The sequence below is a fragment of the Cohnella nanjingensis genome (genome assembly GCF_014212125.1).
Lineage (GTDB): Bacteria > Bacillota > Bacilli > Paenibacillales > Paenibacillaceae > Cohnella > Cohnella nanjingensis.
The window spans coordinates 1-47,749 of record NZ_JACJVP010000023.1 but is presented as its reverse complement, the minus strand read 5'-3'; the positions used below and the strand labels follow the sequence as shown (position 1 = coordinate 47,749).

Annotated in this window: 36 protein-coding genes; 30 read left to right on the top strand and 6 right to left on the bottom strand. The window is 58.5% G+C overall.

The features are described from left to right. Positions 1–145 precede the first annotated feature (145 nt). The 7 genes from H7C19_RS13115 to H7C19_RS13085 all read left to right on the top strand — a co-directional run bounded on the left by H7C19_RS13115 (position 146) and on the right by H7C19_RS13085 (position 6,643). Entirely contained in the window at positions 146–331 is a 186-nt protein-coding gene (locus H7C19_RS13115) for a hypothetical protein (RefSeq protein ID WP_221469229.1), read from the top strand. A 42-nt stretch (positions 332–373) separates the two neighbouring features. After that, on the top strand, positions 374–1,237 hold the full coding sequence (locus H7C19_RS13110; protein ID WP_185143105.1) for a CPBP family intramembrane glutamic endopeptidase: 864 nt from the start codon (positions 374–376) through the stop codon (positions 1,235–1,237). A 398-nt stretch (positions 1,238–1,635) separates the two neighbouring features. Further along, positions 1,636–3,465, top strand: coding sequence for a ribosomal protection-like ABC-F family protein (gene abc-f, locus H7C19_RS13105; protein WP_185143104.1), 1,830 nt, complete (start codon positions 1,636–1,638; stop codon positions 3,463–3,465). Between the two features lie 95 nt (positions 3,466–3,560). Then, positions 3,561–3,950, top strand: coding sequence for a DUF2500 domain-containing protein (locus tag H7C19_RS13100; RefSeq protein WP_185143103.1), 390 nt, complete (start codon positions 3,561–3,563; stop codon positions 3,948–3,950). A 15-nt stretch (positions 3,951–3,965) separates the two neighbouring features. Beyond that, positions 3,966–4,730 (top strand): AAA family ATPase, encoded by a 765-nt coding sequence (locus H7C19_RS13095; protein ID WP_185143102.1) that lies wholly within the window; start codon positions 3,966–3,968, stop codon positions 4,728–4,730. A gap of 169 nt (positions 4,731–4,899) precedes the next feature. Continuing rightward, positions 4,900–5,457: a PadR family transcriptional regulator gene (locus H7C19_RS13090; RefSeq protein WP_185143101.1), complete on the top strand. Its 558-nt coding sequence runs from the start codon at positions 4,900–4,902 to the stop codon at positions 5,455–5,457. 19 nt (positions 5,458–5,476) lie between these two features. Beyond that, positions 5,477–6,643 (top strand): MFS transporter, encoded by a 1,167-nt coding sequence (locus H7C19_RS13085; RefSeq protein ID WP_185143100.1) that lies wholly within the window; start codon positions 5,477–5,479, stop codon positions 6,641–6,643. 99 nt (positions 6,644–6,742) lie between these two features. Here the strand turns inward: H7C19_RS13085 and H7C19_RS13080 are convergent, their stop codons facing one another. Then, positions 6,743–7,558 carry a creatininase family protein gene (locus H7C19_RS13080; protein WP_185143099.1) on the bottom strand — a complete coding sequence of 272 codons (816 nt, stop codon included), beginning with the start codon at positions 7,556–7,558 and terminating at the stop codon, positions 6,743–6,745. A 509-nt stretch (positions 7,559–8,067) separates the two neighbouring features. Between H7C19_RS13080 and H7C19_RS13075 the strand changes: the two genes are divergently transcribed. From H7C19_RS13075 to H7C19_RS13030, 10 genes are all read left to right on the top strand, one after another. Then, positions 8,068–8,274, top strand: a complete 207-nt coding sequence (locus H7C19_RS13075) for a hypothetical protein (protein ID WP_246469478.1) — start codon at positions 8,068–8,070, stop codon at positions 8,272–8,274. 148 nt (positions 8,275–8,422) lie between these two features. Further along, positions 8,423–9,787: an ABC transporter substrate-binding protein gene (locus H7C19_RS13070; protein ID WP_185143097.1), complete on the top strand. Its 1,365-nt coding sequence runs from the start codon at positions 8,423–8,425 to the stop codon at positions 9,785–9,787. An 84-nt stretch (positions 9,788–9,871) separates the two neighbouring features. After that, positions 9,872–12,826: an extracellular solute-binding protein gene (locus H7C19_RS13065; RefSeq protein ID WP_185143096.1), complete on the top strand. Its 2,955-nt coding sequence runs from the start codon at positions 9,872–9,874 to the stop codon at positions 12,824–12,826. A gap of 36 nt (positions 12,827–12,862) precedes the next feature. After that, positions 12,863–13,813 carry a carbohydrate ABC transporter permease gene (locus tag H7C19_RS13060; protein ID WP_313731611.1) on the top strand — a complete coding sequence of 317 codons (951 nt, stop codon included), beginning with the start codon at positions 12,863–12,865 and terminating at the stop codon, positions 13,811–13,813. 16 nt (positions 13,814–13,829) lie between these two features. Next, positions 13,830–14,738, top strand: a complete 909-nt coding sequence (locus tag H7C19_RS13055; protein WP_185143095.1) for a carbohydrate ABC transporter permease — start codon at positions 13,830–13,832, stop codon at positions 14,736–14,738. Positions 14,739–14,756: 18 nt separating this feature from the next. Continuing rightward, positions 14,757–16,811, top strand: coding sequence for a YIP1 family protein (locus tag H7C19_RS13050; protein ID WP_185143094.1), 2,055 nt, complete (start codon positions 14,757–14,759; stop codon positions 16,809–16,811). 21 nt (positions 16,812–16,832) lie between these two features. Continuing rightward, positions 16,833–19,049, top strand: a complete 2,217-nt coding sequence (locus H7C19_RS13045; RefSeq protein WP_185143093.1) for a DUF5696 domain-containing protein — start codon at positions 16,833–16,835, stop codon at positions 19,047–19,049. A gap of 12 nt (positions 19,050–19,061) precedes the next feature. Further along, positions 19,062–19,955: a carbohydrate ABC transporter permease gene (locus H7C19_RS13040; protein ID WP_185143092.1), complete on the top strand. Its 894-nt coding sequence runs from the start codon at positions 19,062–19,064 to the stop codon at positions 19,953–19,955. Between the two features lie 12 nt (positions 19,956–19,967). Further along, positions 19,968–20,909: a carbohydrate ABC transporter permease gene (locus H7C19_RS13035; protein WP_185143091.1), complete on the top strand. Its 942-nt coding sequence runs from the start codon at positions 19,968–19,970 to the stop codon at positions 20,907–20,909. Positions 20,910–21,036: 127 nt separating this feature from the next. Continuing rightward, positions 21,037–23,997 (top strand): hypothetical protein, encoded by a 2,961-nt coding sequence (locus tag H7C19_RS13030; protein WP_221469228.1) that lies wholly within the window; start codon positions 21,037–21,039, stop codon positions 23,995–23,997. 63 nt (positions 23,998–24,060) lie between these two features. Here H7C19_RS13030 and H7C19_RS13025 read toward each other — a convergent pair whose 3' ends face one another. Next, on the bottom strand, positions 24,061–25,179 hold the full coding sequence (locus H7C19_RS13025; RefSeq protein WP_313731609.1) for a metallophosphoesterase family protein: 1,119 nt from the start codon (positions 25,177–25,179) through the stop codon (positions 24,061–24,063). Positions 25,180–25,517: 338 nt separating this feature from the next. On the opposite strand from H7C19_RS13025, the gene H7C19_RS13020 reads away from it, so the two are divergent. Next, a complete protein-coding gene (locus H7C19_RS13020) occupies positions 25,518–27,437 on the top strand; it encodes a DUF4434 domain-containing protein (protein WP_185143089.1) in 1,920 nt (639 codons plus the stop codon). 71 nt (positions 27,438–27,508) lie between these two features. After that, on the top strand, positions 27,509–28,576 hold the full coding sequence (locus tag H7C19_RS13015; protein ID WP_185143088.1) for a hypothetical protein: 1,068 nt from the start codon (positions 27,509–27,511) through the stop codon (positions 28,574–28,576). A 110-nt stretch (positions 28,577–28,686) separates the two neighbouring features. Here the strand turns inward: H7C19_RS13015 and H7C19_RS13010 are convergent, their stop codons facing one another. Further along, a complete protein-coding gene (locus H7C19_RS13010) occupies positions 28,687–30,033 on the bottom strand; it encodes an aminotransferase-like domain-containing protein (protein ID WP_185143087.1) in 1,347 nt (448 codons plus the stop codon). Positions 30,034–30,169: 136 nt separating this feature from the next. On the opposite strand from H7C19_RS13010, the gene H7C19_RS13005 reads away from it, so the two are divergent. Together H7C19_RS13005 and H7C19_RS13000 are read left to right on the top strand one after the other, a co-directional pair. Beyond that, complete coding sequence (locus tag H7C19_RS13005; RefSeq protein WP_185143086.1) at positions 30,170–31,111, top strand: DMT family transporter; 942 nt, start codon at positions 30,170–30,172, stop codon at positions 31,109–31,111. An 88-nt stretch (positions 31,112–31,199) separates the two neighbouring features. Then, positions 31,200–32,057: an NAD-dependent epimerase/dehydratase family protein gene (locus H7C19_RS13000; protein WP_185143085.1), complete on the top strand. Its 858-nt coding sequence runs from the start codon at positions 31,200–31,202 to the stop codon at positions 32,055–32,057. Between the two features lie 920 nt (positions 32,058–32,977). Here H7C19_RS13000 and H7C19_RS12995 read toward each other — a convergent pair. Then, the gene (locus H7C19_RS12995) at positions 32,978–34,153 is read right to left on the bottom strand and encodes an MFS transporter (protein WP_185143084.1); all 1,176 of its coding nucleotides are present in this window, start codon (positions 34,151–34,153) and stop codon (positions 32,978–32,980) included. 315 nt (positions 34,154–34,468) lie between these two features. Here H7C19_RS12995 and H7C19_RS12990 point away from each other — a divergent pair, with 315 nt between their 5' ends. Beyond that, complete coding sequence (locus tag H7C19_RS12990) at positions 34,469–35,161, top strand: HAD family hydrolase (RefSeq protein ID WP_185143083.1); 693 nt, start codon at positions 34,469–34,471, stop codon at positions 35,159–35,161. 102 nt (positions 35,162–35,263) lie between these two features. Here the strand turns inward: H7C19_RS12990 and H7C19_RS12985 are convergent, their stop codons facing one another. Continuing rightward, entirely contained in the window at positions 35,264–36,091 is an 828-nt protein-coding gene (locus H7C19_RS12985) for a helix-turn-helix transcriptional regulator (RefSeq protein WP_185143082.1), read from the bottom strand. Between the two features lie 233 nt (positions 36,092–36,324). Between H7C19_RS12985 and H7C19_RS12980 the strand changes: the two genes are divergently transcribed. The 6 genes from H7C19_RS12980 to H7C19_RS12955 all read left to right on the top strand — a co-directional run bounded on the left by H7C19_RS12980 (position 36,325) and on the right by H7C19_RS12955 (position 45,308). Continuing rightward, positions 36,325–38,238: a glutaminase domain-containing protein gene (locus tag H7C19_RS12980; RefSeq protein WP_221469227.1), complete on the top strand. Its 1,914-nt coding sequence runs from the start codon at positions 36,325–36,327 to the stop codon at positions 38,236–38,238. 195 nt (positions 38,239–38,433) lie between these two features. After that, the gene (locus H7C19_RS12975; RefSeq protein ID WP_185143080.1) at positions 38,434–40,449 is read left to right on the top strand and encodes a GxGYxYP domain-containing protein; all 2,016 of its coding nucleotides are present in this window, start codon (positions 38,434–38,436) and stop codon (positions 40,447–40,449) included. Positions 40,450–40,567: 118 nt separating this feature from the next. Continuing rightward, positions 40,568–41,779, top strand: coding sequence for a GntR family transcriptional regulator (locus tag H7C19_RS12970; RefSeq protein ID WP_185143079.1), 1,212 nt, complete (start codon positions 40,568–40,570; stop codon positions 41,777–41,779). A gap of 228 nt (positions 41,780–42,007) precedes the next feature. Next, complete coding sequence (locus H7C19_RS12965; RefSeq protein ID WP_246469477.1) at positions 42,008–42,859, top strand: carbohydrate ABC transporter permease; 852 nt, start codon at positions 42,008–42,010, stop codon at positions 42,857–42,859. 3 nt (positions 42,860–42,862) lie between these two features. Further along, complete coding sequence (locus tag H7C19_RS12960; protein WP_313731607.1) at positions 42,863–43,789, top strand: carbohydrate ABC transporter permease; 927 nt, start codon at positions 42,863–42,865, stop codon at positions 43,787–43,789. A gap of 85 nt (positions 43,790–43,874) precedes the next feature. Further along, positions 43,875–45,308, top strand: coding sequence for an extracellular solute-binding protein (locus tag H7C19_RS12955; RefSeq protein ID WP_185143077.1), 1,434 nt, complete (start codon positions 43,875–43,877; stop codon positions 45,306–45,308). A 123-nt stretch (positions 45,309–45,431) separates the two neighbouring features. On the opposite strand, the gene H7C19_RS12950 is transcribed toward H7C19_RS12955, so the two are convergent. Then, positions 45,432–45,917, bottom strand: coding sequence for a DinB family protein (locus tag H7C19_RS12950; RefSeq protein WP_185143246.1), 486 nt, complete (start codon positions 45,915–45,917; stop codon positions 45,432–45,434). A gap of 125 nt (positions 45,918–46,042) precedes the next feature. On the opposite strand from H7C19_RS12950, the gene H7C19_RS12945 reads away from it, so the two are divergent. Continuing rightward, positions 46,043–46,648, top strand: coding sequence for a histidine phosphatase family protein (locus H7C19_RS12945; RefSeq protein WP_185143076.1), 606 nt, complete (start codon positions 46,043–46,045; stop codon positions 46,646–46,648). Further along, entirely contained in the window at positions 46,638–47,387 is a 750-nt protein-coding gene (locus H7C19_RS12940) for an RNA polymerase sigma factor (protein WP_185143075.1), read from the top strand. Before H7C19_RS12945 ends, H7C19_RS12940 begins: the two co-directional genes overlap by 11 nt. Positions 47,388–47,749: the final 362 nt, after the last annotated feature.

Below are 47,749 nucleotides of genomic sequence, written 5' to 3'. Positions count from 1 at the left end.
GTCTGGAGGTCTGGAGGTGTGAAGGTCTAGAGGTCCGAAGGACTGGAGGTCCGGAGGTCTGACAAATCTATGATGACGGAACAATGGTGCTTAGAATGTCAGAATGTCCGCTAACCACCAAATAAGAATCCGATATAACGCGTACGTGGGATGGTGGCAATTCGAAACGATGGAAGGTCAGCGTCTGGAAATCATGAACCAAGGAACGACATTCGACGGCGATTACGGCTTCACCATGTCCATATCCGACTTAGGGTTGGACAAGCTTGCCGACGGCTTCATTGCCCGATTCTCCGGACTCGCGCTCTACAGGTACGATCGGACCAAATAAACCAATGGCACCGTCAACCGACCCTACCGGGAGGCCCCCCAAATGAACGCAATCCGTGCGACTCTGATCCTGATCGGCAAGGGACTGCTCCTCGCGGCGATCGTGCTGGCGATGATGTTCGTTGCCATCTTCGTCTACGTCTTGGCGGCCGTCCTTAACGGCCGCGATATCGATCAGATCCTGACATTCCAGCGTATGAATCTGACGCTCGCCGTCATTCAAGACCTCTTCCTTATCGCAGGCGTATGGATCATTTACATCGCCTTTGAACGCAAGTCGGGCTGGCCGTTTGGGCTGAAGCAGCGCGGGGCAGCCGTCCGACTGGCGTACGGAATGGCCTTCGGCGCGATCCTCATGACAATCGTCACGCTGCTGATCTGGCTGTTCGGCGGACTGCGGTTCGAAGCGGCGTCCGCCAGCCAAGCGCGATGGCTGTCGCTGCTCTGGGGCGTGTTCGTCTTCGCCGTTGTCGCGTTCAGCGAAGAGCTGTTGACGCGGGGCTACGTGCAAGGCTTGGTCAAGCTGCGATTCGGAGCGGTTGCGGCCGTAGCCGTCTCCTCGCTGCTGTTCGCCGTCATGCACTTCGGCAACGCGAGCGTCTTCGACAGCATCTGGCCGACGGTGAATCTGGTTCTTGCGGGCGTCATTCTCGGCATCTCCAGGGAGGTGAGCGGCGGCTTATGGCTGCCGATCGGCTTCCATTTGACCTGGAACTACTTCCAGGGGTACATCTATGGGTTCGAAGTGTCGGGGGCAGACGTGGAATCCGTGTTCCATCTCGAGCGAACGGGCCGCGATCTCGTCTCCGGCGGCGCGTTCGGCGCGGAAGGCAGCGCGGCGACGACCGCCGTCCTGCTGGTCGGCATCGCGGCGCTGCTGTGGGCGGCCCGTCGGCAACGCCGTTGACGAGCACGTCTTCGGTGAAACCTCGCAGGCTCGCCTCTTGAAGCGAGGACGGTTCATCGCCTATAATGGGAGCATTACCATGACGGAATATACGCGGAGGATCACTCGACCGATGAAGAACTAACACGTTACGCCTGAAGCAGTCAGCTTGCGGTTGCCGCGAGCTACGGATCGCCATGCGGCGAGACGGCCAGGGATACGTGTGTCGGTTGGGGACCTTGCGTTTGCATACGAAGCTCGCGAAGATGACGTGGCCGCGTCGACGCCATGCCCGGAGGAGGCGGGCGTTCGCGCTGCGCTACCGTTCGCGGCTTTGCCCCCATACCGGATCGTTCCCGACCGCAGCCGCTGGCTGCGGTTTTTTAACGGATTTTTCAATCGGATCGGGGGACGCGCATATGCTGTTCAAAGTCAAAGATTTGCGCAAGGAATGGAAAGGAAACGTGCTGTTCGAGAACGTCTCGTTCGAGGTGGGCGAAGGGGAGCGGATCGCCTTGTTCGGGCGCAACGGCGTCGGCAAGACGACGCTGCTGCAAGGACTGCTCGGCCGCTTGGCATTCGACGGAGGCGCCGTGCACCGCGCGCTGCCGTTGGCGGAATGGGGGGCGCTCGATCAGCAGCCAGCCGCCGGGCTTACGATCGGCGCGCTGGCGTTTGTCCTGGCGGGTTCGCCGGAATGCGATGCCGCGAAGCAACGTCTCGACGAGCTGCAGGCCCGGATGGCGCGTTCGCCGGCGGACGATGCGCTGCTGCAAGCCTATGGGGAGGCGTATGAGCGGTATCAACAGCTGGACGGCTACGGCTGGGAGACGAAGGCGGAGAAGAGCCTGCGCCAGCTGCAGCTAGATCCCTCGGTCTGGACGGTGCCGTACGGTTCGCTTAGCGGCGGACAGAAGACGCGGGTCCAGCTCGCCGCGCTCCTCGCCCGGGAGCCGAAGCTGCTCGTCCTGGACGAGCCGACCAATCATCTGGACGCCGAGACGCTGGACTGGCTGGAGAACTGGGTGCGGCAGTATCCGGGCACCGTACTGTACGTCTCGCACGACCGGACGTTCATCGACCGGACGGCGACTTCCGTCCTCGAGCTGGACCGCGGCGGCTGCCGAAGATATGCCGGCGGATATACATCCTATCGAGAGCAGAAGCGGGTGGAAGCCCGTACCCAAGCCGCGCTGTACCGCAAGCAAGAACTGGAGAAAGAGAAGCTGCTCGAGAGCATCCGGCGCTATGCGGAATGGTTCCAGCAAGCGCACGAAGCCGCGGGCCAGAACGACTTCCTCCGCGCCAAGTCCAAGAAGAACGTCTCCCGCCTCCATGCCAAGGAGTCGGCGCTGGAACGGCTGAACCGGCAGCGCGCGGACCAGCCGCGCGAGACGGCGAAGCTGCGCATGCGCCTCGAAGGCGGGTCGTTCGAGGCCGGGATGATGCTGGCGCTGGACGATGTAGGCTTCGCCTACGAAGGGGAGCGGCCGCTGTTCGCCCATCTCGGGCTGGCCTTGCGCCGCGGCGACCGCCTGGCGGTGCTCGGCCCGAACGGCGCGGGCAAGTCTACGCTGCTCAAGATGTTGTCCGGCCGGCTGACGCCGACCGGGGGAACCGTGCGCGCCCACCCGCAGACGCGCATCGCCTACTTCGCCCAAGAGCTCGACGAGTTGGATGAATCGTCGACCATCCTGGACAGCCTGCTTCGGCTGCCGGACATGACGCAGACCGAAGCGCGCACGCTCCTAGGCTGCTTCCTGTTCTCCAGGGAGGACGCGTTCAAGCGGATCGGCGACCTCAGCATGGGAGAGAAATGCCGCGTAGCCTTCCTCATGCTGCTCTTCGGCCGGGCGAATCTGCTCGTGCTGGATGAACCGACGAACTATCTGGATATCGATACGCGCGAGCGGGTCGAGGAGGCGCTGGAAGCCTATCCGGGCGCGCTGCTCCTCGTCTCGCATGATCGCTATCTGCTCCGCCGGGTAGCGAACCGGCTCGTTCTGCTAACGCCGGGGGAGGCGCCGCGCGCCTATCCGGGTACGTATGAAGAGTACTTCTCGCGGGAGAGGCGCCGCGATCTCGACCCGGCGGCGCGGGAGAGGGAGGAGGAACGCGGGCGGCTGGAGCTCCGGCTAGCGCAGCTGATCGGGCTGCCGGAACCTGCGAGCGAGGCGGGGAGGGAGGCGCTGCTGGCCGACATCCGGCGGCTGCGCGGGCAGATCGAAGCTTTGGGGAAGGACGGTTAAGCTTCTCTTTATCGTTTTTTTAGCAGGCGCCATATGTTCAAACGGACCGTAGAAACGATATGATAATGGCAACTATAGTGAAGGGGGACAGATCCATGTTTCCAAATCCGTTGGGAGGTCCGCCGCACGCCTTCCAGTTCTTCTTTTTCCTCATCTTCGCGGTGGTGATCTGCGGCTTTGCTTTCGCCATCGTGAAGGGGCTGTCGACGTGGACGCGGAACAACGCCTCCGAATTGATCTCCAGACCGGCGAGAGTCGTCGCCAAACGGACGAATGTATGGGGCGGCTCGGGCGAATCCAGCTCGTCTACGAGCTATTACGTGACCTTCGAAGCGGAGGACGGCTCCCGTGCGGAGTTGGCCGTGAACGGGAAAACCTATGGCATGCTGGCCGAAGGAGACGTGGGGCAGCTCACCCATCAAGGGACCCGGTATAAAGGATTCGACCGCCATGGACGCGCTAACGAGGCGCAGGGGTCCAGTTAGGGGGAGGCAGCGGGCATGCCGTTCTTAAGACGAATCGAACTCGACCGGACGCGGCTCGGCGACGGGGAAGCGCGCGTGCGCGATTATCCGTTCGATATCCCGGCCATCCGCCGCCTGGATCGGCTCGCGTTCGACGCCGACGTGACGTTCTTCGTCGGGGCCAACGGCTCCGGCAAGTCGACGCTGCTCGAAGCGATCGGCGTCTCTTGCGGCTTCAGCATCGTCGGCGGACGCGACCTCGTCATCGCCAAGGAGAAGGACGATACGTCTCTCGCCGACCTCCTGCGTCTGTCCTGGACGCCGAAGGTGTCGGGCGGATTCTTCTTCCGCGCGGAGACGTTCGATACGTTCGCGGACTATATCGACGAGCTGGCCAAGGACCCCTTCGTCGGGACATCCGCCTATGCGCCCTACGAAGGACGCTCGCTGCATGAACGGTCGCACGGGCAAGGGTTCTTGACCTTTTTCCGCAATCGGCTCGGACGCAAAGGGCTTTATCTGCTGGACGAGCCCGAGTCCGCGCTGTCGCCGCAGAATCAATTGGCCCTCATGCGCATCCTCTGGGAGCAAGCGTCGGCCGGCCAAGCGCAATTCATCGTGGCGACGCATTCGCCGATTCTGATGGCTTATCCGAACGCGCGCATCCTGCAGTTCGACGAGGAGGGGATCGCGCCCGTCGCTTACGAGGATACGGAGCATTATAGGCTCACGAAGGACTTCCTGAACAACCGGGAGCGGTATTTCCGCATGCTGTTCTCGGAAGACGAGGAAGCGGACTGAAACGCTGCAATCGGCAATGAATCGGCTTGGCGCAAGACCGGGGACGCAGGAAGCGTCCCCGGTCTTTTTGCCGTCGCCCCGCCCGAGGCGTGCCAAAATGTGCTGGCAATATATGTCGGATCGACATATNNATATGTCGATCCGACATATATGTGGAGGTGATGCGCTCATGTATGAGCTGTTCGCGCTCGGCGAGCTTCGGACGGGAGACAAACACGGCTATATGCTGCAGGAGGTGCTGAAGCGAATCGGCACCGTCCGCGCCATCAGCTCGGGCACGCTGTATCCGCTCCTCTCCCGGCTGACGGACGAAGGATCGATCCATCTGCGCCTGGAGGAAGAGACCGAAGGCGGGCGGCCCAAGAAGATCTATTCACTCACGGAGAGCGGCCGGGAGCGGTTCGCCGCGCTGATGGCGAAGCCGCTGGCGCACAATGCGGAGACGGCGCTCGTCTTCCGCATCAAGATGGTCTACTTCCGCTATGTGCCGAAGACGGTGCGGCTGGCTTGTCTGACGCAATACCTGGACTACCTGCGCGGACAGCGCGAATACGTCAGCCGGTTCGAGCGGCAACTGATCGCCGCGCAGCCGGAGCCGGAGATTCAACGCATTCAACTGCTGCGGACGCTCGATCATCGCAAGCACATGGGGGCGGCGGACCTGGACTGGGTGCGCGCGGAGATCGCGCGCGTGGAGGCGTCGGACCCGGACGAAGCGCAAGGTTAAAGAACGAGGAGGAATGGCCATGGAGCGATTGTGGACGAAGCCTTTTATCTTGATGACGGCGGGGATGCTATTCCTGTTCACGGGATTCTACCTGCTGCTGCCGACGCTGCCGCTCTATATCAAGCAGCTCGGCGCTTCCGAGTCGCAGGTCGGCCTGGCGGCGGGGGCGTTCACGCTCGCGGCCGTCGCGACGCGTCCGCTCGTCGGCGGACTGCTGGATCGTTACGGCAGACGGGTGTTCATGATCGCGGGGCTGCTGTTGTTCACGTTGTCGATGTATGCGTACGACTGGGTCGGCGGACTCGCGATGCTGTTCGCGCTGCGCGTGCTGCACGGCGTCAGTTGGGCATTCTCCACGACCGCGGTCGGGACGTCGATCACGGATATCATTCCGTCCGCGCGGCGAGGGGAGGGAATGGGGTATTACGGCATGGCGATGACCGTCGCGATGGCGGTGGGACCGATGCTCGGCGTCTGGCTGATCCAGGGCGGCTCGTACCATCCGCTGTTCCTGCTCGCCACCGGTTTCTCCGTGGCGGCGCTGCTGCTCGCTCTGGCGGCCAAGACGCCGTACCGGCCCCGGGGAGGCCGGGGACGGCTGCAGCTGTTCGAGCGCTCCATCGCCTCCGTCATGGTCGCGATCTTCTTTCTCGCCGCCGCATATGGCGGGATTACCACCTTCGTGCCGCTGTTCGCGGAGTCGGTCCAGGTGAACGCGGGCACTTTTTTCCTCGTGTACGCCATCGCGCTCACCGCGACCCGTCCCCTTGCGGGCAAGCTGTCCGACCGGCGCGGAGAAGCATTCGTCATCGTGCCGGCGCTTGCCGTGACGGTGGCGGCTCTGCTGGTGCTGAGCTTCTCGCACGGCTTTACCGGCATGTCGATCGCGGCCGTCCTGTACGGCATCGGATTCGGATCCGCGCAGCCGGCGCTCCAATCGGCCGCCCTCCGGCTCGCCCATCCGGATCGCCGCGGGGTGGCGAACGCTTCGTTCACGGCCTCCTTCGACCTCGGCATCGGTCTGGGTTCGATCGTGCTCGGCTGGGTATCGCAGTATACCGGCTACCAGACGCTGTTCACGGTGACGGCGTTCTCGGCGGCGGCTTCCATGGCCGTCTTCGCGATCTTCGTCCGCCGGCGGCTGCGGGCGCCGGAGCCTGCGACCACCGCCGCCGCCACCCCGTGAACGGCTGGAGCTTCCGTCTTCCCGACGGAAGCTCCATGATGAACGCAAAAAAGAATCCGGCGCCCGCCGTTTCAAGGGCGCCGGATTTTTTTTGTTCGTTTACGGGATTCGCGAGATTTCGTCGCAACGGTCGTAGAATTCTTGCTGCAGCTGCAAAGCGGTCTCGTCCTCCTTGATCCGTTTGACGGCTTTCGCCAGATTGGCCGCGCAGTACTCCAAGTAAACTTTGCCGTATTCCGCGGTCGAGAGGGAAGGGGTGCCGGCGATCTGGTTCGGATACTCGGCGTACCAATGGATCGAGGAGAACAGCTTCTCTTCGGTCATCCACCGGCCCCGGCCTAACGGATTCCATTCGCCCGGGTTCAGGCGGTCCATATGGACGAGAGACGGATCGATGTGCAGGATCTCGGACGTTTCCATATGATCCGCGTGTCCGTAATCTCCCGGCGTTTGGAAATGCGTCTCGAGATAGCGGTGCTGCTCCTGGGATAGCTCCCACAAATCGTAGGCGTAGACGACGTAATCCCTGCGCTCGTCCAGCATCGTCTGCACGAAGTAACGAAGCCAATGGTTGTTGCCTCCGTGTCCGTTCGCCAGCACGATCTTATCGAAGCCGTTGCGCCGGATCTCCTTCACCACTTCCCCAAGCAACCGCATTTGGATTTCGCCGCTCACGGCAATCGTTCCGGCATGGTGCTTCACTTCGGAGACCTGCGCGAAAAAATAATAGGGGAAGACGACGAAAGGTTCCAGCTTGGCGGCTTCCTCGGATACGGTTCTGGCGATCATCATGTCCGTTCCGAGCGGCAGATGGTCGCCGTGCTTCTCCAGGCAGCCGATCGGCAATACGCATACGCGGCCGGACGTCCGGAGCGCCTCTTCGAATTGCTTGACGGTCAAGTTCTCCCACTTCATATCCGAACCTCGCTCTTCATCGCTTGCAGCCAAGCGGAGATTGTTGACAATTATATCATACAGAATGAAGTTAAAATCCAAAAAATATAACAAAAATGAAAAAACAATCTTCTACTATCTAACGAATGATGCTATTATAAGACCGAAGATGCTGGAGGTTAAATTCACCGACATTATTTAATATAAATAATTATTCCACTTTAATCGGGTGAATTCATGGAACGACATGCCGATAACCGCGTGGATTCGGGGTTTGATCGTATCCAGCCAAACTTCGCGCGCGGAGCCGCTGTTCGGTGCCGAACGTCAGCTTCCGATGGCCTTAGTTGTCGAGGAAGGCCGTGCGGCGGCGAGACGCGTCCATACGCCGAAAGAATCCCGGCAAGCAAGAAGAGGCGCAAACTTCCGAATATCGTCTTGTATAAGAAACAATATTCCGATTCCGGCGTGTACATTACGCCTGCCCTCCAGTCGCAGTGATCTCCGCCGTCGGGGAAGGCATCGCGGCCATGAACATGGCCGCGGAACGGATCTCGACGACCCTATCCGATTACACCTCGTACAGCAAACAGCAGAATCCGGATATCGGTCTGGTTTCCCGTTTGTCCGCGCACAGCCATCACGAGACCTCTAAAAACGACCCGAAGATTTTCAATGCCATACCGATCGGCATCAAGCTAAAACGCCTTTCCGCAAGCCGCAACCTCATTCCTTAAAGGTGGTGATGCAGCTCGTATCTCATACCGGGTATTCGAGGGGATCCGTTCGACCTGCAATGCCGTAACTGAGCCGCATATGCAAGCAAAAAAGAAACCGCTTTCAAGTGCAACGACCTCAAAAAGTAGGATCTAAGGAGGAAGTTCCGTGAAAAAAAGGTATTTGATTACGCTTACGGCGGTGCTGGCGATGATGGTCGCCCTGATCTCCGCATGCTCGTCCAAGAGCAACGACGAGGGTCAATCCTCGTCTCCGTCCGCATCGGCTTCGTCCTCTTCCGCCGCGTCTCCGTCGGCCTCTTCCGATACGCCGAAGGGCAAGGTCGAGATCCAGTTCTGGTACGGATGGGGCGGACCGGAAGGCGAATTGATGGAGAAAATGATCAAAAAATTCAACGACAGCCAAGATCAGATCGTGGTGAAAGGCACCGTGGAGGCGGACTACAGCAAACAGCTGACGGCGATCACGGCAGGCAATCCGCCGGACGTGGCCTCCAACTTCGGCAACGCGTCCGTTCCGAACGGCGAGAACGGCGCGAACACCCCGCTGGACGACTATATGGCCAAAAGCGACATGTCGGCGGACCTGTTCGTGCCGGGCGCGATCAAGCAACAGCAATACAACGGCAAAACCTATGCGGTACCGGTCGCCATGCACTATTCCGCGTTGTTCTACAATAAGGACCTGCTTGCGCAAGCCGGTTACGACAAGCCGCCGGAAACCGTGCAGCAGCTGTTCGAATACTTCGACAAGCTAAGCAAGATCGAAGCGAACGGCGAGATCAAAGTGCTGGGCCTCGGGCCTCCGTCGCTGCCGGTCTACGATTACGCTTACCTGTTCGGCGGCAAGTTCGTCGACGTGGACAAAGGCGAGATCACGCCGCAAGATACGGGCTTCATCCAAGCGATGAAGCAAAGCGCCGCCCTGTACAAGAAAGCGGGCGGATCGGAGAAAGTGAATGCGTTCACCAAGAAACTTGGAGCGGGACTGTCCGCGGACGATCCTTTCTTCACCGGCAAATACGCCATGACGTTCGGCGGCGAATGGACGGGGACGTTCATTAAGAAATTCGCGCCTAACCTGAACTACGGCATCGCGCCGATGCCGTACGACGAGAATCATCCGGACATGAAGGGCGCCGCTTCCGTCGATACGTCTACGTTCTACATTCCAAAGGGCGCGAAGCATCCGGACGAGGCTTGGAAGTTCATCGAATGGTTCCTCAAACCGGAGAACATCGCGGAATTCGATGCCGGCTTGGGCAATCTTACGCCCGTGCTCGCCGCGATCGATTCTCCGATGTTTGGCGACGTCGCCGGATTCAAGGAGTTCCTCGAAGGCTCCAAAAGCCCGAATCTTCAAAGCTTCCCGGCTTCGCCTTACATGAGCGTCTACTTGAACGAGATCGGCGTCGCGTTCAATGACGTGCTGCTGAACAAGATCTCCGCCGAACAGGCGGCGAAGCAGATCGCGGACAAGATGGCGCCGGAAGTCGCCAAATACAAGAAGTAACCGTACGCGGAAACCATGCGGCTCCTGCCCGTCATGTACGGGCGGGAACGCATGCGATGCGAATGTTCATGGGGGTGTACCGGCTTGCTCACGACTACGGATAAGAAGTTCCGCGCTTCGAAATGGAAAGCGCTGCTCGCCTTCACCGTGCTGTTCGGTTTGGTCGTTGCCCCGATCGGCGGCGCCGACGCGGCGGAGAAACTGGCGGACAAATACAAAGACGCGCTCAAGCTGAAGCCGATCGAATTCTCGACCTATAGCGAATCCCAACTGCCGACCTATGCCGCGGTGTTGAAGAAACAAGAAGAGAAAGGCGGCAAGAACGCGGACAACGTACGGGTGGAGATTCCGGCAGCAGGCTTCGCCGGTTCCGGGTCCGGGCAGCATGCCGCGCCCGAGCTTCAAGCCGGTATCGGCGGGAATTCGGATCCAGCCGTCGTCTGGAAAGAGGAACTGGATTGGATCGAGTGGCCGGTCGACGTGCCGGCGGACGGCTTCTATAACATCGAGGTTACCTATTATCCGATTGCAGGTAAACGCTCCTCCATCGACCGCAGCGTGAAGATCGACGATGAATTCCCGTTTAATGAAGCGCAGCGATTGACCTTTCCGCGGATGTGGGCCGATCAAGCGGAACCCGTCAGAAACAGCCAGGGGGACGATATCCGGCCGAAGCAAGTCGAAGTGCCGCACTGGGAAGCTTTGAGACTCACTGATAATGAAGGAAAATATCCGGAGCCTTTCCGTTTTTATCTGACCAAGGGAAGCCACAAGCTCCGTTTCGATACGATCAAGGAACCGATCGCGATCTCGAAGATCGCTCTCGTATCTCCCGAGACCGTTCCGTCTTACGAGCAAGTGAAGCAGCAATATGAGCAGCAGGGTTATCGGCCGGCCGAGAACCAGACGATTAAATTCCAAGCGGAGAAGGTCGCCTACAAAATGGAGCCGACCCTGCGCAGGGAATCGAACTCCGATCCGCTCGTCGAACCGGCCGCGCACGGCAACCAGCGGCTGAACGTCATCGGCGATTACCGCTGGCGCAAGGGCGGACAATATTTGGCCTGGGAGTTCGAGGTGCCCGCAGACGGGCTGTACAAGATCGGCTTGAAAAACGGCCAGTGGTGGGGAGACGGTCTGCCGACCTACCGCAAGATCGAGTTGGACGGCCGCGTTCCCTTTAAGGAGCTGGAAGAGTACGCCTTCCCTTACGCCAAAGAATGGCGGGTCTCCGGACTCGGCGACGACCAAGGCGACTTCCTGTTCTACCTGACCCAAGGCAAACACACCTTGCGCATGACCGCCCAGCTGGGGCCATACCGGGATGCGATCAACTCCCTGTCCGATACGATCCTCGCGATCTCGGAATTGAACCGGAAGATCATCATGGTCACCGGCACCAAACCGGACATGAACTTCCGTTACGAGCTGGACCGGCGCATTCCGAACTTGATCGAGGAATTGAACAAGATCACGGCGAGCTTGTCCTACCAGATTGCGCTGCTCGACGGCTTGTCGGGGAAATCCGCCGCGGTGGTCCAGAGCTTAAAATCGATCCGCGACCAATACGAGAGCATGGCCTCGAATCCGGACAACATCCCCAAGCGGTTGGATGACATCACGAATACGCAAGGACAGCTTGGCAACTGGCTCCTGAGCTTGAAAGAATCGCCGCTCGTGCTGGATTACTTCGTCGTCTCTTCGCCGGACGGGAAATACCCGAAGGCCAAATCGAACTTCTTCCAGAAAACCGTCTCGATGACCCAAAACTTCTTCCGTTCTTTCTCCAAAGACTACGACAGCGTAGGGGACACCTTCGCAGGCGGAGAAGGGCCGGTCATCGACGTGTGGATCGGCAACGGCCGCGAATGGGCGGAGCTGACCAAAGATCTGATCGACGAGGAATTCACGCCGCAGACCGGCATCCGCGTCAATATCAACACGATTCCGGCAGGTCAGCTCGCTTCCGGTACGGCCAACACGCTGCTGCTCTCCGCCAGTTCCCACCGGGCGCCCGACGTAGCGACCAACCTGGAAGCCACGATGCCCGTGGAATTCGCCATTCGCGACGCGATCGTGAATCTGAAGCAGTTCGACGACTACGACGAGACGGTCAAGGCATTCCTGCCGGGTTCGCTGATTCCGTTCGACTACAACGGCGGAGCATACGCGCTGCCGGAGACGCAGGACTTTAACCTGATATTCTACCGCAAAGACATCCTGTCCCAGCTCGGACTGGGCATTCCCGACACTTGGCAGGACCTGTACAAAATCTTGCCGGTGCTGCAGCGGGGCGGCATGAACGCGTGGATCCCGCCGATGTTCGATCCGTTCCTCTACCAGCACGGGGGCGGCTACTACAACGAGGGCTTGAACCGATCGGGACTCGATACGCCGGAAGCGTATTCGGCCTTCAAAGAATGGACGGATATCTATACCAACTTCCGGCTGCCGATCGAAGCCAACTTCTTCAACCGGATGCGCTCGGGCGAGATGCCGATCGGCATCTCCAATTACGCGACGTACGTTCAGTTCGCCGTGGCCGCCCCCGAACTGACGGGTCGCTGGGGGATCGCGCCGATGCCGGGCACGGTCCGGGAGGACGGCACGGTCGACCGCACCTCGGGCGGAGCGGTGTACGGCTCGGTGATCTTCAAGCAATCGAAGCATCAGAAGGAAGCTTGGGAATTCCTCAAATGGTGGATGAGCAAAGACGTGCAGCTGCGGTTCGGCCAGGAGCTGGAATCCCTGATCGGCGTCGAGGCGCGTTGGAACACGGCCAACACCGAAGCGTTCAAGGAGCTGCCTTGGCCCAAAGAGGATCTGGCTACCTTCGAAGAGCAGTGGAAATGGTACCGCGAAAGACCGGTCATTCCGGGCGGCTACTTCACGATGCGGCACATTACGAACGCGTGGAACCGCGTCGTGCTCTCCGGCACGAATCCGAGGGAATCGATCGAGCAGGCGGTCAAGGATATCAACAAGGAGCTCTTGGCCAAGCAGGAAGAGTTCGGGATCGGCACGGCCCCCAAACAATAGCGTCCCGTCAGGTTCGCACGGAAAGGATGGATTCGGGTGGCAGGACAAACGGCGGTGGCGGCCAGCCATCCCCCGGCTTACGGGACCAGGAAGAGAACCGGCCTGGTCGCCCATTTGAAGACCCATAAGATCAAGTATCTGATGCTCGCTCCGTTTATTCTGCTGTTCTTCGTGTTCTACATCGTGCCCGTGGCGTCGTCCATCGTGCTGAGCTTCACCTATTACAACATGCTGCAGCCGCCGAGATGGATCGGATTGGCCAATTACCGCCTGCTGTTCCTGGAAGACGATATTTTCCTGATCGCGCTCAAGAATACGCTGGCGTTCGCCGTCGTCACGGGTCCTTTAAGCTATTTCCTGTCGTTCTTCTTCGCCTGGATCATCAACAGCCTGCGGTTCAGCAACCTGTTCGCGCTCGCGTTCTATGCCCCTTCGATCACGAGCACGGTCGCGCTGACCGTCGTCTGGACGTACATTTTCTCGGGCGACCGGTACGGTCTCATCAACAAGTTCCTGATCGACTTCGGGCTGATCGACAGGCCGATCCTATGGCTCTCCAATCCGGATTACATGCTGTACGTCGTCATGTTCGTCTCGCTCTGGATGAGCATGGGGGCCGGATTTCTCGTCTTCCTGGCGGGCTTGCGCAACGTGCCGTCCGATCTGTACGAGGCGGGAGCCATCGACGGGATCAAGAACAAGTTTCAGCAAATGTGGATGATTACGCTGCCGTTGATGAAGCCGCAGCTGCTGTTCGGCGCGGTCATGTCGATCGTCGCTTCGTTCGCCGTATTCGATATCGCGGTCGCGCTGACCGGGATGCCGAGCGCGAACTACGCGGCGCATACGATCGTGTCCCACTTGTACGACTACGCGTTCATCCGGTTCGAACTCGGCTACGCGTCGGCGATCTCCGTGGTGCTGTTCCTGTTGACCTTCACGCTGGGACGGATCAGCATGCGAATGTTCTCTTCAAGCGACGAGTGAGGAAGGAGGGACCGGAATGCTCGCAGCATCCAAACAGATCTTCAAGCCGATCGGCCGAGCGGCCTACGTCTTCCACCGCAGGTGGATCAAGGGGATTACGCTCAGCAAAATTTTCTTGTATCTCTTCATGATCGCCCTGGTCGTCTTCACGGCGGCGCCGATCATTTTCGTCGCTTCGACGGCCTTCAAGCCGCTGGATGAGCTGTTCTTGTATCCGCCGCGATTTTTCGTCATGAAGCCGACGTTCAAAAACTTCGGCGACCTGCTGATCGCGACGGACTCGTCGCTCGTCCCGTTTACCCGCTACTTGTTCAACAGCGTGTTCACGACGGTCGCCATCGTGCTGTTCAGCGTCATCGTCACTTCGATGGGCGCGTTCATCATCTCGAAGTATAAGCTCCCGGGGATGGCCTTCATCTTTGCCGTCGTCATCTCGGCGCTGATGTTCCCCGCGCAGGTGACGTCGATCCCGACGTACTTCGTCATCTCCAATCTCGCCATTCTGAATACGTACTGGGCGCTCATCCTGCCCAAGCTGGCCGTCCCGTACAACTTGTTCCTGGTCAAGCAGTTCATGGATCAGATTCCCGACCAGACGCTCGAGGCGGCCAAAGTCGACGGGGCCAACGAATGGACGATGTTCTGGAAGATCGTCATGCCCTACGTCAAGCCGGCCTGGATGACCGTCGTCATCTTCTCCTTTATCGGGAATTGGAACGACTTCTCATCTCCCCTGATCTACACGACGAGCGAAGCCATGAAGACGCTGCCGCTGGCCATGCTGGGCGTGTCCAACGGAACGGTAGGCAGGATGGGGGCCGCGGCCGCGGGGGCATTCGTGACCGTCATGCCCAGTATCGTGCTGTTCATCATCCTGCAGCGGCAGGTCATGGACACGATGGCCCATTCCGGGATCAAATCGTAGAATCGAGGGGATTCAAACGTGAGAAGGCTGCGGCTAGGATTGATTTTGGCCATGATCGCCATCGCATCGCTATTCGCCGGGACGGCCGCCGCTTACGCCGTGCCCGCGACCGGCTACGCGATCGCGCCGGAAGGATACCACATCGCGGTTCCGCTCGGCTATTCGGTGGAACGGGTATTGACCGGGGACTATGCGCACGGCATGTTCAAGAATCCGGAGGATCTGTTCATCGACGCCAAGGATCAAGTGTATGTCGCCGATACGGCCAACAACCGCATCGTAAAGATGGATAAATTCGGCAAGATTCTGAAGGTGTTCGGGACGAAGGACGACAAGTTGAATCTCATGGAGCCGCGGGGCATCTTCGTAGAGGACGACGGGGACGTCTATATCGCGGATACCGGCAACAACCGCATCGTCCACCTGAGTCCCGCAGGGGAGCTGATCGAGAAGTTCATCGCGCCCGAATCGGACCTGATCGACAAAGATTTCCCGTTCATGCCGACGAAGCTGGCGCTCGACCGCAACGGCAATATGTACGTCACGAACGGCAGCGATTATCACGGTCTGATGGTCATCGACGGACATAACGAATTTCAAGGCTATATCGCGCCGAACAAATTGAAATTCAACCTGAAGGACTACATCCTGCGGAAATACGCGACGAAAGAGCAGCGGGAAGCGCTCGGCAAAGTCGTCCCGCCGAACCACCGGAACGTCACGATCGACCAGAAGAACGGCTTCCTGTATACCGCGATCGAGAATACGATGCTCGACGAGATCAAGCGGTTCAACCTGCTCGGGATCAACACCTATCCCGTCGACCGGCAGTACGGGGAGTTCAACGTCCGCAGGGGCGTGACGACTTCGCCGAACGTAGTCGACGTGGCCGTGGACAAGGACGGGATCATCACGGCCGTCGACTCCAACCACCGCAAAATCTACCAGTTCGATCAGGAAGGCAACAACCTGCTCGTATTCGGCGGGAACGGCGATCAGACGGGGTTCTTCCAGGAACCGGTCAGCGTCGCCAACGATTCGGAGGGCTTGCTGTACGTGCTTGACCGTGCCCGCGGAGAGGTGCAGGCGTTCCGGGCGAACCACTTTACCTCGCTCGTGCACAACGGCAGCGAGCTATTCAGCGACGGGCGCTACGAGGAAGCGCTGGAGCCCTGGAGGCAGGTCGTCTCCATCGATTCCAACTATATTCTCGCGCATCGCGGCATCGGCAAGGCGCTGTACAAGCAGCAGCAATGGAAGGCCGCGATGACGGAATTTCGGCTCGGGGAGGACATGGGCAACTACTCGAACGCCTTCCGCGAATACCGGCATGAGCTTCTGCGCCACCAATTCGGATGGATCGCCCTCGCCGCGGCCGCGGTCGGCGTCGGCTTGTATTACGCGATCGTGGCCTTGAACGGGTATGCCAGAAAGGTGCTCGCGGCCCCGGCGGGATCCGGCTATCCGTCGTTCCAGAATGCGATTCTCGCCATCTTCGCGCCGCGCGAAGCCTTTTACCGGATTCAATCCGCTCCCCGTTACGGGGCGGTGATCGTTCTCGTTTTGGGGATATTGGCGGCCCGGTTCATCCAAATCTATTTTACGAGCTTCCATTTCAATATGACCCGTCCGGAATTCGCCGATTTTTACTTCGAGGTCTCGCAATTGATCGTGCCGTTCTTCCTGTTCGCCGCATCGGCCTGGATGATCACCTCGATCATGGACGGGGAGTCCAAGTTCAAGCAGATTCTGGCCGCTTGCGCTTATGCGGCGATCCCGTACATCATCGGCACGCTCGTCCAGACCTTGATGAGCAACCTGCTGACGCGCGACGAGCTGGCGATCTACGACATGATCGGCACCGTTACCTACTGTTGGGTCGGACTGTCTTTGTTCCTTCTCATCATGGTGATGAACGACTATTCGGTATCCAAGACGGTCTGGGTCATCGTCTTGTCCGTCTTGACCGCCATCGCGCTGCTGCTGGTCGGTATTCTGTTCTACGTCCTCGTGCAGCACGTGATCGACTTCTTCAAGGAAGTGTTCCTGGAGCTTTATATCAGAGGATTCTAAGTAAAGGGGGGAGTAGACCAGATGCTGCGACGGTCCTGGCGAATCGGGTTATGGGTCCTCGTGTTGGGATTATGCGCGTTCGGCGTGTACAAGATGGAACATTACCAAATCGAGCGCAACGCCCTGGGCGACGGCAAGGTGGAAGATCCGGCGCCCGTCTCCAAGGAGATCGTAGATAAACTGAGCGATATCGCCAGCTATCGCCAAGTCGCCGACAACGGCCGGTTGACGCTCTTCTTCGAACCGGTCACTTCATCGATCGCGGTCCGCGACCGATCCACCGGAGCCCTATGGATGTCCGCCGCCAATATTAGCGACGAAGCGCTCGGGGGCAGCGAGCTTCTCAAGAACAGCGTGCGGGCTCCCTTGAATATGACGTATGCCGACTTCTCGCGCCCCGTCCACGATCCGCTCATCACCAACTCGATTACGCTTCCTCCGAAGATCGCGAGCGAGAGCATCGACCGGGGCATCCGGGTGCGCTATGACTTCGAGAAGCTCGGCATCAGCTTCGCGGTGGAGTATACGATCGGAGAGGACCGGCTGGAAGTGCTCGTGCCGGCTTCGAGCATCAAGGAGACGACGAGCAACCTGCTCGTCTCCATCGAAGTGCTGCCCAATCTGGGGTCGGGGACCGATCAGGACAAGGGGTATATGTTCTACCCGGACGGCAGCGGGGCAATCTCCAATTTCAAGGAGACGCATCCGGCGTACAAAGACAAATACACCGCCACGGTCTACGGTTCCGAAGAAGTGCTGAAGCGAACGGGCCAGCGGACGGAGAACGCTTATCTCCCGGTATTCGGGGCCAACAAGAACGGCAGCGGATTCGTCGCCTTCGTGACGGAGGGAGAGTTCGAGACGGTCATCAACTATTCGCCCAGCGGGTATACCGTCAACCTGAACCGCGTATCCGGCGAATTCTTCTATCGGCGATTCTACGACGCCGCGATCCGCCGGGGCGAGTTCTCGCAGCGCGTCGAGCGGGACCTGATGCCCGTCGACCATCGGATGAGATACGTGTTCCTGCCCAAGGACCAATCGGATTACGCCGGGATGGCGAACGCGTACCGGGCCTACTTGCTCGATTCCGGGAAGCTGGCGTCCCGAATCCCGCAGGATCGGCGACAGATCCCCGCGGCCGTCGACCTGTTCATGGGCATCAAGGAAGACAGCGTCCTGCGCAAGCAATTCCTGACCGTCACGACGTTCGCGCAAGCCAAATCCTTCTTGGAGGAGATGAAGGCGGCCGGCGTGGACGCGATGAGCGTCATGCTCCGGGGATGGATGAAGGACGGGGAAGGCGATTATCCGGACAGCGATCAGGCCGCCGGCGCGCTCGGGGGCAAGTCCAAGCTGACCGATCTGACGCAATACGCGAAGGATAACCGGATCGATTTGTTCCTGAATTTCAACAACGTGGACGCCTTCGCCCGGAATCTCGGATTCCGGAAAAATCTCGACGTCATGAAGTCGCCCAGCAAGCTGGCCTTGGAGGACTACTACGGCTTCTGGTATCTGTTGAACGCCGAGCGGGCGAGATTGAAGTTCGCGGGCGGTCAAGGCGAGCAGTTGGCCGGATACGGCGCGTCGGGGATCGACTTCGAGGAGATGGGACAGATCGCGCTGGCCGACTTCAACGAATACCATCCGCTAACCCGCGAAGGCGCCGTAGAGAAATGGCTGGAGATCATGCGGCAAGCCCGCGAGCAGAACGGCAAAGTCGCCGTGCACGGCGGCAATTCGTACGTGCTCGGCACGGCGGACCGCTTGTCCGACATCCCGCTTGGCGATACCGGATTCGTGTACTCGGACGAAGCGGTTCCTTTCTTCCAAATGGTCGTTCACGGCCATATCCCTTACAGCGGGGACGTCCCGATGAACACGCATTACGATGCCCGGGAGCTCTTCCTGAAATGGGTGGAATACGGCAGCATGCCCTTCTACGAGCTGACGCAGGCAAGCCCGGAGAAATTCCGCTACACGTTCTACAGCGACGAATTGTTCAGTTCCACGTTCGAGCAGTGGTCTCCCGTATTGGTTCAGCAGTACAAGGAGCTGAACGGCAAATTGGGACACACTTGGGGGCAGGAGATCGTCGGACACCGGATTCTCAGCCGCGACGTGTACGAGACCGAGTACGCGGACGGAACGAAAGTCGTCGTCAATTACGGCTCCGTTCCCTACAAGGGGTCGGATATCGCGGTTCCGCCCAAAGACTACGGCATTTTGAAGTAGGAGGGAGCCATCATGAAGATCGGGCTCGAGCGTAGAAAAGTCATCAGCGGGTACGTGTTCATCCTCCCGTGGATGCTGGGTTTCCTTGCTTTTCTCGTCTATCCCCTGGTCATGTCGTTCTATATGAGCTTGCGCAAGATGACCAGCGTGTCCGGCATGCAGATGGAGTATATCGGTTGGGATAATTTCTCCCGCGCCGTCCTGAAGGACGTCAATTTCATTCCGCTGTTCTATGCGGCCATCCGCAACGCGTTCGTCGAGATCCCGCTCATCCTCGTCTTTTCCTTCTTCATGGCGATGCTGCTGAACCATCAGGTCATCGGGCGGGCGTTCTTCCGGGCCGTCTTCTTCCTGCCCGTCGTCATCGGTTCCGGCTTCGTCATGGAGCAGCTGCTCGGCCAAGGGGTCGGCTCCCTGCAGACGCTGGCGACCGATCCGTCGGTCGTGAGCGCCGGCGTCACGAACGGCCTGCAAATTCCGGACGTCATCGCCAGGTATTTGTCCCCGGAGATGTACGGGAACCTCTCCGACATCCTGGGCAGACTGACGCTGGTGTTCTGGAAGACGGGCATCCAAATCCTGCTGTTCCTGGCCGGCCTTCAAGGCATCTCCGAATCGCTGTACGAATCCGCGAAGTGCGACGGCGCTACGCCCTGGGAGATGTTCTGGAAGATCACGTTCCCGCTCATGACCCCGGTCTTGCTGCTCAACGCCGTTTTCACGCTGGTGGATTCCTTTACCGACATCCGCAACCAGGTCATTCTGTATATCAAGCAAGTGGCGTTCACGAATATCGAGATGGGGTACGCCTCCGCGCTCGGTTGGATCTACTTCGTCTTCGTCTTTATCCTGATCGTGCTGATCTTCGCTTTCACGCGCAAACGCGTGGTTTACATGGGGATGTAAAGGGGGATAAGCATGCAAACCGTAATCAAGGATTTGTCCGTGAAATGGAAACGGAATCCGGTGGTGTACAAGATCAAACACTGGCAGGCCGGCTACCGGCTTTACCGGGTGTTCATCTATCTGTTCCTGATCGGATTGTCGTTCGTCTTCCTGTATCCGTTCCTGTTCATGGTGACGACCTCCTTCAAGTCCGTCAACGACCTGATCGATCCGACCGTCCATTGGATTCCCAAAGATTTCGACGTGAAAAGCTACTTTAACGCTTATGCGCTGCTCCATTATTTGCCCTATTTCAAAAACACGGTTCTCATGACCGTCTTATCCGTGCTGGGTCAAGTGATCTCTTGCGCGTTCGTCGGGTACGGCTTCGCCAGGTTCAACTTCCCCGGCCGCGAAGTGCTGTTCGGACTCGCCATGTTCACGATGATCGTGCCGCCGCAGACGATCATCATTCCGATGTTCGTCGAGTACAAGGAATTGCACTGGATCAACACGTACCTTCCGATGATCGTCCCGAGCTTTTTCGCGCACGGGCTGCGCGGAGCCTTGTTCGTCTTCATCTTCCGCCAGTTCTTCAGAGGGCTGCCGGTCGAGTTGGAGGACGCCGCGAGGGTGGACGGCTGCGGCGTATTCAAGACGTTCTTCCGCATCGTCGTTCCGATCGTGACGCCGCCGCTGCTGGTGACGGCCATCTTGTCCACGGTCTGGCATTGGAACGATTTCTTCGAGCCGGCGATCTATATCGTGGACCGCGCGAAGTTCACGCTTCCCATGATGCTGCCGCTGCTGGGGGAATCCATGAACAAAGCGACGGGCGGCACGGTTACCTCCAACATCGACCAATCGACGATCATGGCGGCGTGCATGCTCGTGATCCTGCCGATCGTCATCATGTATTTCGAAGTGCAAAGATATTTCATGAAGAGCATCGAGCGTTCGGGGATCGTGGGCTGAACGTGCAAGGGGAAGGAACCAACAGGCTGCCGGCATCCGAAGTTGGCGGCCTGTTCGTTTATAAACGATCGAATGGAGGGATTCATTGATGTATCGAAAATGGAAAAGGACGGTCGCTGCAGCGCTAATGATCAGCGTGGCGGGATGGGGGATCGGAGGGGCGGCCGGCGAGGCGAAAGCGGCGGATCGCACGGCGTTCTACGATGACATTCTGACGCAAGAAGCGGACTGGATCTCGAGCATGCCGTTTGCAAGCGGCGCGATCCCGACCTACAGCGATCCAATCTCGAACTATGGCAACAAGTACAAAGTCGTTCCTTACTTTACGCATTTCGGGCTGCTGGGGCTGCTGGAAAAGCCGGAAAACGGCTCCGTCGTCCGCAACTACATGGACTGGTATTTTGCTCGCCTGAATCGATCGGCTACGGCTACTGCACCGGCCGGTTCCGTATACGACTACGTCGTCGAGACGGACAAGCAAACCGAAACGCCGACCGGGGATTTCGATTCTACGGATTCCTACGCTTCCACCTTTCTGGACGTCGTTCGAAAATACGTAGAAGTAACGGGGGACTCGGCGTACGCGCTGCAGCACAAAAGCGACATTCTCCTCATTGCCGACGCGATGCTCTCCACGCAGCAAGTGGACGGGCTCACGTGGGCGAAGCCGAGCTACCCCGTCAAATATTTGATGGACAATACGGAAGTCTATCACGGTTTGGAAGCCATCGAGTGGCTCAGCGGTAACGTCTTCGGCGACGAGGCGGCCGAAGCCTCGTATCGGCAGCGCAAGGAGGACGTATACGCCGCCATTCAGGGCTTGTGGTCGGATACGAAGCAAACCTACGCCTACGCGAAAATGAATGACGATTCCTTGCTGTACCCGGATTGGAACAGCTTCTACGCGGACGCCACCTCGCAATTGTTTCCGATCTGGACGGGCGTCTTGGCGCCGGACAGCGAACGGGCGCTCCGCCTGTACAATACGTTTAACGAGCATCATCCGGGCTGGCCGCAATTGAACAAAAGCGATGCGTTTCCGTGGGCGATAATCGCCTATACGGCGGCGTTGATGGGGGACCGGACGCGGGTCGACCAATTCCTGGCGTCGGTGAAGACGGCGTATATCGATCAAGCGCATCCGTGGCCGTGGTACGTCATGGAGAGCGGCGTGACGATGCTCGCGGCCGCCCATGCCAAACGGCTGTCCGACAGCCCGGCGGGATGGACGATGACGAACCTGCAAGACGGGGCGGCATTGACCGAACAGCCCTATACGGTGGAAGGGACGTCCGAAGGGATCGCTACCGTCGAGATGACATGGACGAACGAAGGGGCGGAGCGGTCGAAGTCTTTCCGGGCGGAACCGGTCGGCGGAGCCTGGCAATTGCCCGTCGACGGATTAACCAATGGAGACTACCTGGTCGACGTGACGGCCAAGGACCGCTTCGCCAACGTGATGGCTACGCAGCGGCTGCGGGCAACCATCCGGATCGCAGGCGAGAATCCGATCGCCAAGGCGGTTCTGGTATCCGATCGCGATACGCTAAGGCGCGGGGAGAGCACGGAATTGAAAGTGCTCGCCTACCGGGAGGACGGCGCGACGCCGGTCGATCTGGGCGGCGCGAGCATCGGCTATGAGACCGATCAGCCCGCACTGGTCTCCATCGACGATCAAGGCGTGTTGACGTTGAAGGGGATGAATCGGGATATGCAGGCGCTGCATGTATGGGCGTCCGTCACCAAAGGCTACGATCTCGTGAGGACGGATACCTTGACCCTCGGGGTCTCCCATGAAGCGTTAACGATGGCGGACGAAGCGATGGATCGTACGTCCGCATGGATCGCCGACCGTCAGTTGGACGGCGGCGCGATCGCGTCGGATGCGGCCGGTCAACAGATCAAGCCCGCTTTATCGAATATAGGGGCTAGAGGATTGCTGCTCCGCGAGGAGACGGTTCCGAACGTGCAGCGGTACCTCGACTGGTATACGGGTCATTGGAACTGGGGCGACCGATACGGCATTTACGGTTCCATCGATGATTTCCGGTTGAACGGGGCGACGGGCCAATGGACCTCCACGGGCGGTTATGAGAGCGCGAGCCCGACCATCGGCACTTTCATTACGTTGTTAAGGCAGCATTACGAGAAGACAGGTCGATTCGGTCTGCCGCAGTCCAACCTCGACTTGTTGACCGGAGGGATCGGGATCATGCGATCTCAGGATGCGGACGGGCTGATGTGGAAGCTGCCGGATGAGCCGATCAAGCTCCTGCGTCCGAACGCGCTGACCTACCAAGGGATGACGGATAGCGTGTGGCTCTTCCGCCATCATTTTCAGGTGTCGGGACCTGCCGATTATTTCGCCGGGTTCGCGGATGCCCTGCGCAACGGCATCCAGACCCGGCTATGGAATGATGCGGCGGGCGCTTACGACCTATCCAGCAATCGGCTGGGAGAGAAACAGACGGCCGACTGGTCCAAACCCGAAGATGCCGTGGCGCAGTTGTCTCCCGTCTATACGGGCGTGATCGCCGCCGATTCCGAAACGGCTCAGTCTCTGTACGCCAAGTTTAACGAATCTCAACCGGCTTGGGCTTCCGGCGGATCCTTCAACGATTTTGCGCCTGCCGCGTATGCGGCGGCCTTGATGGGGGATCAACAGCGCGTCGCGGCCTATTTGGGCCGGCTGTTGACGACCGTCAAGCGCGCGGGATTCCCGGACGGATGGACGGTCGAGCAGGCGGGGTATGTGATGCTGGCGGCAGACGCCATTCGTTCGATGCCCGCATCGGCCAGCGTGAGCATCGAGAACCCGGAAGCCGGCAAGCCGCTTTCGAACGGCGTCAGCCAACAGGCGAAAGGCGGCGCAAGCGGGGCCGATCGGGTGAGGATCGAATTGCGGGAGCGATTCGGGACGTTCGTCTACCGGGAAGATATCGCCGTCCAACCGAACGGCAAGTGGCACGCGTCGTTGAAAAAATTGAAGCGGGATGTCTCCTACGAACTGACGGTCTCGGCTTTGGACGCCTACGGATATCCCGTTTCCGGCGCATCCGCCAGCACGACCTTCCAGGTGGGGAAGTGACCATTTAGGCTTCTGAATAAAGGGAAAGGGCTGCCGTCAATGGTGCGACAGCAGCCCTAGCTTTCATTTTTGGACGGGAATCGTGAATTGCGCTTCCGGCACCCATTGTTTGCGGTAGAAGTCCCGGCCTTGGATACGAACCTTGTCTTTATACACCTCTACGTATAGCCCTTCGCTGTCATCCGGCCCGGCCAGCATCTCGCCGCCGTTGCCGTCGTCCGTCCAAGGCTGAACCACGGAAGAGGAGTTCACCATCGTGAACTTGTCGCGCACGAGCGTGCCCGGCAGCTTCAGCTCCCAATGCGTATGGCCGGAGAAGAAGATGACCTGCGGATAGTCGGACAGGATGGACTTCAACGCTTCGTGCTGAATGATCGCCCGATTGTTGACGCAGCAGAAGGAGGTGCCCGATACGGTGTAAGGCAGCGGCTGGTGGAGGAAGACGAAGATGGGCTTGTCCGATCCCGCGCCTTTCTTCAAGGTTTTCTTCAGCCAGTCCAACTGTTCGTCGGACAAGTAGGCGTCTTCGAGGTTGCTCGGATCGGTCTGTCGGTACTGCTCGGAGCCGAGGAAGATAAAATGATAACCCTTGACCATGGCATCGTGGTAAACCTTGTTTTCTCCCGTAAAGTTCAAGAAGCGGTTGATCGAATCCTGATCCGATTCGCCGTTCGGGTACGTATCGGAATTCCAATTGCCGTCGGCGTCGTGCCAAGCTTTGTAGAATTCGTGATTGCCGATCGTGTAGAACATTTTGTTCGGGTGGGGCGTCTGGCGGAGCAGCTCGGCCAGTTTGTCGTAGTCGGCCGGCATCCCGTCGCCCAGATCGCCGTTGATCACCAGGGCGTCCGCGTCAGGGTTGATCGCATGCAGATCGTTCAAAGCGTTCGCGAACTTCGTTTGGGAAGGCTCATGCCACCATTGCACGTGAACGTCGCTGATGACGGGGAAAGCGAGCAACGGTTTGTCCTGTCCCTGCCCGCGATTTCCGTCGATGGTTTGCGGGGATTTCTCGGGTTTGCCTTCTTGGTACCCTTTGGCGGCGGCGCCGGGATTTTCGAGCGGTTTGCTTCCTCCCGCGGGACCTTGCCAACCTTCCGGTTTCGGACTTGCGGAGACGGGGAGAATCGCGAGCGAGACCAAGACGACGACCAAGACGGCCGCCCCAATCCATTTCTTCACATCATTCACTCCTCACCATAGAATGGGCATCCATTATTTACCTTATGGTCTAACAATCCAATCTGTCAACCATTTATGAATATTTTCTTTAAAATAATAGATTTAGGATAAATTCTCTTCAATTGCAATCTAAAAATACGATATTCATAGATCTAACGTCCTTGTAAAGCGATTCCAAAATCGTGTCATGAATAATTAATCCAGAAAAATTTGTCGAATAGGAATCATTCTTTATACTCATGCCTCCGTCCGCCTGACCGTATTAGAATGAGAGCGAATTCAATCTGCAATCCGCTATCTGCAATTCATCCGTTATTCAATAGGAAAGGAATGAGAGGATGACACGAAGTTGGTTCTCCCTGGTTGTATCGGTGGCCGTCCTGTTCGCCCTGCTGCCCGCCGGCACTTCGAAAGCGGCTGCGGTCCCCGTGCATGCGGAAGGCAGCTTTATTCAACCGTACGCGGCTTACGAATGGAGCGTTCAGGATTGGAAGGAAGAGCTGCAGGCGTTGAAGGAGGTCGGCAACCAGCTGATCATTCTGCAATGGACCGCGGACACCCGAAGCATGCAGACGATCTATCCGACCGCGATTCCTGGACTAACGCAGGAGGCGAACTATCGCGGAGATCCGGTAGAGAATCTCCTGACCGCGGCCGATGCGTTGCACATGCAAGTCTGGCTCGGAACGAACGCCAACGACGACTGGTATATCCATCACGCCTTGAACGAGCCTTGGCTGGACGAGTTGTTCGGATACAGCGAGCAGATGGTCGGCGAGCTATGGAACAACTATCGTCATCATCCTTCGCTGGACGGATTCTACTTCCCCAACGAGATGGAGAACTGCAGCTATCAGGACGACGTTTCGATCGCGAATTTGACGGCGAAGTACGCTTCGCTAGCCAATCGGGTCCATAACGACACGGGAAAGACGCTGGCCCTGGCGCCGGCAATCTGGAACGAACGCAGCTGCGGACAAACCTTCGAACAAAACAGCGCGGCGTGGATCAAGACATGGGACGGAATATTGGGCGGGGCGAACATCGATTATCTGATTCCCCAAGACGGTCTGGGCGGCGGATATCACAGCGTAGCCGAAGTCGTGGAGTGGTTCCGGCTGACCCGCGAAGTCGTCGATCGCCATCCGGCCACCCGCCTGTGGGCGGACGTCGAGACCTTCCATACCGTCAATCCGGATCCTTGGGCGGCCGAACCGATGGTCACCAAAGATATCGTGGATCATATGACGCAGATCAGTCCTCATGTCGACGGCATCGTTACGTTCTCCTACGATCATTATCAGTCTCCGAAGCTTCGCAACACGCCGATCTTCCACCAAGCTTACAAGACCTATTACAAGACCGGCAGGGTGGACGATTCCCCGCCCAAGACGCCCAACGCCCTCCGGTCGAAAAAACAAGGGACCGATAAAATCAGTCTTGTCTGGCACGGCGCCAAGGACGTCTTCTATTACGTCGTTTATCGCGACGGGACGCCGGTCGGCCGATCCTATGCGGCGTCCTATCAGGATAACGGCTTGCAGCCGGGCACCCGTTACGAATACCAAGTCGAAGCGTACAGCGCCTCCGGTTATCCGTCGGCCTTGTCCAAAGCCGAGCAAGTGACGACGGCTTCGGCGTCCGTTAATCTGGCGCTCGGCAGACCGTACGAGAGCTCCGTCCCCGCGAGTCCCTCCTACCCGGACACGGACGGACTGGAGATGACGAACGGCAAGCTCGGCGCGGGCTATTTCTGGGATCCCGAGTGGCAGGGAAGAAGTACGGAAGGGGCGCCGCTCGTCATCGCCTACACGGTCGATCTAGGCGAAGTCAAGAAAATCGACGGACTGTCCATCAACTTCTACCAGGATATCGGTTCCGCGATCAAGCTGCCGCGATCCGTCGAGTACCAAGTTTCGAACGACAACGTTCGATTCGAGTCCCTTGGGTATTCTCCGTTCCGCACGCTCAACTTTGGGCCTACGCCGCCTGATCTCAGTACCGTGTCGTACGGCTTGCTTCCGAGCAAAGCCGCGAAGGCCAGATACGTGAAAATCATCGTCACGGCGGCGAATTACGGGTGGACGTTCAGCGATGAACTGTTCGTCGAACAATACGCCAAAGTCTCCGGACAAGATGCGGAAGAGGAAAGCATCGATCAGGGCGACGAGACCGCTGTCGATCCCGGCCTATACGCGAACCCGGTCATCGAGCATCGCGCCCGTGCGGCAACCGCGACATCGCTTGAGAGGAGGTGAGCCGGAGGGAAGGGAGCAAGTCGGCAAGCCGGGCACGCCAAATCATAGGATCGAAATGAGGGATGATCGGGTTGAAGAAAACATGGACAGCAACCATCGCTTTGGCCGTTGGATTGTTCGGCGCGAGCACCGTATTCGCGGCAGGGGAGACCGTACCGATCGAGACGCTGCAGCCGGCGCAAAAGCTGGAAAAGCCGCAGTTGTTCGGGACGGGAGGCAAGCTCATTCTGAGCGATTCGCCCGAGACGTTCAACGGAACGGGAGCCTTCTATCGCGACCGGGTGCAGGGAGAATTCCGGGTATTCTGGCATCATCAAAATACGAGTTCCGCCGCCTATTCCGTCGGCGTCGCCGTCACCAACACTTCGAGCGAGACGGTAAAGCTGTATACGAAAGGCAAAGGCGTAGGCACGAATCTGTACGTGGATGTGGCGGGACAGCTGGCGCTTGCCGACTTCCTGACGAGCGAGAAGAACAAGACGCTGGCGGCTACGCTCGCGCCGGGTCAGAGCTACTTCGTCTCGGCTTCGACCGATCCGGAGATCACGAACAGCGGCATCGTCCAATTCGACGCATCGACCGTTAAGGGAAATAATCCCGCGTCCGTAACGGTAACTACGCTAAGCTACGACACGCTTCCGGAGCATCCGGAGCAAATGACGGTCCTGCCGGAGGATTCGCACACGAGGGGGACTTTCCCGCATTTCGACCGGATCGGGTTAATCCAATACGACACGGCCATGGGGAATGCGTTTCTTCGCGTCGATTCCGCCGCCTCCGGGCCATGGAGCGACAGCATGCCGGGCGAATACGAAGACGGCTGGGATGCCGTCGGCAACAAAGCGGTCATCAACAACGGCAATTACGGCGTCATGTACCGGTTCGCCGTGCACGCCAAGAACAGCCTCCATGAACGCCGCACGGCCAGCTTGTTCCTGAATCCGTCGGGCGGTTACGGCCATTTCGCCTTGCTGTGGAACAAGCAGCTGTTCCAATCGGGCTTCCTCAGCTGGGAGAACGCATGGCACGTGACCGACTTCAAGGTGAACCCGAACGGCGCGGTCTTCACCTCGGAGATCAGCCTGACCGGCGGATCCTCGGGACCTCAGGTCCTTTATTTCACGAACCAGCCCAAATAAGCGGCGAACGGACTTATCGGTCATTCCGATCCTTTGTCGGCGCGACGAACGGCCATGCGGGGAATCATTCCCTGCATGGCCGTTTTCACGAAGACGCCCATTCCGTGCCTCTAGCTTCGCTTTGTCATCCGCCGGATCTCCGCGAAGATCGCGCTAACCCCCGCATCGATCTGCGCCTCTTCGACCCGGGATACGCCGAGCTTCAGCAGCGGCATCGCCTTGAAGTCCGTCAGGAAGTAGGAAGCGGGCGCCTCCAACTGAATCTGCTTCTTGCGCAGACGATCCACCAGCGTCGGCAGTCGCAGTCCGTCCGGGAGAGACAGATGCGTATGGACACCGGAAGACACCCGGATGTGACGGACGTCCGGCAGGTCGTTGGCCGCGTCTAGCGCCCGGTTCAACCGCGCAAGCCGGCGCGAGTAAGTATCCCGGATCTGATGCCGGCGCCGCGCGAACATGCCGCTCTGAATGTAGATCTCGAGCGCCGCCTGAGAGAGCATGGAGCTGTCGATGTCGAGCAGCTTCTTGTGCTGCGCGAACGTGTCCTGAAGCGGCTCCGGCAGCACGGCGGCGCCGACCCGGAGTCCGGGGAACATGATCTTGGAGAAGCTCTTCAAGTAGACGATCCGGGACGAGCCATAGGCATAGATCGGATCGGCCCGCGAGTCGTTCTCCAGATCGGCCATGTAGTCGTCCTCCAGGACATAGACGTCGTAGCGCTCCGCGAGCTCGGCGATCGCTCGCTTGGTCGCCTCCGGGTAGGAAGTGCCGAGGGGCTGGTGGAACCGGGGCATCGTGTAGAAAAACTTGATGTCCCCGTCGCGGAACAGCCGCTCCAGCTCGTCCAAATCGATCCCTTCCGCCGTGCGCTTCAGGCCGATCGCCGGGACTCCGAGCACCTCCAGCAGCCGGTTGAACAACGGGTAGCCGGGCTGCTCCAGCAGCACGGTCCGCTTGCCGTTCGGGAAAGGCATCAAGGTCAAGATGGACAGCGCTTGCTGCACGCCGGAAGCGATGAAGATCCGGTCGGCGGAGGCGAACACCTGATAGTTGGCCAGATGCTTGCTGAGCGCCTTCAAGAGCGAGGGCAGCCCTTGGGGGATGCCGTAGACGAAGAGGTCGTTCTTGTAATTGTCGATCGCCTTGTTAATGCAGTGTTGGAAGTCGATATAAGGGAAAACGTCGGGATCGGGCGCCGCCGAGGCGAAGTCCATCAGGGTGCCGGCGGACCGGCTGCCGGGGTCGATCTTGCGCTGCACGGCGTAGTAGCCGCTCTGCGGGATGGCGTAGACGAGATGGCGCCGCTCCAGCTCGTGATAGGCGCGGACGACGGTGCCCGTGCTGCAGCGGTAGCTCTCGGACAGCTCGCGAATCGAGGGCAACTGCTGGCCGGGACGGATGGCGCCGGTCTGGATGCGCTGCTCGATGTCGTTCATGAGCGCGGCATATTTGTGCATGGGAAGATGCCTCCTCGGGCTTGATTGTATTGATACAGTTGGGGCGCAAAACGGTTGTTGTCCGCTCATCGTTCCCTTATGCTGAGTTCAAGAAGCCGGCCGGCTTGAATTTGGCTAGAGAGAGAAGGTGCGCGAGATGGCGCAAAAAAAAGTCGTCTATCTATTGGCTCTATTATACGCGTTTCTGATCGGTTTTTCCTTTCTGTTCACCAAGCTGACGCTCGCGTTCGCAAGTCCCGTCGATACGATGGCGTACCGGTTCACGATCTCCTTCCTGCTCCTCGGCGTGCCGGTCGCAGCCGGGTGGATCAAGCTGGGGCTGCGCGGACGCCAGCTGTGGCGGCTCTTGCCGGTCGGACTCGTCTATCCGGGCTTGTTCTTCGGGCTGCAGGCCGGCGGCCTCGAATTCGCGACCTCGTCGGAGGGCGGCATCTTCCAGGCGTCCGCGCCGATCTTCACGATGCTCCTGGCCGCGCTCTTCCTGAAGGAGCGCACCACGTGGCTGCAGCGGCTGTCCGTCGCCTGCTCGGTGGCCGGCGTCGTCTTCATGATCGCGATGGCGGGGGCGAAGATCAGCGCGTCGCATATTCAGGGGATCGTCCTGCTCCTCGCATCGGCGCTGATGCTCTCCATCTACAGCGTATTGGCGAGATCGCTTAGCCGCTCTTACACGCCGATTCAGCTCACTTTTGCGATGATGCTCTTCGGATTCGTGTCCTTCGCGGGATTGTCGATCGGACAGCATGCGGTGCGCGGCTATTGGGATGCCTTGACGGAGCCCCTCTCGCATCCGAGCTTCGTCTGGGGGATCCTGTATATCGGCATCCTCTCGTCGCTTGTCACGGCGCTGCTCTCCAACTACATCTTGTCGAAGATCGAAGCTTCCCGGATGAGCGTGTTCGTCAATCTGGGCACGCTCATGGCGATCTTGGGCGGCGTGGTCTTCTTGAAAGAGACGTTGGCTTACTATCACATCATCGGGGCGGCCATGATCATCGCCGGCGTGCTCGGGGCGAATATCCAGCCGCGCAAACGCAAGATGAAGGCAGCATCATCCATAGGAGGTCAGACGGCATGAGAATCTTGGTTGCAGGAGCTACACGCACCCCTATCCTGCAGCGGAAGCCCGAGCCGAAACCGGCATCATCCATAGGAGGTCAGACGGCATGAGAATCTTGGTTGCAGGAGCTAGCGGCGCCGTCGGCAGAGCGTTAATCCCCCTTCTCGTACGCGAGGGCCACGAAGTCTCCGGCGTAACGCGCGACGCCGCGAGCGCGGAACGCATGAGCGCCATGGGCGTCCAATCTTACGTGGCGGACGTCTTCGACCGCGACGCGCTGATCGGGGTCGTCCGGGAGGCGGGCCCGCATACGGTCATCCATCAGTTGACGTCGCTCGGGACGCGGAACTTCGCGGACAATGCGCGAATGCGGATCGAGGGGACGCGGAACCTCGTCGATGCCGCGCTAGCGGCGGGCGTCCGCCGGATGATCGCGCAGAGCATCTCCTGGGCCTACGCGCCGGGCGAGGGGGCGGCTTCGGAGACGGAGCCGCTCGATTGGACCGCGCCGCCGCCTCGTCTGGGGACGGTCGAAGGCGTCCAAGCGTTGGAGCGGGTCACGGCCGAGATGCCGGAGTACGTGACGCTGCGGTATGGCTTGTTCTATGGCCCAGGCACCTGGTATGCGCCGGATGGCCTCATAGCGGAGCAAGCGCGCCGCGGCGAACTGTCCGCGACCGACGGGATCGCCTCTTTCATCCACGTGGCGGACGCCGCGCGGGCGGCAAGCCTCGCGTTGACATGGCCGACGGGGACCGTCAACATCGTCGACGACGAGCCGGCCCCCGGAACGGCGTGGCTGCCGGCGTTCGCCGAAGCGGTCGGCGCGCCGGAGCCGCCCGTTCAGGCGGGCGCCGCTCCCTGGGAGCGGGGCGCCTCGAACGCGAAGGCGCGCCGCGACTACGGCTGGGAGCCGCTTTATCCGACCTGGCGCGAGGGCTTCCGTGCGCTGGGCGGGCGTTAAGCGGCGGCAATGGCGGCATAGGCGGCATAGGCGGCATAGGTGGCAACGACGGCAATAGTTGTATTGGCGGCAAAAGCGGCATAGGCGGCAGCGGCGGTGCAGGCGGCACAGTGGCAATCGCGGCATAGGCGGCACATGGAAAAAGGGTCTTGGCCATTATCGCTTTCAGGGCTTACACACCTAATAATCGTACGGAATATTCGTCTTCGGTTGGGCAAAGGTCGCCCGGAATTCATCGGCTGGGACCTGAAAGGTGGTGCTCGCCGATGGTGCTTGATGGTGGTGCTTTCTCGTGGTGCCTGATGGTGATGCTTGCTGGTGGTGCTTTCTCGTGGTGCCTGCACCCCAATAAATTGTATTCATACAACTTATTTGGCTCCCATTGGCGGAGAAGAGGCATTTACTTGCAAAAGTACAACTTATTCAGTAGAAANNACTGTTCGGTCGGCGTTGGAGATCTAGAGGCCTGGAGATCTGGAGGTATGGAGGTCCGGAGGTCTGGAGGTCTGACAAATCTAGGATGACGGAACAATCGGTGCTTAGAATGTCAGAATGTCCGCTAACCACCAAATTAGAATCAGATAGGCCAGGTGGATTTTATCGTTGCAGCTCGTAAAGGCCGGATTCGCCGCTGTGCGATCCTTTTATAGCCTGTCACATTTCCATAATAGCCTGTGACCTGGTAAGGTCATGCGTGTTTTTTGTGTGAGATCCGTTCATTGGACTTCTAGGGCCGCTTCGTGGTACGGGGCCGTGCGCGGCCTCCCGGCCGTGCGATAACCGCATTTTGCGCTGTACGCGACGACACGGCTGATCCGCCGCAAGGAACCGTTCCGCAGCAAGGCATACGCCGCCTTTGCGTCATGCATGAGGGCGCTTGATCCGTGATACGCGGATCAAGCGCCCTCTCTTGTGTCTCCTCACGCCGTCGCACGTTCCTGCGGCTTCTTCCTACCCTGCGCCGACCAGAGGACGAGCGCCACGGCGAGTCCGAGCGCGAGGATCCCGCCGGCCAGCCAAGGATTGTAGAGGACCGTCGACGAGGCGCTGACGGCCGCGCCGCCCAAGCCCGCGCCGGCGGCGATCCCCAGATGCGTCACCGAGGTGGTGAAGCTCATGATCAGATTGGCGGACTGCGGCGCCTGCTGGACAAAGTAGGTCTGGATCGCAGGCGCGGCCATGAAGCTGGCGAAGATCCAGACGGTCAGCGCGGCGATCGATGCCGACAGGGTCGTCTCGAAAAGCGGCACCAACGCGAGCGAAGCCACGGGCACAGCCAAGCTGATCGCGATCATCCGGATGGTGCCCCAACGGTCGACGGCGTAGCCGCCGAAGCGGGAGGCCGCGGCGCCGACCAGGCCGAAGATCAGCATGAGAGCGGCGACCCCGGCCGGCTTCATACCGAGGATCGTCTGCAGGTAAGGCGTCATGTACGTGTACATGATCGAAGTGCCGCCTTCCCGGAAGAAGGTCAGGAGCAAGCCGGCGATCACGAGGGGACCAGCCAGGACGGAGAACTGCCGGCGGAAGGGAACGGGTTCGTCGCCTTCGATATTCGGAAGCAAGTAAGCCATGCCCAGCAGAATCAGTAGGGTTATGGCCGCCAGAAGGAGGAAGATGGCATGCCAGCCCAGGCCGTTCGTAATCCCGATGCCGATCGGTACGCCCAGTACCATCGCGGTGCTGAAGCCTAGAATGACCGTCCCCATCGCGCTGCCGATCTTCTCGGCCGGCACCAGCTTGGTCACCGCGCCGAACGTGGCGACGAGGTAGACACCGGCGCTCACGCCGAGGATGATTCGGCCCGCGACGAGCATCGCATAGTTCGCGCTGGCAAACGAGACGAGGGAGCCGATGATGAAGGCGGCGAGCGCTCCGAGCAGAAGCTTCTTGCGCGCGAGGCGGGAGGTGAGCGACACGACGAGGGGAGTGCCGACGGCGAAGGCGAGCGAGTAGGCGGTGATCAGCTGGCCGGCCATGGCGACCGATACCCCCATGTCTGCGGCGATGGCGTTCAGGATGCCGGCTACGATCAGTTCGGAGGTGGCGGTCATGAAGACGCCCAAGGTTAACAGGTAGAGAAGCTTGCGATTCATAACGATCATCCTTTCGGTCGGATCTGCAGGTCCATGCGTTTAAGCCTCGGCCGCGTCCGGCCGGCTAGTGGTTCCGATTATAAGTGAGTCTCAAACTTTCGGTAAGAAGGCAAAACAATTGGACGTTATCCAGATTGTTGGACCGACTAACCAATCGGTAAGCGCATTGAAGGAGAATTTGCGGAAAAATAATTACTCACTATTGACAGACCGATGGTCGGTATGTAAACGGGAGTTTACCGATACGGGTTGACCGACCGCGGCCGGATCGTGATACACTAGTCGGAAATCCAAAGGCGGCCAAGGGGAGATCCGATGTACAAAGCGATTCTGTTCGATCTGGACAACACGCTGCTCAATTATACCGGGAGCGAGCTGCAAGCCATGCAGCATACGCTGCGGACGCACGGCCTGCTGGAATGGGAACGCTTCGCCTGGGAACGGTTTTGGCCGGTATTCGGCTCGCACAACCTGCGCTATTGGCTGGGAAGGATCGAATCGCGCATGCCGATCCTGGAGGTGCTGGATCGCTCGTTCCGGGATACGCTTCTCGAGCTGGAGGAGGATCACGCGCTTTCGCCGGATCTGGCGTTCACCTACTGGGAGCACTTCTGCGATCTGTGTCTATACGAGGAAGGCGCCTACGAGCTGCTAAGCGATCTCCACGGCCGCTATCGGCTGTCCGTCGTGTCTAACGGCATCGGAGAAGCGCAGCGCAGGCGACTGTTGTCCGGGGGCGCGGACCGGCTGTTCCACTCCATTCACGTCTCCGACGAGATGGGCGTCTGGAAGCCGGACAAGGCGATCTTCGACGCTGCGCTGGTCGCGCTCGGCGTCGACCGGTCGGAGGCGCTGTTCGTCGGCGACTCGCTGACCGACGACTATATCGGCGCGGCGAATGCAGGCATCGACTTTTGCCATTACAATCCGCGGAGCATGGCGCCGGCAGAAGGCATCGCGCCCCTGTACACCGTTCATTCGCTTCGGGAGCTGCGCGAGCTGCTCTAACGCGACGATCCCCGTCCCGCTTCGGCAGGGACGGGGATTTTTTTTGGCTTCCGTGCGGCCGCCGGAAGGCGCGAATGGGCCGTTTCGGATCGCCGGCGGTTCTTACTCCGGCGACTTGGGCGTTTTTTTGGTTGCTTTTCGGTATTCGGAGGGGGAAACGCCGAAGACCGATTTAAACGCCGATGAGAAATAGTGCTGGTCCGCGAAGTTCAGCTTGGCGGAGATTTCGTTGATCGTGAGGTGCGTGTTCAGCAAATATTGCTCCGCCAGCTCGAGCTTGCGTTTTCGAAAATAGGCGTAAGGCGTTATTCCGTAAGCTTCCCGAAACAACTGAATGACGTAATTTTTTGAATAGCCGAGCTCCGCGCCCACATCGTTCATGTCCAGCTTGTTTTCAATGTTGACGTCCAGGCACAATTTGATCTGTTCGGCAGCGGACAGCACTTTATGCGCCAAATGGTTTTTGAGCTGCAAGACGATTTTCAGCAGGATGACCGAGACTTCGTCGATCAGATCGGAATAGCTTTTTTGGGGGACGGACGAAAGGTGAATGATTTCGTTCATATAAGAAAGGATGTTGCAGTCCTTCACGAGAAACGTGTCCGAAGGCAAATACTGCCGAAACAAATATTCCGCGAATTCCCCGTAAAAAACGACCCATATTTTCGTCCACGGACGCTCTTCGTCGGCATAATAGAGATGATCGCTGTCCCGGGTCAAAAAATAGACGTCGTTTTTTTGGGGGCGCAGCGTTTGGGAGTCGATCTCCAACACGCCGCTTCCGTCGATGATATATTCGAACGAGAACAGATTTTCTCCATGCCGTTCGATCCGATAGCTTTTATCGCAATACGAGATGCCTGACATGACGACGTTCAGCGGGCGCTGCGGATCGCACAGGTGCCAAAAGCTGTATATGGTCTCGTGCAAGGTGATAATCCTCACATTTGCAATGATATTTGCTATTATAATACGCCATTTACCATGATAAATTAAACCCGTAATGAACATTGCGCATGTTCGTCATACAGAATGTATAAGTTCTAGCCCTATCCATTTCTGTATGACCTCCGATAAAAACGTGCCGCCATCTTCCTTGAAGACGGAGGAGCCGTTTTTACTTGGGTTATCCGAAATCACGTGCGAAAACGGGAGGAATGGAAATGAAGTTGCGAGCGCCGGCCGTACCGCTGATTACCGTCGATCCTTATTTCTCCATCTGGTCCATGGGGGACAAGCTGAACGAATCGGACACCAAGCATTGGACCGAGCAACCTCACCGAATGATCGGCACCGTTACGGTCGACGGCAAGGACTATCTGTTCATGGGCGTCAAACCGGACAGTCCGAAAATGGAGCAAATCGGCTTGGACATCCAGGCGCTTGCGACCAAGTACCGTTTTGCATGCGAGGAGATCCAGCTGACGGTCACGTTCCTGACGCCACTTTTGATGGACGATTTGAAGCTGATGTCCAGACCGGTCTCTTACATTCATGCGGAAGTCCGGTCCAACGACGGAAAAAAACGCGACGTAACGATTCGCATCACGGTTGACGACGAGATCTGCCAAAATTTGAAGTACGAGTTCCCGACCGAGTATGCCGATCTTAGCCAACCGGGCTTTGCCTGCGGCCGAGTGGGAAGCAAGATCCAACGGCCGTTAACCCAAGCCGGAGACGATCTTCGAATCAATTGGGGATACGTCTATCTCGCTTCGAATCATGAGCGGGCGGCGGTATCGGCTTCGGCCGGCACCAACGAATACGGGACCGTGAACCATACGCTGGCGCTGTCGATCGCGCTCGATACGGAACAAAACGCCGAAGGTCTCGTCACGGTCGCGTATGACGATATCCAATCGATCGAATATTTCCACGAGCCGCTGAACGCCTATTGGAAAAAAGACGGACAAACGATCGAAGAGGCGATCAAGCAAGCGCTGGGCGAATATGGCTCCCTGTCGGAGAAGTGCGAACGGTTTTCGTCCGAGCTGTTCAGGGAAGCCGCGGAAGCGGGCAACGAAAATTACGCGGAACTGGTCTCCCTGGCCTATCGCCAGGCGATCGCGGCGCATAAATTGTGCGTGGATCCGAACGGGAATGCCCTGTTTATTTCCAAAGAGAACTTCAGCAACGGCTGCGCCGCCACCGTGGACGTGACGTACCCTTCCATCCCGCAATTTTTGATTTACAACCCGGAGCTGGCCAAAGGGATGCTGAGGCCGATTTTCAAATATGCCTCGACCGAGGTTTGGCATTTCGATTTCGCTCCCCACGATGCGGGCACCTACCCGCTGCTCAACGGGCAGGTCTACAGCCATGGTACCTGCCCGACCTGGCAGATGCCGGTGGAAGAGTGCGGCAATATGTTGATTTGCACCGCGGCGGTCGCCCTTGCGGAGAATGACGTCTCGTTCGCGCGGGAGAATTGGAGCCACCTCGAAAAATGGTGCGATTACCTGATTCGAAACGGCGTAGATCCGAATAATCAGCTGTGCACGGACGATTTCGCGGGACATTTGGCCCATAACTGCAATCTGTCGATCAAAGCCATCATGGGCATTGCCAGCTTCTCCATTCTGAACCGCTTGGCGGGGGAAGAGGAAAAGGCGGAGACGCTGATGAAAATCGCCGGTTCCATGGCGGAACAATGGCTGTCGATGGCCGCGAACGAAGACGGGACGTACCGGCTGGCCTTTGACCGCCCCGGCTCCTTCAGCATGAAGTACAATGCCGTCTGGGATTCCATTTTCGGTCTCGATTTATTCCCTCCGGATACCTTCAAGGCCGAAACGAAAGCCTATATCGAAAAGCATTCCGGTCCGTACGGCCTCATGCTGGATAATCGCAACACCTATACCAAATCCGATTGGCTGGTGTGGAGCGCGACGCTTTGCGAGAACAAAGAGGACTTCAATGCCATCGTGGATCGCCTGTGGCATGCGTACGATCAGTCGGAAAGCCGCGTTCCGATGACGGATTTTTATTCGACGACCGACGCGAAGAAGGTCAACTTCCAAAACCGGTCGGTGCAGGGCGGGTTATTCATTAAGCTTCTTATGGACAAAGGAATTTAAACGGGAATCTGGTTGCTTTCCATAGCGAATCGCGACGACGGTCGAGAAGGAAGACGCTCCTGCGGGGGCGCCTTCTTTTTGTTTGAAACGCCAAAAATGAATTGACTAATATATTTGATATATTTATTATTTCATTTGAAGAAAGGAACGAAGTTCTAAGCGCAGGAACATGATTTGCGAAAAGGGGGAAGGGCGTTGAAAAGGAAAGCCATTGGCATGGGCATCCTCGTTTGCGTGATCGCCGCGGGCATTTTGGCTGCCGCCTATTGGAGCCGGTCCGGCAACAAAGAAGGGGTCCTTTGGCCCGAAAAGCAGGCTTTGCCGTCATTTTCGGAGCCTGCGGCGACGTTGGATCTGATCGATCTCAGCAGCAAGCTGAACTACAAGGCGGAAGATTCGGATTACGAGCATCAGACCGGAAAAGCGGACGGGGATGGCTGGTTGGCCAAAGAGGGCGCGGATCCGGCGGGTATCATGCTGCGCGTTCCGAGCATCGCCGACGTGCCGCCCGGCGATAACCATGCGGTGTTTCGCATGAGCGTGGACCGGTTCGCGGATGAAAACGGGACCGTGGCGAAGCTGGAAATCCGCGAGTCGTCGACGGGAGACCGTATCGGCTCCCTGGAAGTCGCGAATTGGGATTTTAACAACGAGAATGCATCGCAGTCATTCGAGGTTCCCTTCACCTCGCCGGAGGCGGGGAAGGGGGTGGAGATCGTCGTGGCCTGGACGGGGAAATCGTCGCTCAAACTGTATGACGTTCAGATCGACTCGCCGGCAAGGGAAGAGGAGGTCGGGATGTTCGAAACCGTGAAGGGCGTGGTGAATAAAACCAAGCCCCGCATCTACGACGATACCCGGAGCGACGAAGGCACCAAATGGCTTTCCGCGCTCGGATTGGGATACCAAAAAGTGAAAAACAATTGGGAACTCGTAGCCAAATACAAAAACGAAATTCGTGGCATTGTCATTTACGATCCGGAGGTGGCGGATACGTACAATTTGGCGACGACCATAGCCGGATTGGACAACGCGATCGTCGTTTCGCCTGCCCTGGCCGACAAGCTTGCCGGGGAGCCCTACCGGTTTCCCGTGCTGGAGGATTTGCGGGGGAAATTCAAAACGAATATCGAGGTGTACGAATACCTGTACGACCGGTATTGGCCGAAAACGACCCATCGCGTTCTCGTCGGTCTGACCCCGGACATCAAAACGTTTTTGCGGGATTACGCCATGGGGATCGAGGCGGCCGTCGTATGGCTCAATCCGGGCGTCCCGGAGGAAGAGGCGATCCTGAACAAATTCATGAAAGACATGCCTTACGGAAGCGGATTGTATCTCGGATGGTGGCCGGACGAAGGGAAGGGGGTTACGAAAACGTCGGAGTTCGGGCTGGCGACCGTGGCGGCGGACTATTCTTCGAATCTGTCCGTGCTCAGCGGGACCTCCAGAACCATTGCGCCTGCCAAAATCCCGAAAAAGCCGCCGTTAGAGAACAAGGTCTACGTAACGTACATCATGAGCGACGGGGATAATCTGCAGTACATGGAACATTACTTCAGCAAGCTGTGGTTTTTGCCGAACCGGGGCGAAGTGCCGATCGGCTGGACCGTGTCTCCGCTGATGGTAGACGCGATGCCCGGCATCCTGGATGTTCTCCATCAGACGGCGACCGAAAACGATGCGCTCATTTCCGGTCCGACCGGCTTGGGCTACACCTACCCGAATTTTTGGAAGGATCAAGCGGGGCTGGACCGCTTCTTTTCCCGGACGGACGATTACATGAAGCGCGCTGGGCTCCGCGTGCTGACCGTCTGGAACACGGTCAAGGGAGAAACGAATCCGAACGTGGGAGACAGCTTGGCTTCCCACGCCCCGTCGCTGCTCGGCTTTACCTCGCAGGGCGGCACGGGAGCCGTGGAGATCTACCAAAACAAAATGCCCGGTCAAGAGTTGAACGTGGTTTACGGAGCTTCGGAAGGGGACCTGATTTTCCCGGTTCAGCAGGCGATCGAAAAATGGGACCGGAAGTCTCCTCTCTTCGTATGCATCCAAGCGAATCCTTGGGAGGTTCATTATCAGAACTTCGTCAACGCCTATCGCCAGCTCAAGGAGGACGACGATATCGTATTTGTCCGGCCTGACATCTACTTCGAACTGATCCGCGAGAGCAAAGGGCTCCCGATCGATCCGCTGGAGGCAAAGAAATGAAGGCAGGAATGAAAAAACATTTGTGAGAAGGGACGTCCATTTTCAAAATTGATGCAATTGGCTATAAATGATATAATGGGACAATTGGCCAGAATGGCATTTTTAGGGAGAACTTACGATGCAAAATGAGCGACAGCCGCTATATATTCAAATCCAGGACTACTTTAAAGACCAGATCCGATCCGGGCAATTGAAAGCCGACGATAAAATCCCCACCGAAAAAGAACTGATGCAGCAATTCAAGGTGAGCCGGATTACGGTTGCGGTGGCGTTGGGGCAGTTGGCCAAGGAGGGCTGGCTTTATCGGATTCCCGGCCGCGGCAGCTTCGTGAAGGAGATGGTGCGCGAGCCGCACGGCGGCAGCCCCGCCTCCTCGGCTTCCCAGCTGCAGGATGCCCGCGGGTACGGAGCGTTGCAGACGACAAGAGATGGTGCGGCCGACGAGGCGGCGAATGCGGGGCTGACGGAGGGCGGAAAGAAAAAAAAGATCGTCCTGATCATCCCCACGCTGGGAGACTTCTTTGCGATTCGCCTCATCTCCGGCATCAACGAAGTGCTGATCAGGCAAGGCTACCAATTGCATGTCGCCCTTAGCAACAATTCGATCGAAACCGAGAAGAGCCTGATTTGGGAATGTCTGTCGACGGGGACTGCCGGACTCATTATTTTTCCCTCCGACGCGGAGACCTACAACGAGGAAATTCTCGCGCTGAAAATGCGAAATGATCCGTTCGTGTTGATCGACCGCTACTTTGCCGGCGTCGAAACGAATTTCGTCTGCACGGACAGCCTGGAGGGAGCGAAGCTCGGGCTTCATCATCTTTGGGAGTTGGGGCACCGGAATATCGCCATCTGCTCGGACACGCCGCTTCCCACCATTACCGTCGAGGACCGGATTACCGGCTATATGGAGGGGTTGAAGCAAAAGGGGGCGATGATTAATCCGGCGTTGATCTTGACGGACTTTAAGGTCGACTATACCCGAATCAAAGAAGAAGACCCGCTCTATCGGTTTATTCGAAGCCAAATGGCGACGGCGTATATCACGCTGAACGCAAGGCTGGGCGTTTATATTTTCAACATAGCCAAGCAGATCGGCCTGAAAGTGCCTGAGGATATTTCCATCCTGACGTTTGACGATCCGTCTTCCGGGTACGACGAATTCGGATTTTTCTCGCATATTTCCCAATCGGAGGTCACGATGGGGAGAGAGGCGGCGGAGATTCTCATCCGTCTGCTGGAGGATCCGGAACCGGGCGTCAAGTACAGCAAAATCGTCATGAAGCCCGAATTGGTCGAAAGATCCTCGACGGGCCGCGTCCAAACGTAATCCAGCTTCGCAGCGGATTCCCAAGAAGACTCTGAACCGTCGGTTCAGGGTCTTTTTTTATGTCGAAATCCAATTGACATATTAAATATTATTATATATATTTAATATTGCATTTAGAGGATGGGAGGGGGAGAAATGGAACGGGCGGTTCCATTCAAACAAACAAAACTTAAGCGCTTTCTGGTAAAGCGCCGGGACGGCCTGATTGCCGCGGCCATTCTCGGACCGATGATTTTCTGGTGGTTGGTCGTGTCCGGATTTCCTACGTTGTTCGGTTTCATCCTGGGATTTTTCGAATGGATCGGCATTCAAGGACATCCCAAGTTCATCGGGCTGGGCAACTACGCCCGGTTTTTCGAGGATCCCCAATATTACAGCGCCTTATGGAGATCCGTCTGGATGGGGGCCCTTGTATCGGGAGTGACGCTGCTCGCCGGCTTCGGCGCCGCGCTTCTGATGAACATGCCGCTATTCGGCAAGGGGATTTACAGGTCCATTTGGTATATCCCGGCAGTGACTTCTACGGTAGCGACAACTCAGATTTTCAATATCCTGCTGGATCCCACGAATGGGGTCATCAACAACTTCCTGAAGTCCATAGGGCGGGATCCCGTGATATGGCAGTTTTCCGTCGGGTGGAGCGTGTTTTGGATCGTGATGTATTCCGTTTGGAAGGGGGTCGGGGGCGCGGCCTTGATCTGGCTGGCCGGTCTGCAATCCGTGGATGAGTCCCTGTACGAAGCGGCCGAAATCGACGGCGCCGGCCGAAGGCAGAAGCTGAGATACGTGACCATTCCCGGGCTGAAGCCGATCGCCACCTACATCGTAATCACCAGTCTGATCGGCGCGATCCAAATCTACGAGCAGGTAATGTTTATTACCGGCGGCGGTCCATACGGGAAAACGGAAGTGCTCGTCTTCCGGATCTACCGCGACGCTTTCTGGGACTTCAATCTCGGCATGGCGGGGGCATCCTCTCTCATCATGGCCGTCATCGTGTTCACGGCTACCGTGCTTTACTATCGCAGGTCCACGAAAGCCGACCGCAGCAACACGATACCTTTAAAGAAGGGAGCGTAGGCCGTGGATCCCGCAACTTTGCCGTCCTCCAAGACGCGAAAGCCGAATTCGAGCCACATCATTGCGCATCTGGTTTTGGCCGGCGTAGGCTTGATCCTGTTTTATCCGCTGATCTTCATGATTTTGTCCGGTTTTTTTACGAAGGACGAATTTACGACGACGGTTCTCGGATTTTTCCCGATCCCCCGTCATGCCACTTTGGATAATTACTTGATTTTGTTTCAAGGCTCTTCGGATACTTCGACGCAAACTTATTTTTTGAATTCGCTTTATCGCACGTTATACAGCACGTTTTTTGCCATGCTGACTTCGTTTTTGGCCGGATATGCCTTCGCCCGCTTGAAATTCAAAGGGAAGGACGCGCTCTTCCTGACGCTTCTGGCGACGCAGATGATTCCGGGCACCATCGCGCTGATTCCGACTTACCTTCAGCTTGCCAGATGGCCGTTCGCCGGCGGAAACGACGTTTTTACCGGGGGGACGGGGCTGCTCGATACGTGGTGGGTCTACCTTCTGGGCGGGCCTGCGATCAACATCATGGGGATGTTTCTGGTCAAACAGTCGCTGGAAAAGGTTCCGTTCGAACTGGACGAGGCGGCGAAGATGGACGGCGCGGGGACGCTGCGGGTGATTTTCCAAATCCTGCTGCCCCTGCAGATGCCGATTATGGCCTTTATCGCGATTACGACGGCGCTGGGCACCTGGAACGACTTTGCAACGCCTTTCTTCTACACGACCAGCGACCATATGCAAACCCTGCCTTCCGCGATCACGCGATTGTCATCCGCGGCCGTAGGTCCCGGCGGCTCCCCCAACTATCCGATGATCATTACGCTGGGGCTCGGCACGACCGTTCCCGCTTTGCTGATCTTTTTCCTTTTTCAGAAGTACATCGTGCAGGGGTTGGCCAATACGGGCATCAAGGGTTGACGGCTGCCGATGGTTCCAATAGCTGCATCAGACATGGCAAGAGGCAGGACAAGACGGAATCACTAAATCAAATGGAGGGGTTCACATGAAATTCGGAAATACGGCAAAATGGGGAATGTCCGCGCTTCTCGCGGCGGCGCTGGCCGGATGCAGCGGAGGGGGCGGCCAATCAAACGGGAGCGCGTCGCCCTCGGGTCCGGCGCCCTCGAGCCCGGCTTCGTCGGAACCGTCGGCTTCCGCGCAGGGCGCGTCGATTACGGTGCTCACGGAAGGGGCGACCAACGTCGGAACCGGCAAGCTCGGGGAACTGCTCGCGCCCAAAGAAAAAGAGCTGAAGGGAAAAGGGATGGACACCTCCTATACGCCCGGCAAACAGTTCGAGGCGGATACGTTCGGCCTGCATTACCAGACGATCCTCTACAACGCGATGAAGGAAAAGAACATCGAGGTGAATATGCAGGACTGGGGCTGGGGAGAGCCGCTGATCCAAAAGCAAACCGCCGGGTTCCTCGCCAAAAATATACCCGACGTCATCGTCGGCGAAACGCAAATGAACGGCTTCGCCCAGCAAGGTCTTCTGGAGCCGTTCCCGGACGACATGGCGGACGAAATCCGGCAAAACGTAGCGGATGCCGCCTGGAAGCCGATGGAGTACGACGGCAAAATCTACGGCCTCGCCGCTCAGCCGGGCGTCAGCAGCTTGTTCTGGAACAAAGACCTGGTGAAGCAGGCCGGACTCGATCCCGAAAAAGCGCCTGCCTCCTGGGCGGAACTAGCCGACAACGTGAAGAAGGTAACGGAAGCCGGCAAAGGGAAGTTTTATGGCGGCGGCGTTTACGCGGGGGCGAACTTCGGCGGATACCTGCGCTACGGCGCGTTGATGGTGATCAACGGCGGCGCGTTCGCCGAGGGCGGCAAGCCCGTGTTCAACAGCGACGCCAACGTCGAAACGGTCGAGCTGCTTCGCGAGTTGAATGCGAACAACGCGCCGGGCTTGATGGTGAATACGAATGAAGGCGCCTATTTCGACGCGTGGTACAAAGGGCAGGTTGCTTATATCATCGACGGCCCCTGGCAGTCCCAGCAAGCGAGAAACAACAAGATCGACGTCGGCATGGCTCCGATTCCGTTGTCGCCGAACGGCAAGGCGGGCAATATCACGATCGGCGCCGCGTTCCATTCGGTTCCGAAGGATTCCAAAAACAAAGAAGCGGCCTTCCAATATATTCGGGCCATGTACAGCAAGGACATTCAACAGCTCATCGCCGACTCGAACGTCCGGTCTCCGGTGTTGAAGGAAATCGCCGAATCCGAAACGTACCAAAAGGAACATCCGGAGCTTTACACGCACTATCTGGCGATGAGCGGCAACGTGCAAGGGTTGCCGACGTTCGCCAAGGATAATTCGAAAGCGTGGCAAATTTGGGGAGACGGCGTCGCGAAAGCGCTGATGACGAAAGGCGAGATCAAAGCCATCCTCGACGACGCCCAGAAAAAAGCGGAAGCCGTCACGCAATAAGCGCGGCGGGGAAGGGAAGCCAAAGAGAGCGGGAGAGCCGCTCTCTTTCGCTATTCCCTCCCGCGGAGGAAGGTTGGGTCTTTCGGTCCGCGAGCATGGTCGGCTTAGATTGTTTGCCTACGTTCAGGCGTCGCCAGGCTGTATCAGGCCTTTGCCGAACACGTTGGCGGATACCGGCTTCTTCCCGATCTCCCTCGCCCAGATCGACAATTGGCCCAAATGATGAATCTGGTGCGCGATCGTATGCCGCATGATTTCGCCCCAAACAAAAACCGCCGCACTGCCGTCCGGTCGGATTTCGCGGAGCACCCGCGCTTCCATGCCGTCATTCCACGCGGCGACGAACTGTTCGACTTCCGGCCGGAAGTCCCGGTCCAGCCGCTTGACCTTCTCCAGCGATCGATAGCCGTCAAAGCTCTCCTGGAAGTCCGGCTTGCCTTGAAGGGCGCGAATCCAGCTCCACTCCACATCCGCGACGTGGAAAAGCGTGTGCAGGATGCCGCCTACTCCGCCGGTACGTTGCCGAAGCAACTCCTCTTCCGATAACTCCTCGCACCAGTCATACCACTGTTCTCTCACGATCCAATTGTGCCGAAACCAAATCTGAATGCCAATCCCTCCCAGAGATGATTGCCGATCTCCGCAAATATTAACATGGATCGATTGGGAAAAGAAGGATTTGGTTTGGAAAAGGCGAATATACATTCGCATAACTAGAACTGCAGAGGTGGCTTATGGCGTTTATCGGATTGATTCGGCACGGACGAACGGACTGGAATCGGGAAGGCCGGGCGCAAGGGCAGAAGGACGTGCCGCTCAGCGAAGAAGGACTTGCGCAAGCGCGGATCGTGGCCGAACGGCTCGGCGAAGAGGAATGGCATGCGATCTATGCGAGCGACCTGTCCCGCGCGCGCCGGACGGCGGAGATGATCGCGGAGCGGCTCGGCATCCCGGATATTGTCTATGACGCCCGCCTGCGGGAGATCGGCGGCGGCCGGATCGAGGGGACGACGGAGTCGGAGCGGGTGGCTAAGTGGGGGCCCGAATGGGAGCGGCTCGATTTGGATCGCGAGCCGCCTGCCTCGGTCGCGGCGCGCGGCGCGGCTTTCCTGGAGGAGCTTCATGCGCGGGAGGAAGGGCGCAACGTGCTGGTCGTGGGGCACGGCGCCTGGATGAAGCATTGCCTGAACGCGCTCGTCCCGGACATCGATACGTCGGCCCCGCGCAAGAATACGTCCGTGACCAAGATCCGCAAATCCCCGGAAGGCTGGGCGTGCGATCTGTACAACTGCGCGAAGCATCTGGAAGGCCGGGAGGGAGCGGAGCCCGGTGAGATCTGAACCTGCGGCCGGGGAAGAGCTGCAGCGGGCGGACGTGGCCGAATGGCTGACGGCGCTGCGTCCGCAGCTGCTGCGCTACTGCCGTTCGCTCTGCGGGAACGCGTGGGAGGCGGAGGATCTCGCGCAAGATACGTGGATGAAGTTGGCCGGCCTGATCGGGCGTGACGGCGGCCGCACGTTCAACAAGGCTTACGTCTGGCGGGCTGCGAGGCACCTGTGGGTGGATCGCTGCCGCGCGAGGCAGCGCGCGCCGTCATCCGGCGAACCGGGCGATTCGCCGCAGCTCTTGGCGTTCGGCGCGGCCGATCCGACGTCGACGCGGGAGCTGCTGGAGTCGTTGGCAGGACGTCTGCTGCCGAAGCCGTTCGTCATTCTGCTGCTCGCGGACGTCTTCCGGTTCACGCTCAAGGAGACCGCGGCGTTCCTGGGCGACTCGGAGGGCGCGGTCCAGGTATCGCTCTCCCGGGCGCGTTCCCGTCTGCGGCAGCTGGCCTCGCGGGGTGAGCCGGAGGCGGCGATGCCGTTGCCTGCCGGAGCCGGCAGGCGCGCCGGAGCGGACGCCGCGCTGCTCGAAGCGGCGGTCGAGGCGTTCAGGCGGCACGAGCCCCGTCTCATCTACGATGCCTATCTGAAGCTCTACGAGAGCGGCACGCATCTCGCTTCCGTTCGCATCCTGGCGGGGCGCCTGCATTTTACGTTCCGCGATCCGGACGGCAATGCCGTAATGGCGGCAACCTGAAGCGATTTTTTATGGAAATGGGGCTTGGCCATTATCGCTTTCAGGGCTTACACACCTATAATCGTAGGGAATATCGTCTTCGGTTGGCAAAGGTCGCCCGGAATTCATCGGCCGGGACCTGTCCGGTGGTGCTCGCCGGTGGCGTTTGATGGTGTTGCTTGTCAGTGGTGCTCGCTGGTGGTGCTTGATGGTGGTTCTTGATGGTGGTGCTTGTCGGTGGTGCTCGCTGGTGCTGCTTGATGTTGGTGCTTTCTCGTGGTGCCTGCTCCCCAATAAATTGTATTCATACAACTTATTTGGCTCCCAACGGCGGAGAAGAGGCATTTACTTGCAAACGTACAACTTATTCAACAGAAAATCGA

Coding starts and splice junctions, on each gene's coding strand:
- H7C19_RS13110 (WP_185143105.1), top strand. CDS start 374: ATGAACGCAATCCGTGCGACTCTGATCCTGATCGGCAAGGGACTGCTC.
- abc-f (WP_185143104.1), top strand. CDS start 1,636: ATGCTGTTCAAAGTCAAAGATTTGCGCAAGGAATGGAAAGGAAACGTG.
- H7C19_RS13100 (WP_185143103.1), top strand. CDS start 3,561: ATGTTTCCAAATCCGTTGGGAGGTCCGCCGCACGCCTTCCAGTTCTTC.
- H7C19_RS13095 (WP_185143102.1), top strand. CDS start 3,966: ATGCCGTTCTTAAGACGAATCGAACTCGACCGGACGCGGCTCGGCGAC.
- H7C19_RS13090 (WP_185143101.1), top strand. CDS start 4,900: ATGTATGAGCTGTTCGCGCTCGGCGAGCTTCGGACGGGAGACAAACAC.
- H7C19_RS13085 (WP_185143100.1), top strand. CDS start 5,477: ATGGAGCGATTGTGGACGAAGCCTTTTATCTTGATGACGGCGGGGATG.
- H7C19_RS13080 (WP_185143099.1), bottom strand. CDS start 7,558: ATGAAGTGGGAGAACTTGACCGTCAAGCAATTCGAAGAGGCGCTCCGG.
- H7C19_RS13075 (WP_246469478.1), top strand. CDS start 8,068: ATGAACATGGCCGCGGAACGGATCTCGACGACCCTATCCGATTACACC.
- H7C19_RS13055 (WP_185143095.1), top strand. CDS start 13,830: ATGCTCGCAGCATCCAAACAGATCTTCAAGCCGATCGGCCGAGCGGCC.
- H7C19_RS13045 (WP_185143093.1), top strand. CDS start 16,833: ATGCTGCGACGGTCCTGGCGAATCGGGTTATGGGTCCTCGTGTTGGGA.
- H7C19_RS13040 (WP_185143092.1), top strand. CDS start 19,062: ATGAAGATCGGGCTCGAGCGTAGAAAAGTCATCAGCGGGTACGTGTTC.
- H7C19_RS13035 (WP_185143091.1), top strand. CDS start 19,968: ATGCAAACCGTAATCAAGGATTTGTCCGTGAAATGGAAACGGAATCCG.
- H7C19_RS13030 (WP_221469228.1), top strand. CDS start 21,037: ATGATCAGCGTGGCGGGATGGGGGATCGGAGGGGCGGCCGGCGAGGCG.
- H7C19_RS13020 (WP_185143089.1), top strand. CDS start 25,518: ATGACACGAAGTTGGTTCTCCCTGGTTGTATCGGTGGCCGTCCTGTTC.
- H7C19_RS13010 (WP_185143087.1), bottom strand. CDS start 30,033: ATGCACAAATATGCCGCGCTCATGAACGACATCGAGCAGCGCATCCAG.
- H7C19_RS13005 (WP_185143086.1), top strand. CDS start 30,170: ATGGCGCAAAAAAAAGTCGTCTATCTATTGGCTCTATTATACGCGTTT.
- H7C19_RS13000 (WP_185143085.1), top strand. CDS start 31,200: ATGAGAATCTTGGTTGCAGGAGCTAGCGGCGCCGTCGGCAGAGCGTTA.
- H7C19_RS12995 (WP_185143084.1), bottom strand. CDS start 34,153: ATGAATCGCAAGCTTCTCTACCTGTTAACCTTGGGCGTCTTCATGACC.
- H7C19_RS12990 (WP_185143083.1), top strand. CDS start 34,469: ATGTACAAAGCGATTCTGTTCGATCTGGACAACACGCTGCTCAATTAT.
- H7C19_RS12980 (WP_221469227.1), top strand. CDS start 36,325: ATGAAGTTGCGAGCGCCGGCCGTACCGCTGATTACCGTCGATCCTTAT.
- H7C19_RS12970 (WP_185143079.1), top strand. CDS start 40,568: ATGCAAAATGAGCGACAGCCGCTATATATTCAAATCCAGGACTACTTT.
- H7C19_RS12965 (WP_246469477.1), top strand. CDS start 42,008: ATGATTTTCTGGTGGTTGGTCGTGTCCGGATTTCCTACGTTGTTCGGT.
- H7C19_RS12955 (WP_185143077.1), top strand. CDS start 43,875: ATGAAATTCGGAAATACGGCAAAATGGGGAATGTCCGCGCTTCTCGCG.
- H7C19_RS12945 (WP_185143076.1), top strand. CDS start 46,043: ATGGCGTTTATCGGATTGATTCGGCACGGACGAACGGACTGGAATCGG.